At 53.8% G+C, this 57,671-nt stretch carries 47 protein-coding genes and 1 tRNA gene (2 of these 48 only partly in view); 32 read left to right on the forward strand and 16 right to left on the reverse strand.

Translation table 11 applies throughout. The annotated features are described in order from the left end of the window. The 3 genes in view from hisS to A9753_RS04300 are tightly spaced (at most 2 nt apart) and all read left to right on the forward strand, a layout consistent with a single transcriptional unit that may run on beyond the window. Window positions 1-543, forward strand: partial view of a histidine--tRNA ligase gene (gene hisS, locus A9753_RS04290; protein ID WP_067780832.1) — the end only. The gene continues 849 nt to the left of window position 1, outside the view; only the last 543 of its 1,392 coding nucleotides appear in the window; its start codon lies off the left edge, out of view; it ends in the stop codon at window positions 541-543. Window positions 544-545: 2 nt separating this feature from the next. After that, window positions 546-2,354 carry a dynamin family protein gene (locus tag A9753_RS04295; RefSeq protein ID WP_067780835.1) on the forward strand — a complete coding sequence of 603 codons (1,809 nt, stop codon included), beginning with the start codon at window positions 546-548 and terminating at the stop codon, window positions 2,352-2,354. After that, window positions 2,347-4,221 carry a GTPase gene (locus tag A9753_RS04300; protein WP_083090296.1) on the forward strand — a complete coding sequence of 625 codons (1,875 nt, stop codon included), beginning with the start codon at window positions 2,347-2,349 and terminating at the stop codon, window positions 4,219-4,221. Before A9753_RS04295 ends, A9753_RS04300 begins: the two co-directional genes overlap by 8 nt. 115 nt (window positions 4,222-4,336) lie before the next feature. Here the strand turns inward: A9753_RS04300 and A9753_RS04305 are convergent, their stop codons facing one another. The 4 genes from A9753_RS04305 to A9753_RS04320 form a co-directional block, all read right to left on the reverse strand. Continuing rightward, window positions 4,337-6,898 (reverse strand): DEAD/DEAH box helicase, encoded by a 2,562-nt coding sequence (locus A9753_RS04305; protein WP_083090319.1) that lies wholly within the window; start codon window positions 6,896-6,898, stop codon window positions 4,337-4,339. Between the two features lie 567 nt (window positions 6,899-7,465). Further along, window positions 7,466-8,224 (reverse strand): glycerophosphoryl diester phosphodiesterase, encoded by a 759-nt coding sequence (locus tag A9753_RS04310; RefSeq protein WP_067780840.1) that lies wholly within the window; start codon window positions 8,222-8,224, stop codon window positions 7,466-7,468. A gap of 118 nt (window positions 8,225-8,342) precedes the next feature. Beyond that, window positions 8,343-9,092 (reverse strand): SDR family oxidoreductase, encoded by a 750-nt coding sequence (locus tag A9753_RS04315; RefSeq protein ID WP_067780843.1) that lies wholly within the window; start codon window positions 9,090-9,092, stop codon window positions 8,343-8,345. A 38-nt stretch (window positions 9,093-9,130) separates the two neighbouring features. Then, window positions 9,131-9,664 (reverse strand): YbhB/YbcL family Raf kinase inhibitor-like protein, encoded by a 534-nt coding sequence (locus tag A9753_RS04320; RefSeq protein ID WP_067780846.1) that lies wholly within the window; start codon window positions 9,662-9,664, stop codon window positions 9,131-9,133. A gap of 194 nt (window positions 9,665-9,858) precedes the next feature. On the opposite strand from A9753_RS04320, the gene A9753_RS04325 reads away from it, so the two are divergent. Both A9753_RS04325 and A9753_RS04330 read left to right on the forward strand, forming a co-directional pair. Then, window positions 9,859-10,944, forward strand: a complete 1,086-nt coding sequence (locus A9753_RS04325; protein WP_067780849.1) for a hypothetical protein — start codon at window positions 9,859-9,861, stop codon at window positions 10,942-10,944. Continuing rightward, complete coding sequence (locus tag A9753_RS04330; protein ID WP_067780852.1) at window positions 10,941-12,647, forward strand: Y-family DNA polymerase; 1,707 nt, start codon at window positions 10,941-10,943, stop codon at window positions 12,645-12,647. Before A9753_RS04325 ends, A9753_RS04330 begins: the two co-directional genes overlap by 4 nt. Window positions 12,648-12,693: 46 nt before the next feature. On the opposite strand, the gene A9753_RS04335 is transcribed toward A9753_RS04330, so the two are convergent. Together A9753_RS04335 and A9753_RS04340 are read right to left on the reverse strand one after the other, a co-directional pair. Further along, entirely contained in the window at window positions 12,694-13,473 is a 780-nt protein-coding gene (locus tag A9753_RS04335) for a nitroreductase family protein (protein ID WP_067780854.1), read from the reverse strand. 31 nt (window positions 13,474-13,504) lie between these two features. Then, window positions 13,505-14,194, reverse strand: a complete 690-nt coding sequence (locus tag A9753_RS04340; RefSeq protein WP_083090297.1) for a phosphatase PAP2 family protein — start codon at window positions 14,192-14,194, stop codon at window positions 13,505-13,507. 86 nt (window positions 14,195-14,280) lie between these two features. Here A9753_RS04340 and A9753_RS04345 point away from each other — a divergent pair, with 86 nt between their 5' ends. Then, window positions 14,281-14,877 (forward strand): thymidine kinase, encoded by a 597-nt coding sequence (locus A9753_RS04345; protein WP_067780860.1) that lies wholly within the window; start codon window positions 14,281-14,283, stop codon window positions 14,875-14,877. A gap of 171 nt (window positions 14,878-15,048) precedes the next feature. Further along, window positions 15,049-18,438 (forward strand): DNA polymerase III subunit alpha, encoded by a 3,390-nt coding sequence (dnaE, locus tag A9753_RS04350; protein WP_176702724.1) that lies wholly within the window; start codon window positions 15,049-15,051, stop codon window positions 18,436-18,438. A gap of 158 nt (window positions 18,439-18,596) precedes the next feature. On the opposite strand, the gene A9753_RS04355 is transcribed toward dnaE, so the two are convergent. Both A9753_RS04355 and A9753_RS04360 read right to left on the reverse strand, forming a co-directional pair. After that, window positions 18,597-19,937, reverse strand: a complete 1,341-nt coding sequence (locus A9753_RS04355) for an AI-2E family transporter (protein ID WP_083090298.1) — start codon at window positions 19,935-19,937, stop codon at window positions 18,597-18,599. Beyond that, window positions 19,934-20,635 (reverse strand): HAD hydrolase-like protein, encoded by a 702-nt coding sequence (locus tag A9753_RS04360; RefSeq protein WP_083090299.1) that lies wholly within the window; start codon window positions 20,633-20,635, stop codon window positions 19,934-19,936. Before A9753_RS04360 ends, A9753_RS04355 begins: the two co-directional genes overlap by 4 nt. A gap of 59 nt (window positions 20,636-20,694) precedes the next feature. Between A9753_RS04360 and A9753_RS04365 the strand changes: the two genes are divergently transcribed. Next, window positions 20,695-21,591, forward strand: a complete 897-nt coding sequence (locus tag A9753_RS04365; RefSeq protein ID WP_083090300.1) for a D-hexose-6-phosphate mutarotase — start codon at window positions 20,695-20,697, stop codon at window positions 21,589-21,591. Window positions 21,592-21,694: 103 nt separating this feature from the next. After that, window positions 21,695-21,782: transfer RNA gene (locus A9753_RS04370), tRNA-Leu, on the forward strand. Window positions 21,783-21,991: 209 nt separating this feature from the next. Here A9753_RS04370 and A9753_RS04375 read toward each other — a convergent pair. Both A9753_RS04375 and A9753_RS04380 read right to left on the reverse strand, forming a co-directional pair. Further along, on the reverse strand, window positions 21,992-22,396 hold the full coding sequence (locus A9753_RS04375) for an RNA-binding S4 domain-containing protein (RefSeq protein WP_067780866.1): 405 nt from the start codon (window positions 22,394-22,396) through the stop codon (window positions 21,992-21,994). Then, window positions 22,389-23,507 carry an HNH endonuclease family protein gene (locus A9753_RS04380; protein WP_067780869.1) on the reverse strand — a complete coding sequence of 373 codons (1,119 nt, stop codon included), beginning with the start codon at window positions 23,505-23,507 and terminating at the stop codon, window positions 22,389-22,391. The genes A9753_RS04375 and A9753_RS04380 overlap by 8 nt, the downstream gene beginning before the upstream one ends. A gap of 203 nt (window positions 23,508-23,710) precedes the next feature. On the opposite strand from A9753_RS04380, the gene A9753_RS04385 reads away from it, so the two are divergent. Continuing rightward, window positions 23,711-24,295, forward strand: coding sequence for a flavin reductase family protein (locus A9753_RS04385; RefSeq protein ID WP_067780871.1), 585 nt, complete (start codon window positions 23,711-23,713; stop codon window positions 24,293-24,295). An 81-nt stretch (window positions 24,296-24,376) separates the two neighbouring features. On the opposite strand, the gene pgl is transcribed toward A9753_RS04385, so the two are convergent. Genes pgl through zwf form a run of 3 tightly spaced genes read right to left on the reverse strand, consistent with a single transcriptional unit; the run spans window position 24,377 to window position 27,647 of the window. Next, window positions 24,377-25,216, reverse strand: a complete 840-nt coding sequence (gene pgl, locus A9753_RS04390) for a 6-phosphogluconolactonase (RefSeq protein WP_067780874.1) — start codon at window positions 25,214-25,216, stop codon at window positions 24,377-24,379. A 2-nt stretch (window positions 25,217-25,218) separates the two neighbouring features. After that, complete coding sequence (locus tag A9753_RS04395) at window positions 25,219-26,193, reverse strand: glucose-6-phosphate dehydrogenase assembly protein OpcA (RefSeq protein ID WP_067780877.1); 975 nt, start codon at window positions 26,191-26,193, stop codon at window positions 25,219-25,221. Further along, the gene (gene zwf / locus A9753_RS04400) at window positions 26,190-27,647 is read right to left on the reverse strand and encodes a glucose-6-phosphate dehydrogenase (protein ID WP_218056741.1); all 1,458 of its coding nucleotides are present in this window, start codon (window positions 27,645-27,647) and stop codon (window positions 26,190-26,192) included. The genes A9753_RS04395 and zwf overlap by 4 nt, the downstream gene beginning before the upstream one ends. Before the next feature lie 462 nt (window positions 27,648-28,109). On the opposite strand from zwf, the gene gndA reads away from it, so the two are divergent. The 10 genes from gndA to A9753_RS04450 all read left to right on the forward strand — a co-directional run bounded on the left by gndA (window position 28,110) and on the right by A9753_RS04450 (window position 38,808). Then, window positions 28,110-29,594, forward strand: coding sequence for an NADP-dependent phosphogluconate dehydrogenase (gene gndA / locus A9753_RS04405; RefSeq protein ID WP_067780883.1), 1,485 nt, complete (start codon window positions 28,110-28,112; stop codon window positions 29,592-29,594). Window positions 29,595-29,828: 234 nt separating this feature from the next. Beyond that, a complete protein-coding gene (pepN, locus tag A9753_RS04410; RefSeq protein ID WP_083090302.1) occupies window positions 29,829-32,564 on the forward strand; it encodes an aminopeptidase N in 2,736 nt (911 codons plus the stop codon). Window positions 32,565-32,625: 61 nt separating this feature from the next. Then, window positions 32,626-33,066 carry an FHA domain-containing protein gene (locus A9753_RS04415; protein ID WP_067780887.1) on the forward strand — a complete coding sequence of 147 codons (441 nt, stop codon included), beginning with the start codon at window positions 32,626-32,628 and terminating at the stop codon, window positions 33,064-33,066. A 12-nt stretch (window positions 33,067-33,078) separates the two neighbouring features. After that, window positions 33,079-33,843: a transcriptional regulator FtsR gene (gene ftsR / locus A9753_RS04420; protein ID WP_245637362.1), complete on the forward strand. Its 765-nt coding sequence runs from the start codon at window positions 33,079-33,081 to the stop codon at window positions 33,841-33,843. A 99-nt stretch (window positions 33,844-33,942) separates the two neighbouring features. After that, on the forward strand, window positions 33,943-34,383 hold the full coding sequence (locus A9753_RS04425) for a bifunctional nuclease family protein (RefSeq protein WP_176702725.1): 441 nt from the start codon (window positions 33,943-33,945) through the stop codon (window positions 34,381-34,383). Between the two features lie 452 nt (window positions 34,384-34,835). Next, a complete protein-coding gene (locus A9753_RS04430; RefSeq protein ID WP_067781154.1) occupies window positions 34,836-35,351 on the forward strand; it encodes a MerR family transcriptional regulator in 516 nt (171 codons plus the stop codon). Between the two features lie 93 nt (window positions 35,352-35,444). Beyond that, complete coding sequence (locus A9753_RS04435; RefSeq protein ID WP_067780897.1) at window positions 35,445-36,341, forward strand: Dyp-type peroxidase; 897 nt, start codon at window positions 35,445-35,447, stop codon at window positions 36,339-36,341. Window positions 36,342-36,599: 258 nt separating this feature from the next. Next, on the forward strand, window positions 36,600-37,865 hold the full coding sequence (locus A9753_RS04440) for an inorganic phosphate transporter (RefSeq protein WP_083090303.1): 1,266 nt from the start codon (window positions 36,600-36,602) through the stop codon (window positions 37,863-37,865). Next, window positions 37,862-38,128, forward strand: a complete 267-nt coding sequence (locus A9753_RS04445) for a hypothetical protein (protein WP_067780900.1) — start codon at window positions 37,862-37,864, stop codon at window positions 38,126-38,128. Before A9753_RS04440 ends, A9753_RS04445 begins: the two co-directional genes overlap by 4 nt. 65 nt (window positions 38,129-38,193) lie before the next feature. Continuing rightward, the gene (locus A9753_RS04450) at window positions 38,194-38,808 is read left to right on the forward strand and encodes an L-threonylcarbamoyladenylate synthase (protein ID WP_067780903.1); all 615 of its coding nucleotides are present in this window, start codon (window positions 38,194-38,196) and stop codon (window positions 38,806-38,808) included. Here A9753_RS04450 and A9753_RS04455 read toward each other — a convergent pair. Beyond that, window positions 38,749-41,568 (reverse strand): MMPL family transporter, encoded by a 2,820-nt coding sequence (locus A9753_RS04455; RefSeq protein WP_067780907.1) that lies wholly within the window; start codon window positions 41,566-41,568, stop codon window positions 38,749-38,751. The genes A9753_RS04450 and A9753_RS04455 overlap by 60 nt on opposite strands. Before the next feature lie 63 nt (window positions 41,569-41,631). Here A9753_RS04455 and A9753_RS04460 point away from each other — a divergent pair, with 63 nt between their 5' ends. The 12 genes from A9753_RS04460 (at window position 41,632) to aspS (ending at window position 56,112) form a co-directional block, all read left to right on the forward strand. Next, window positions 41,632-43,023, forward strand: a complete 1,392-nt coding sequence (locus A9753_RS04460) for a replication-associated recombination protein A (RefSeq protein WP_067780910.1) — start codon at window positions 41,632-41,634, stop codon at window positions 43,021-43,023. 175 nt (window positions 43,024-43,198) lie between these two features. Next, window positions 43,199-43,822 carry a 30S ribosomal protein S4 gene (gene rpsD, locus A9753_RS04465; protein WP_067780913.1) on the forward strand — a complete coding sequence of 208 codons (624 nt, stop codon included), beginning with the start codon at window positions 43,199-43,201 and terminating at the stop codon, window positions 43,820-43,822. Between the two features lie 186 nt (window positions 43,823-44,008). Then, window positions 44,009-46,723: an alanine--tRNA ligase gene (gene alaS / locus A9753_RS04470; RefSeq protein ID WP_067780916.1), complete on the forward strand. Its 2,715-nt coding sequence runs from the start codon at window positions 44,009-44,011 to the stop codon at window positions 46,721-46,723. Between the two features lie 3 nt (window positions 46,724-46,726). Beyond that, the gene (ruvX, locus tag A9753_RS04475) at window positions 46,727-47,203 is read left to right on the forward strand and encodes a Holliday junction resolvase RuvX (protein WP_067780919.1); all 477 of its coding nucleotides are present in this window, start codon (window positions 46,727-46,729) and stop codon (window positions 47,201-47,203) included. Beyond that, the gene (mltG, locus tag A9753_RS04480; protein ID WP_067780922.1) at window positions 47,200-48,372 is read left to right on the forward strand and encodes an endolytic transglycosylase MltG; all 1,173 of its coding nucleotides are present in this window, start codon (window positions 47,200-47,202) and stop codon (window positions 48,370-48,372) included. The genes ruvX and mltG overlap by 4 nt, the downstream gene beginning before the upstream one ends. A gap of 22 nt (window positions 48,373-48,394) precedes the next feature. Continuing rightward, a complete protein-coding gene (locus A9753_RS04485) occupies window positions 48,395-49,399 on the forward strand; it encodes a shikimate dehydrogenase family protein (RefSeq protein ID WP_067780925.1) in 1,005 nt (334 codons plus the stop codon). A 48-nt stretch (window positions 49,400-49,447) separates the two neighbouring features. Next, a complete protein-coding gene (aroC, locus tag A9753_RS04490) occupies window positions 49,448-50,668 on the forward strand; it encodes a chorismate synthase (protein WP_067780928.1) in 1,221 nt (406 codons plus the stop codon). Further along, window positions 50,665-52,362: a 3-dehydroquinate synthase gene (gene aroB, locus A9753_RS04495; RefSeq protein ID WP_245637363.1), complete on the forward strand. Its 1,698-nt coding sequence runs from the start codon at window positions 50,665-50,667 to the stop codon at window positions 52,360-52,362. Before aroC ends, aroB begins: the two co-directional genes overlap by 4 nt. Next, window positions 52,359-52,952 (forward strand): hypothetical protein, encoded by a 594-nt coding sequence (locus A9753_RS04500; protein ID WP_067780933.1) that lies wholly within the window; start codon window positions 52,359-52,361, stop codon window positions 52,950-52,952. Before aroB ends, A9753_RS04500 begins: the two co-directional genes overlap by 4 nt. Before the next feature lie 176 nt (window positions 52,953-53,128). After that, complete coding sequence (gene efp, locus A9753_RS04505; protein WP_067780935.1) at window positions 53,129-53,689, forward strand: elongation factor P; 561 nt, start codon at window positions 53,129-53,131, stop codon at window positions 53,687-53,689. Next, complete coding sequence (gene nusB, locus A9753_RS04510; RefSeq protein ID WP_067780938.1) at window positions 53,689-54,153, forward strand: transcription antitermination factor NusB; 465 nt, start codon at window positions 53,689-53,691, stop codon at window positions 54,151-54,153. The genes efp and nusB overlap by 1 nt, the downstream gene beginning before the upstream one ends. 141 nt (window positions 54,154-54,294) lie before the next feature. Beyond that, window positions 54,295-56,112: an aspartate--tRNA ligase gene (aspS, locus tag A9753_RS04515; protein ID WP_067780941.1), complete on the forward strand. Its 1,818-nt coding sequence runs from the start codon at window positions 54,295-54,297 to the stop codon at window positions 56,110-56,112. 383 nt (window positions 56,113-56,495) lie between these two features. Here aspS and A9753_RS04520 read toward each other — a convergent pair whose 3' ends face one another. After that, a complete protein-coding gene (locus A9753_RS04520; protein ID WP_067780944.1) occupies window positions 56,496-57,164 on the reverse strand; it encodes an SGNH/GDSL hydrolase family protein in 669 nt (222 codons plus the stop codon). A 154-nt stretch (window positions 57,165-57,318) separates the two neighbouring features. After that, window positions 57,319-57,671, reverse strand: partial view of an ABC transporter ATP-binding protein gene (locus A9753_RS04525; protein ID WP_067780946.1) — the 3' portion only. Its footprint extends 334 nt past the window's final position; only the last 353 of its 687 coding nucleotides appear in the window; its start codon lies beyond the right edge, outside the window; its stop codon occupies window positions 57,319-57,321.

Raw genomic sequence — 57,671 nt, forward strand, 5'->3', positions numbered from 1 at the left:
ATCGCTCGCGGTTTGGATTACTACACCGGCACGGTCTACGAATCTGTCCTCGTTGGCCATGAAGATCTTGGTTCCATTTGCTCGGGCGGTCGTTACGATTCTCTCGCCTCCAACGGCAAGCGCACCTTCCCCGGTGTGGGGCTATCTATCGGCGTTTCCCGTTTGCTTGCCCGCATTGTGGGCGCAGGACTCGTGCAGAGTTCTCGTCCCGTGCCCACCTGTGTCTTAGTGGCCGTGGTCGATGAAGAGCAGCGCGCCGTCTCCGATTCTGTGGCAGATCAACTGCGAGCACGCGGTATTAGCGCTGATGTTTCTCCTAGCGCAGCCAAGTTCGGCAAGCAGATTAAGTTTGCTGACAAGCGTGGCATTCCCTTCGTTTGGTTCCCTGGAACAGAAGGTGACACAGACTCGGTGAAGGATATCCGTACCGGTCAGCAGGATGATGCTGACGCAGCCACCTGGCAGCCACCGGCTGAGGATCTTCACCCCCGTGTCTTCGCTGTTGAACATGAGGCAATCGGCCACATGGGACAAGGACAGTAACCATGAGCGAGTACGGGCATGTGCCTGCTCCGCAGGGATACGGAATCGTTCCGTCCTCTCCCCAAACAGTTAATTCTGCTGCCTCTGTTGGAGCAAGCGCAGCCCTCGAACGGATGGCTCATGATCTCCGTTCGCTCACGCTGCCTTATGAGATAGCAGGCACCCAGGTGGCAATGGACGAAGCACGCGTTTTGTCCACCCAGGTCACCGACTACATCGTCCCGCGCCTGAAATCTATTGACGCGCCCCTTCTGGCAGTAGTCGGTGGCTCGACCGGCGCGGGAAAGTCCACTCTGGTGAACTCCATTCTCCAGATGACGCTCACATCCTCATCAGCGATCCGTCCGACCACGCGTCGCCCTCTTCTGGTGCATTCACCTCACGATGCACCATGGTTTGAGGGAGACCGAGTCTTGGCTAGCCTTGCTCGCGTTCGAGTTGATTCCTCTGCTCCTCCCACCCCACCTATGGAGATCGGTCCTGCCGGTGGTATTCGTGAGGTAGAGATACGCTCTAGCCAGGCGCTACCGCCTGGTCTTGCTCTTCTTGATGCACCAGACGTGGACAGTGTGGTTGACGATAACCGCGACCTTGCCACGCTTCTTCTTGCCAGTGCAGACCTGTGGCTGTTCGTCACCACTGCAGCTCGCTATGCCGACGCTGTACCTTGGCAACATCTTCATGAAGCAGCACAGCGCAACATCGTGGTGGCTATCATTCTTGACCGCGTTCCGCCGGGTGTAGAAAACGACATTCGCGCGGACCTCCGCAATCGACTTAACGCTGCTGGCCTGGACCAAGCCCCCATTTTTGTGGTGCCTGAAGCACGCCTTGATGAGCGTGGCATGCTTCCGGACCAGTACATTGTTCCCATTCGTCATTGGCTCACTACATTGGCTGACGACGCCGCAGCGCGCAGTGCTGTAGCGGTGCGTAGCGTAGTAGGTGCTGTGGAATCGAGTGTGAATCGTTCCGGCGTTCTTATCGACATCGTGCGCCGTCATGAAGAAGCCCGTGACGAACTCATTGCTGCAGCTACGCAGGCCCATGAAGATGCCATTGCTCGTTGTGATGCCGCAACCAGTGACGGCACACTGCTGCGTGGTGAAGTCCTTGCACGCTGGCAGGAATACGTGGGAACAGGAGAATTCTTCCGATCTCTCGAAGCGCAAGTTGGCCACTGGCGTGATCGCTTGGGGGCAGCACTGCGCGGCAAGCCCGCTCCTGAACGCCAGGTGGAAGACGCGATTGAATCCGGCCTACTTACCCTCGCACTAGCAGAAACCGCTCGGGCAACTGCCCAAACGGAACGAGCCTGGCGCCGCCTAGGCACAGCCCCTGAAGCCACGGCCGCCCTGAACAACGTTCTTCCCAGCGAAGAACAACTGACCGCTCAAGTTTCCGAAGCCATCCGCCAATGGCAAGGATCTGTGCTCGCGATGGTGCGTAGTGAAGGCGCAGACAAGCGCTTTACTGCACGCCTGCTGTCCGCTGGCATTAACGGCGTAGGCGTGGCCCTGATGATTGTGGTCTTCGCTCATACTGGTGGTTTGACCGGCGGTGAAATTGGCATCGCCGGCGGAACAGCAGTGGTTGCCCAACGCATGCTGGAAGCTGTATTCGGTGATCAAGCAATGCGCTCTATGGCTGAACGCGCACGTGCCGATCTCACCTCACGTATCCGCGCCCTGGCCGAACAGCGCCTTGCAGCAACGCTCAGCGTGCTCCCCACGATTAACCCCTCATCCGGTGAACTTCACCAGACCATCACCGAGGCCATCACGAGCATCGAAGGGCTAGTCAATGACTGAGAACACCGACCGTAGCCTCGAGCCCCTCACCACTGAAGGTGAAGAGTTGCCTTCACAAGAACTCGCGCGCACCGATGAGGACATCATGCGCAACCCCACTGCTGACATGCCTATCGTCAGTTCTCACCACGCACCCAAACAAGGAATTATGGCTCGTTCAGCATCCGCCGGACAGTCCATGATGAAGAAACTCCTGGGACGTGAAGACCACGTGATGAGCGTGGACGAATCACTGACGACCCTGGCTACCGTGGTGGAAATGGGACGCAGGCGCCTGACTCCTGAACAACTGGCACCAGCCATCGATGTGCTCTCCCGCGCCAAAGCACGCCGCGATTTAGCTCCGGACGTGACCGTAGTGGCGCTCCTCGGTGCCACCGGTAGCGGAAAATCAACACTTTTCAACGCCATTATGGGCGCTGAAGTGGCACGCAGCGCAGTCACTCGCCCCACTACCACGCGTCCTCTGGCAGCGGTACCAACTCCCAGTGACCCCACGTCTACCCAGGTTCCCGCATTGCTGGACTGGCTGGGCGTTGATGACCGTGTTGAGATTCCTTCCACCGCTGCTGTGCGCCAAGGCGTGGTGGTCATGGACTTGCCTGACATTGACTCCACGGACGCCACGAACCGCCAAATTGCCAACCATATGGCTGGACACGTGGACGTGCTCGTCTGGGTACTTGATCCCCAAAAATATGCAGACGCCGTGGTGCACAAGCAGTATCTCGCACCCATGTCCCGTCACGCTGGCGTGACCATCGTGGTGCTCAACCAGGCCGATCGCCTCACCTACGACGAAACTCAAGAAGTTCTCAACCACTGCTCCACACTGCTGCACGACGATGGACTCGATGACGTTCCGCTCCTGGCCGTTAGTGCACGGACCGGCGCGGGCGTTGACCATCTGACTCAAGCAATTGATGACGTGGTCACGTCCAAGGCTGCTGCAGGGGAGAGGCTGATGGCTGACGCTCATGCTGTGGCTGAACGTCTGGCCAAAAATGTGGGTATTCGTAGCAGTGAAGCCCAACGCATCGACATGGGGTCCAATTCCACGGCACGCGAAGAAATGGTTAACGCTGCAGCCACAGCAGCTGGAGTGGAAACTGTTGTCCGTGCAGTGGAACAGTCCATGAAACTTCGCGCCTCGCACCGCATTGGTTGGTTACCCATCCGCTGGGTGAATTCCTTCCGCTCTGACCCGTTGCGTACCCTCCACCTTGCTTCACCCAAGGCACGCACCAAGGACGTAGGAGGCTCAGACATTGAAGCCCCCTCCATCACCTCCCTGCCCTCTGCCTCACCTGTCGCTGCACGAGCACTGGAAGGCTCTCTGGGAACATGGGCCATGCGAGCCGTGGCAGACATTCCCCATCAATGGGGCGGCACCATCGTTGACGACGTTCGCGATAACGTCACGCGACTTCCTGGATTGCTTGACGTAGCCGTTGCATCCACGGATCTTGAACAAGGCAAGCGCCCCTGGTGGTGGTCCGTGATGAACTTCCTGCAGTGGATTTCCCTGCTCACCGCTGTTGTCGGTGCAGGATGGCTGGGAACCCTTGCCGTCATGGATCGCGTGTTCCTCAAGCCCGGCCCCATGCCACCAGAAATTGGACCTCTGCCATGGCCCACGGCCCTCCTTCTGGGAGGGCTCGCCCTGGGTATTCTCTTGTGGCTGCTAGCAACACCGTTGTCGATTCTCAGTGCGCGCCGGCGTGCCTCACGCTGCAGGAAGCGCCTACGCAGCGCAGTCGACAAGTGCGTGGAAACCGCCATCATTCAGCCCTTGACCGCGGATATCGAAGAATACGAACAGTTCCGCGCATCAGTAACCACATTGGCTGGAGTACACACCTCGTAAAACGAGGCTGAACACTTAACCACCACCAGCAGAATGACAAGGTGTGGGGCCATCCGAGTAAACGGATGGCCCCACACCTTTGAGGTCAGAAGCGGTCAGTAATCACCGCGTAGGCTCAGTAGCCGCGAGAACCGCGTCCACCACGGCCGCCAAAACCATCGCGCTTGCCGCGGAATCCTCCGCGGTTGTCGTCGCGGTCAAACTTGCGATCGCCTCGGTCTGCGAAGTCGCGCTTGCCGCGGAAGCCGCCACGGTCGTTATCGCGGTTACCGCGGTAGCCGCCGCGGTTGTTGTCGCGGTCGAACTTGCGATCGCCTCGGTCTGCGAAGTCGCGCTTGCCGCGGAAGCCGCCACGGTCGTTATCGCGGTTACCGCGGTAGCCGCCGCGGTTGTCGTCGCGGTCGAACTTGCGATCGCCTCGGTCTGCGAAGTCGCGCTTGCCGCGGAAGCCGCCACGGTCGTTATCGCGGTTACCGCGGTAGCCTCCGCGGTTGTCGTCGCGGTCGAACTTGCGATCGCCTCGGTCTGCGAAGTCGCGCTTGCCACGGAAGCCGCCACGATCGTTATCGCGATCGCCACGGTAACCACCACGGTCGCCGTCACGATCAAACTTACGACCACCACGGTCGCCGTCGAAAGAACGACGGGGACGATCAGAACGATCGTTAGGACCAGACCAACCGTTACCGGGGCCCTCATCCTTACGGATACGCAACTCGCGACCTGCGAAAGTGGCGCGACCCATGCGCTCGAGAGTCTCGGCGTCGAGAGGAGTATGAATCTCGACCAAGGAGAAGGACTGGAGAATATCGATCTTGCCAATATCGGAACCGGAGATGCCGCCCTCGTTGGCGAGTGCGCCAACGATCGCGCCGGGCAGAACACGGTCGCGGTGACCGACCTCGACGCGGTAGGTGGTGCCGGAGCCCTCAGGCTGGCGGCGTCCACCACGCTGAGCGCCACGCTTTTCATCGCGCTGACGTGAAGGACGATCCTCACGGTCACGGCCACCCTCGAAAGTGGCGTGCATGAAGGTGCCTTCAGCATCGACGGTTTCTTCGCGGCGGGTGCGGGGCTTGCCCTCAGTGTTACGAGGACGGGGGCCGTCATCGCCCACGGCAAGAGCCAGCAGGGTAGCGGCGAGGTCTTCCACGTCAACGTTGAGTTCACTGCTGTGAGCCTCAACGAGTTCGCGGTACATGTCCAAGCGGCCACGCTCGAAACGAGCCTGAACCTTGGTCAGTAACTTGCCTGCGCGATGCTGGCTGACGTCGGCAGGAGTCGGAAGAGTAATTTCCTCGAGTTTGGTGCCGGTGAGTTTTTCAATCTGGCGGAGCTTGCCCTTTTCCTTGGGGGTAAGGAAGGTGACGGCTTCGCCACTACGACCTGCACGGCCGGTACGGCCAATACGGTGGACATAAGCTTCAGCTTCGCGGGGAACATCGAAGTTCACCACAAGACCAATACGGTCCACGTCAAGGCCACGAGCAGCAACGTCGGTTGCCACGAGCACGTCGAGGGTGCCGTTGCGCAGACGCTCCACGAGACGCTCACGTTCACGCTGAGGTACGTCACCACTAATAGCTGCGGCCTGAATTCCGCGACCAGCCAGTTCGATGGCCACATCTTCAGCAGTGGACTTGGTTCGCACGAACACGATCGCAGCATCAGCGCTGGTCACGGCCAGCACGCGGGAGACAGCACCCACCTTGTGCTTGAAAGGAACCACAGCGTAGGTCTGGTGCACGGTAGACACCGTGGAGGACTGGCGGGAGACCTCAACGCGAACGGGGTTGTTCAGGTGGTGAGCAGCCACGCGCTTGATGGCGGGAGGCATGGTGGCGCTGAACAGTGCGGTGCGGCGGTCTTCAGGCAGAGAGGAGGCGATGGTGTCCACGTCTTCGGCGAAGCCCATGCGGAGCATCTCGTCGGCTTCGTCGAGAACGAAGTAGCGCACGTCGTCGAGAACAAGAGCGCCCTTTTCGATGAGGTCGATGACGCGGCCGGGGGTGCCCACAACCACTTGAGCCCCATCCTCCAGCGCATGAATCTGGGGGCCGTAGGAGGAACCACCGTAGACGGCAACAACATCTAGACCACGGGAACGAGCAGCCATATCAGTGATGGCGTCAGCGCTCTGCAGAGCCAGTTCGCGGGTGGGGGCTAGGACCAGTGCCTGGACTGTCCCAAGATTCTGGTCTACGGCGTCAAGAAGGGGAAGGCCAAAAGCAGCGGTTTTACCAGTACCAGTCTGAGCTACACCAACCACGTCACGGCCGGAAAGAAGCATGGGGATAGCTTCGCGCTGAATGGGGGTAGGGGTCTTAAATCCCATGTCCGTGATGGCTTTGAGTAGGTCAGCGGGAAGACCGAGGTCAGCGAAAGTAACGTCTTCGGGGTTCTTTTCTGCAGCAGGTGCTTCGTCGGCACTGGAAGCAGAGGTTGCGGAACTAGCGGAATCGATGAAGCCGACGTTCAACGGATCAGAGTTCTCATCAAGTTCAATGCCGTCATCAAGGTCCTCATCATCGTCAATGTCAGGGTCAACCTCGGGAGGATTGTGGTCCTCATCATCGGGTTCATCGTCATGATCGATGTTTTCGGGATCCTCGGGATCGTCGATGAAATCATCAGGAGTTGAGGCATTGGAAGTGGAGTGCGCGTACTCATCAGCCATGTCGTGATCGGATGCAGAATCAGCGGATACGGCGCTAACTGCGGAGCCGCTAACCTCTGCAGCAAACAGATCATCGAGACTTAAAGGGGAAGAATCGGGCGTAGAAATGCCAGAGTCATGAATATTCAACTGTGGTGTCCCATCAGATGCAGCGGAACGTGGGGATAAGCCGTTCGCCTATCACTCTTGCCGCACCGTAACCCACCACACTCGCCCTACCGTCCTACCTGTGTTACTAGGCGGTCACTGGGCTTGACGCACAGACTCACTCAATTGCTTGCCAGCAAACTGACCAATTGATTCAGGTTCTATCAGGGGCGCGGATCGCTCCTTTACCCCCCTAACTTTACGGGGTGAGGATGACTATTGGAGGGCAGGACGGGGGAGAGTCTGGGTGAGTTCTCTCTCGTCAGATACTTCTAAGTCACCAAATTGTGATTAACGACGTCTATTTTTCTGCCAGGACGGAGTCGTCTTGCCGGGCAAGCAATCGGAAAATGACGATTGCTGTCAAAGTGGCACCCACGTTTAGAGGACAGAATATGGGGGATAACAATAGAGACGAAATTACTGAGCGGAGATAGAGGAATCGAGATGAATGAGCTTATCGCACGCATCAGTAAAGACACCGCTGACTCCCCAGTTAAACAACTCGTTAGCACGAGCCACACTGTTGACTGTCCAGACGTTCACTTCCAGGCCAGCGTTTACCAACTGCTGAACGTGGTGACGGGTAAGACCTGCGTTATCGGGATGAATATAGCGAGCGCCTACGAGTTCGCAGGTCGTTTTCCAATCCGGCCAGAGCGGGAACTTTTCATACAAACACGCTAGAGGAAGAGAAGAATCCATTGAATGCAAGCGGTGCAAGATGACGTGATTAAAACTCGAAACGATTAACTCACAGCCAGAATTTAAACGATCTAACTGTTCGCATACGGACTCCAAGAGACGATAGGTCATTTCAGCACCTGCCTCATTGGGCTTAATTTCGATATTGGCGTTCATTCCCGTGGTATTACACCAATCGATTACGCCTTCAAGAGTTGGCATGGGCGTGCCCGCAAATTCAGGGCCGAACCATGAACCAGCGTCAATGGACGGCAAATCTGCTGCGGTGAGGTCGTAATACAAGCCTGAGCGATTAGTGGTGCGATCGAGCAACGTATCGTGGCAAATAATTGCCGTACCATCGCCCAGAATATCGACATCAGTTTCAATCCATCGAGCCCCAACTTCATAAGCCGCCTGGAAAGCAGGCATGGTGTTTTCTGGAGCAACCGTATTGAGACCACGATGGGCAATGATGCGAGTGTGTTGGCTCATAGCAGTAGTTTTCCATGTTCAGGCTGGTAAGGGAATGGTCGGGGCATTGCTGAAAGGATTTTTCAAGCACGCGTCGTGATGGTGCTGCTTTGAACGTAACTTTTTCACTGCGTTGTTTTCAGGACAATTGCGAAGGTCGCAGAGAAAGATCCTCCACGCAGGCATCAAATCCCATATCCACCATTAACCGTAGTGCCTTGACCACACTGATTACATCCATATGCTCATCAGGGTTGTAATCGCGCTGCAGGTAATCGCGTTGAATTCGCTCCTGCATGGGAGTATTCACACGGCCGGGATAGAGCGTAGCTACACGAATTTTCCCTTGTTCTTCAAGACGTAAAGAATCAGCGAAAGCTCTCAGTGCATATTTCGATGCGCAATAAACGCTTTGCTCAGGCCAGGCATGGAGGCCTGCGCCTGAGTTAATGAAAATTGTTTGTCCGTGGCATGCACGCAGGAGAGGAAGAACAAGTTGAGTGAGATAAGCCGGAGCGATGACATTGAGATTAAGTGCGCTGCGCCACCGCTCCGGCGTAATTGTTTCGACATTATCCACGCGCCCGCCCACTTCGCAGCCGGCGCTATGAATGATTACGTCAAGATGATCGATAGTTGACGAGCCATGAATGTGAGCGAGAGTATCTAGACCTTTGTCGGTGAGTTGTGAGATAGCGTGTGCTACGGCGTCGTCATCTTGGAGGTCTACGCTCATCGTGACTACTGATGAACCTAACTGATCGAGACGCTTCTTATTACGCCCCCACGCAATCACTGTATGGGTGGTTGCTAGGTCCTGAGCGATTGCTTGACCAATGCCACTGGAGGCGCCAGTGATGAGAGCAAGTGGACGAGAAGGGGAGGGCATAGTAATCCTTCGGGCTCTATGGGGGCGGGAGGTGGGGATCAGGCTGGAACTTCATAAGTGGCTGTGAGAATAGCGCGGGCTAAGCAGTGGAAGGAGATGTGAGCTGCTGCTTCCGTTGCTGGGGTCTCATCATCAAGTTCAAGGCTTTCTACATCAAGTGCATGAACAGCAAAAACATAACGATGAGGGCCATCGCCTGCCGGTGGGTAAGGGCCAGACCATGCCCATTCGCGAGAATCATTACGCAGGTGGAAGGCAGGCCCTTCCAGGGTGAGATCGCTGGTGCCAGCACCCTGTTCCAGGCGTGTCATCGTTACGGGGATATCAAGGACTGTCCAGTGCCACCAACCAGAAGGCGTGGGGGCATCCGGATCAAAACACGAGACAACAAAAGACTGGGTTTCTTCTGGGAATCCGTTCCATTCCAAAGCGGGAGAGAGATTGTCATGAATCTGGGTGAAACGAGAATCCATAGGCTGACCGTCAGTGAGGTCAGGGGAGGTGAGGGTGAATGAGGGAACCTGGGGCATAAGGTCGTAGGGGAATGGGGCCTGGGGTCGAGTGATGTTCATGAGGGTTGTCTTCCTTGGTGTGCCTTTGGTGCGATGACTTGCTTCAGTCGTCGTGATGAACGAAAAAGAGTGAATGAGTAGGTGGGTGTGAAGCGATGTTGAGTTGATGTCGGCGGGTGGTCATACCATCATAGTCGAACATGTGTTCGAAAACTGATGTGGACCACCTCTTCTTCATCGAAAGGAGCGCCGTCATGGCTGCTGACATATACGAGCGTAACCAACGTTTGTATTCGGCGCGCCTAGCTTTAACTCATGCAGAGGAAAAAGCGGGACTTCAACAGGCTCACCAACGAGAAATTAGTGATTTTTTCCAGGAAAAAAATTTTTCTTTTGAATCCATTATTTTCACCTGGGCGCATGATGGGGGAGTTATCCAAATATCGCACTCCACCACAGTGATGCTGACCTGCGCGGGCATCCTTCAACGTGAAGGGCAATGGTGCATTATCGCTGGCTGGCCGGAAATTAACCTCGATGCGGCAGCTGAATGTGGGATCGATTTACATCGAACACTGGTGGTTGGTGAGGGGGAGGGAGTTTCCCCTCTTTCCATGATTAATACCTGTATCGATGGAGCGGCAATTGTCATCCTAGGACCGGGACTTGGGGCAATATTGCAGCCTTGTCAGCAGCGCTCACTTGTGGCTAAAGCACGTCAGCGGCACAGCATTGTGTTCACTTCTGATAAGTGGGTATCGGCACGTCGATGTACAGCACACTTAGAGTCTCTTGCTGACGGTCTGATAAAAGAGAGGCCTATTGATGGCTTGGCAGAAGGGGTCTTTATTGACTTCCTAGAGAATGACTGCCTAGGGAAAAAGGTTTTTGCTGATGGGGTGCTAGAAGAGGCTCCTATTAACAGTTTGCAGGAAGAAAACTTTGCTGATGGGGTGGAGAAATCCTGCCTCGTCTCTCGTGCTTTTGCAATGCCCGCCCAATCGGGCAGTATCATGCCCTACGGCTACATCCGCCAACTGACCTGGAATGTCGATTTTCTTTCTCCGCATCGCCCCGCAGCCGCGTGCATTCACGGAGAACAATGGGCAGAGGGAGCACTTAGTAAGCGTCCCTATCCTGGGAAATCGTCGCGATTCGAGGAGCAAAGGCTGCACCTACCTTCACGGGGTGGAGAATCCGCACCACATGCAGGAGGCGTTGAAGGTTTGCGGGGAGTCCCGAGGGGTGCAAAACACATCTCATCCGTAGGCTATGGAATTGACACTGAGCGCCATCTTGCTGCTGTTGATACCGATATACCGTTGAAGGCGGTGGGATGAGGAACTCACGCTACCTCTGCCTCTGGGTTCCTGATTGGCCCATCATTGCTACATGCATGAGTAGTGAAGATGACCCCTATCGAGAACCCATTGCCATTATTCGTGGCTCAAAAATTACCTACACCAATGTCCTGGCCCGCCAGGCAGGAATTCGCCAGGGAATGTCCTTACGTCATGCTCGCTCGCTATGCTCTTCACTTATTACCCACCGCCATCAACCAGAGCAGTGGGATGCTCTTTTTGATTCTGTTGCCCATAGCGTTGGCAGCGTTATTGCTGATCCCTGCATTGTGCGTCCAGGGATTGTTGTTGCCAGTGCTTATCGAGCACAACGCTGGCTAGGTAGTGAAGAAGAGGCTTGCGCTCTCATTACTGACGCAGTTGCTGATGATATTGGGGTGGAATCCCTAGCGGGTGCTGGGCAAGGAATCCTCACCAGTATCGTGGCCGCTCGCGAAGGAAATGTTATTCCTCAGCGGCAGACGCAATCTTTTCTGTGCAAACAAGCACTGAGCAGCATCCTTTTGGCTCTTCCTGATGGCCGTGCACGCCACGACATGGAACAGGTCATTAGCCTCTGCCATAGCATCGGCCTTCGTACGCTAGGAGATATTGTCGGACTGGGAAAACGTGCCATAGTAAGCCGCTTTGGTCATGGAGGCCTCATCTTGTGGGGATATGCCACGGGAGAAGAACACCTTGCTATGCGTCCCACCGCGCAGCCGGACAACCTCACTCATAACGAAGAATGTGATCCACCAATTACTCATGCTGAGCACGCCCTCTTCGTTATCAAAAAAGCTGCTGATGCCCTATGCAACCAGATGGAACGTGGTTCTTACACTTGCGATCGTCTAATCATCACCTTCCGCACACACCACAACCGCACACTTGAACGTTCATGGATGGTGGGAGGAACTCCGCGGCCCACTCACGTTACAGACCGAGCGCGCTGGCAAATCGATTCTTGGTTAGCACGTCTTCGCGCAGCAGCGCAGGCAGGTGATAGAGAAGAACATGGGCTCATCACTCATATCGCCATTACAGCAACAGGGCTATCCCCGGCACGCAATGGCAGGCAGGCCCTCTGGGGGTACAACACCAATACTGACGATGATCGTCTTTACCGAGCAGCAGAACGCCTACGAACCCTGCCTGGTAACTACAGTGTCTCTACTCCTTATCCAACGGGAAGTCGCCGCTATGAGACACGAATACTCCTCCAGCCCTGGGACAGTTCTTCCCAGAAATCGTCTTTAGTCTCGTCATCGCTCGCATCTTCATCTACCTCTCCACTGTCATTGTCACCTTCATTTACGCAGCATGGGGGAGAAGCACAAACGGGTGGACGCGAAGAACTGTGGTGGGGAGCTTTACCGTCGCCAGCGCCAAGTCTTCTTGTGCAAAGCACTATGCCCATCGGTGTCTACGCACTCAATGATGAGGATCTCACAATCTCTGCTCGCGGAGTCCTGAACGCTGAACCTGCGTATATTCACCTAGGCGGAGAGGGTCTTACTCGCTACCCTATGCTTCACCGTGGTAGCCATCGCATCGATGCCTACGCAGGCCCTTGGCTGGTGGGAGACGGGTGGTGGAAAAACGACCCTCCGAGTGCCTACCTCCATGTGGTCTGCCCAGGAATTCCGCCCCTTTTACTGATGCGCCAACAAGGATGGACACTCATCGGAATCTACGACTAACCCCTCGTTGTCACGGTGAGGAAGGGAATAAGACAAACGCTAACAATTACTTCCAGCACAGTCCTTGACGATGTAATACATCAAGAATCTCGGACTGCTCAGAGGCTCCTAGGCCTAGCAGAGTGCTGATACGGTGAGAAAAGGAGGTCAATGGTGTCGAGGGATCACGCAGATCATAATAGTGCGTCACCGAATCGTTGTAGTCGCGAAATGCTTCGCTCTCCTGGTCAATCGGATCATAAGAATCCGTCATTACCGTCACGGCAGAAGGGAGACGCGGCTTGAACTGAGGCTCCTGATCAGGGTAGCCCACGAGCATGCCGACTAATGGGAAGGTCAACTCCGGTAAATGGAGAATCTCGATCATACGTGCAGGATCAGAAACAATTGAACCCAGATATACGGTCCCTAGCCCAAGAGACTCTGCAGCCACACACACGCTCTGCGCACTAATGAGGGCATCTTCGCAGCCTTGAAGGAATAGGTTCGTTCGATGAAGCGAAGTAATACTTGCCCCATTGCGGCGGCGAATTTGTGCGTTGCGGTAGAGATCAACAACAAAAATCAATAACTCACCACGATCACCACCCACATATGGTTGGCCGCTGACAGCAGCCACCTCTTGGCGAACCTGAGCATCGCGCACATGAATCATGCTCATCTGCTGCAGGTATGCACTCGTTGCACTGTGGCGTGCCACATCGAACAGCGTGTCCATAATGTCATCAGTGACACGTTCAGAACTAAAGGCGCGGATGCTGCGATGTGCCATCAGTATGTCGATAGTCGAATTACGAACTTCAGTAAAGGGAGGTTCTTTGTGCATCACTTCGCCTCTCTGTGGAGTATGTAACACCTCAGGTTCTACTGTAGTGCCCCACCATGCTGATTGCTGTAACCCACATGCCGAGCCAGGCACATCCAAGAAGCCAACCACCCAACACGTCGCTGGGCCAGTGATAACCCAAGACCACCCGACTGACTCCCACCAATGCGATAACAAGTCCAAGAACAAACTGAGCAGCCAGGGCTATTCGACGCGGTGACTGGCGGCTGTGAACCTCAGAAAACTTACCTGCTCGCCACATACCAATAAGAAGAATGCATAGACCGCCAGTTGCCATTGTGGCCGCACTATGACCTGAGGGCCACGAAGCCCAGCGAGCAGGATCGCCGAATAGATCCGCAATTGGAGGACGTGAACGATCAATAAACGCTTTGATCCACCGAATACTTAGGCCACACCCACTCATAGTGAGAAAAGAAAAGAAGGCGAGTGAACGGCGTCGTCTAAGAAGAAGAACGATGATGATGAGGGAATCGAGAATCCAGATTGTTTGCGTCGAGCCCACCACGGTGATCAGTGAGAAAAAATGTGTCACACCAGCGCTTCGATAGGTGACTACCCAATCATGAATGTGTGAATCCACGGTGCTGAGAAAGCCTGCCCTACCAGTAGCCAGCCCAGCCCCCATGAGGACAAGAAACACCAGGCACAGCACAATGTTCATCGTGGCGACGGAGAAGTGGTGTATTGGCAATCTCATGGGAGTGATTATGGACTACCCAGCGTTCGTAGGCCGGTAAGATGTGGGAAGCAACCCACCCCTCATAGAATGAATAGGTCTGACACGTGGCCAAACTATATTTCCGCTACGGCGCAATGAATTCCGGTAAAACTACCGGACTGCTCCAGACCGCATACAACTATGAGGAACGGGGTCAGCGTGTTTTGCTCATTAAAGCTAGCGTGGATACTAAGGGCAATGATCGTGTGGTCTCTCGCCTTGGGGTGGAACGCCGCGTCGACCTTCTCGTTAGCCCGGACGACGATGTGCGTGCACTTGTTCACTCCACAATTCGTGGAATGGGGGTCGAGAAAATTGACTGCGTGCTGGTTGATGAAGCTCAATTTCTCACTCCGCGGCAGGTGGACCAGTTGCTTGAGTTGGTCCTGTGCGATGACCTTCCCGTTTTAGCTTATGGCATCCGAACAGACTTTAGAACAGAAAGTTTCCCCGGCTCTAAACGATTGCTTGAAGTGGCCCACTCCTTAGAAGAACTCAAAACAATTTGCCGGTGTGGACGAAAAGCAATTTTCAACGCTCGTAAGATTGATGACCACTTCGTCTTCGAAGGTGGACAGGTCGCCATTGACGGTCAGGATGTTACCTATGAGTCCCTGTGCGGTAAGTGCTATCTAGGCGCCGGAGGAATACTTCCGTACTGATTTACTCTCTCGTATGTTTAAGCAGTGCTTGTTTGTGTTTGTCTTGGGCCAGTAGTTTTTCTGCTCAGAGGCAAGCATTAGGTGTTGTGCTACTCACGGGATGTGTCAATGGGGGAGAGATGCATTGTGGCGGATGAATAATCGTCGAAAACCACCCCTATAATCGAACATGTGTTCGAAAGATTTTCAGGCTACGCAGAACTTCATGCTCACTCATGCTACTCCTTTGCTGATGGCGTCAATGAGCCAGAAGAACTCGTTTACGCTGCCCAAACCCATCAACTTAGCGCATTAGGCCTTATTGATCATGATGGCTTTCCCGGCGTCATGCGCTTCGCTAGTGCTGCACGGGAGCATCACATGCCCACCATGGTGGGCACAGAACTCACCACACCATACGGTGCCCACATCCCTCTGCTCACACGTAACCTCCAAGGATACAAAGATGCTTGCCGGATGATTTCCCAACGTAACCTCGAAGCCGGCAAACGTATAGAACAACACTATTCAGTAAGTGATCTAGCCCAGTACAACCACGGTAATTGGATGTTCCTTACTGGCACCCGCAATGGACCACTACGCCGAGCACTCTGCTCAGAACATTCCACCTCACCCCATCGATGGGATATGGCCAAGGCACAACAGTGTCTCGACGAACTCATGGATCTCTGGGGGAGAGACAACCTCATTGTTGAACTCACCCTTGATGGCACAGCAATGGATGTTCCAATCACTACGGCGCTCGCGGATCTGGCGAAGAAGAATAGCCTTCCTCTTGTGGCAACAGGAGCGGTACGCTGCGCTACTCCGGCTTCTGCTCATCTTGTTGATGTGGCTGCCGCTTTGCGTCATGGATGTACCGTTGAAGAACTCCGCGCTAGCACACCTGCTTATGGATCATGGATTCGCTCCACGCAGGAAATGATTCGTCTCTACCGCCACTGCCCTCAATCTGTTGAAGTAACACGAGAATGGGCGCAAGAACTGTCCTGGGATATTTCCCTCCTTCATCCGGGACTTCCTCTTCCTGATGTTCCAGAGGGAATGACTATTGAGAACTATCTCAGAGAACTGACCTATCAAGGTGCCCAACGCTATTACGGTACGCGCCAAGAACACCCGCGAGCTTGGCAAACCATTGACCATGAACTCGAGGTCATCGAAAGTCTTGGATTTAGTGGTTACTTTCTTATCGTTTATGACATTGTGCAGTTCTGTCATCAGCAAGGAATTTTTTGTCAAGGACGAGGATCTGCGGCTAACTCGGCGGTCTGCTACGCACTGTCTATTACTGCCGTTGATGCAGTGCGTCATCAGATGCTGTTTGAACGATTTCTCTCCTCCGGTCGTACTGGACCTCCTGATATTGACCTCGACATTGAATCGAAGCGTCGCGAAGAAGTCATCACCTACGTTTATGAGCGTTACGGCCGCGAATGCGCCGCCCAAGTTGGAACCTTCATCACTTACGGTCCACGATCCGCATTACGCGATGCGGGACGCGCTCTGGGCTACAGCACTGGAGTACAAGACAGTTGGATCCGTCAGATGGATCGCAGTTTTCGCCAGGCCTTACGCCATGGTGACAACGGCCCCGTTCCTTCTGTGGTTGCAGATATTGCTCGCCAACTTCTGGATCGGCCGCGCCATAGTGGTGTCCACTCAGGAGGAATGGTCCTGTGTGCTGAACCCGTGACACAGATTGTTCCCGTGCATTGGGCCGCAATGAAAGGCCGCAGTGTTGTTCAGTGGGACAAAGAGGATTGCGCTGAAGCAGGGTTGGTGAAATTTGATCTCTTGGGATTAGGGATGTTGACCGTTCTTCGCCTGGCTATGGAATCTCTTTCATATCGTGGAATCCAACCACCTACTCGCCCTGGAGAACGCCCATTATTACAGGAAATAAATGGGGATGGTGGCCACACAGTTAAGGAACATGATCATGTGAGTGAGGAACACGAAGCCCACTTAGACACCAGTGTGCCTTTAGTGGAGGAAGTAGTAGCCGCTCGCTTTATCAAAGAATGGAAACTTCAAGACCTTCCCCATGATGATCCTGAGGTCTACGGTTTACTGTGTGCTGCGGACACTGTAGGGATCTTTCAAGTGGAATCACGCGCACAAATGGCCACCCTTCCGCGTCTCAAACCTCAGTGCTTCTATGACATCGTCATTGAAGTAGCCATTATTCGTCCCGGCCCCATTCAAGGTAACGCTGTTCACCCTTATATCCGTCGCCGTATGGGGAAAGAAAAAGTTACGTATCTTCATGAAAAAGTTAGACCCTCAGTAGAAAAAACATTGGGTGTAGCGCTTTTTCAAGAACAACTTATGAACATTGCGATCGAAGCAGCATCCTTCACTCCTCGCGAAGCAGATGAATTACGTAGCGCAATGACTTCAAAACGTTCCCAGCGACGTATGGCGCGAATTAAAGATCGCTTTTACCAGGGAATGAGAAGCAATGATGTTGATGAACCCACTATTGAGACGGTGTGGACCAATATCGAAAGTTTTGCTCTTTACGGATTTCCTGAGTCACATGCTTTCTCTTTTGCTTATCTCGTCTATACCTCAGCCTGGCTTAAAGTGCATCACCCGGAAGATTTTTATGCCGCCTTGCTCAGCGCACAACCGATGGGTTTTTGGTCTCCGGCTACCATTGTCTACGACGCTCAACGTCATGGTGTTCGTGTTGCTCCCATCGATATTAATTTTTCTCAGGTGACCGCTCATGTACGCCAATGCAGCGATAGCGACCATAGGGTCGCTGTGATTGAAGGCGATCAGTTTCAAGAACTTCCATGTTCTGATGATGCTGTTTTTACTCTCCATGTTCATTCAGAGTATGAAGTTCGCCTAGGTCTGGCTTCTGTTCAAGGAATCAGCGTGGATAAAGCAGAAGAAATCATTTGTGAACGCGGCAATAACGGCCCTTTTACTAGCGCAGAAAACCTTGTTGACCGTGTTTCCCTTACCCGTCAAGAAATTGAGGCATTAGCTCATAGTGGAGCCTTGGAATCTTGTGATGGACCACGAAGGAAAAGCCTCTGGAACGCCCAGCATTTAGCAGCAAGAAAAGATCATCCAAACGGTACTCGTTGCTTGCCAGGGCTAGAGATTGATAACAACACGCCTTCACTTCCTTTGATGAGCAACGATGAGCAACGAGTGGCTGATATCCGCTTCAGTGGAGTGACCGTTCGTGGACACGTTATGGGCGCCTACCGAGAGGCACTGTCCGCTCAAGGAATCGTCTCAACCAATGAAGTAGATCAACACGCACAGCAGCGAATCCGTGTAGCCGGGGTCATTACTCACCGTCAACGCCCTCACACTAAAACCGGCATGATTTTTTTGAACCTCGAAGATGAACACGGCCTGTTAAATGTCATGTGCCCGGCACCTGTATGGGCTCGCTATAAAACTGTCGGCCTCACCTGTGAAGCAATCATTGTGAGAGGAATGGCTCAAAAAGAAGGCGCTGTGGTAGCAGTGATGGCAGAAGTCTTAGAACCTTTGGTGCCTAGGGGAATGATTCAAGGGCGCAACTGGTGCTGAGAGATCACGTAGTCGTGCCCCGGAGTGATGCTGAGTGTCTTTTGAGAATGTAACTGGAGGAAAAGAATTGGCCGTGTCTGTCGTGGAGCAGTGGTAGTCACAAGGGTCACCGACAAGATGACGTATTGATGAACCATGCCGACATATGCACCTAGGATTTAGTTGTCTAGCGCAACAACTTCCTCGTCTTCAGATAACGGTGGCTGTGTAGCGGATAGATCTTCCTCGTCATTTTCATTCTCATCGGAACGTTCATAACTAGGAAGTTCGCCCTGAAGGGGAGCATCTTTTTCGTGAAGTTCGGAGTAAACAGACCACGTTACTCCAACGATTGGAACGGCAATCACTGCCCCTAAGAGTCCTGCAGCGAAGGTGCCAATAGCTACGGCAATACCGACCACAGCAGGATGGAGACTTACCTGGCGGCCCATGATCAGCGGTTGAAGGATATGACCCTCGATTTGACCAATGCCGGCAACACCTAAGCACACCACAATCATGGTCACCACACCCCCAGTGGCTAGCCCAACCATCATGGCTACCAGCATGGCCAAGGGGGCACCCACCATGGGGATGAAAGCGCCGATAAAAACAAGCACGCCAAGTGGGGCAGCAAGCGGCACATGAATGATCTGCAGGAAGATCCCTGCCAACATACCGTCGGTTAATGCAACAATGACTGTTCCGCGAGCGTAGGCGGAGAAGGTGTACCAGCCGGCGCCAGCAGCACGGTGAACAGACTGACGTAGGTGTGCCGGAAGTTCATTGAGGAACCAGCGCCACATATCGCTGCCAGAAGCGAGGAAAAAGATTGTCGTGAATAAAGCCAAAGCAAGCACGGTGAAAATAACCACCACGGTACCGGCATTGTTGAGGACTTCACCAGCGAGGGTAGGGGCGTTAGTGCGTAGGTACTGTTGGCCTTTGATTGTTAGTTCGTCAATCTGCTGAGATAACTGAGCTTGCGTAAGGTGAATGGGTAAGGGGCCATTTTCAACAAAATCGACAATGGTGTTGACACCTGTCGAGAACTGTTCAGCTAGGTCGTTCCATTGTGTACGTACTGAATCTACAACGTAGTAAATCAGAGCACCGACTACGGCAACAGCGGTTAAGAGCGCTAAGAATGTGGCAGGGTAACGGGGCATGATTTTGGCATAGAAGTTCACCACTGGTAGCAAAATAGCGGTGAAAACGAAAGCCAAGAACACTCCGATGAATACGGGGATTACCTTGGAAGTGGCGAATACGACGCATGCAATGATGATGAGTATGCCGAGGAGTAGCCATGCGCCTAGGCCCGCACGAATAAGCCAAGCGGGAAGTAAACTAGCTACCGATTCGCGTTCGGGTTCATTGTGAGGAACTGGAGTAAAAACCACCTGATCATCGTCATCAGGGGAGTAACGCCGTTCCGTGCGTTCAGTCCATGCGGCTTTCAGCGAGGACCAGCGGTTTCGAGTCTTATCTCGAGCGGTGGTAGGTGTCAACGTGTTCATGCGTGAAGATCGATTCCCAAAAGAATGCCGAGGTCCCGCGGGGTGGGGGCTAAGTAGGTTGCGTCTTGCAACTCTATGTCGTCACCGTATCCCCACAACACACCGATGCTGGAGATTTCACAGGTGTGTGCTCCAGAGACATCATGGTGGCGGTCGCCGATATGTGCAACACGGGAGGTATCGGCGCCAGCGTTTTCAAGTGCTTGAATAGCACGCTTGATGACACCAGACTTTTCTGCTCCACCTGGCTGTTCTATAGCACCGGATATAACAGTGAAGTACTTAGCTAGACCGATATGCTCGAGGACTTTTTGAGCCATTGGCTGAGATTTGCTTGTCGCCAGTGCTTGGGGGACGCCGTGGTGATGGAGTTGTTTAATGATGGAGGAAACTCCGCTGTAGAGCTCAACTTCATACATACGTGGCACGTAGTAGGAGCGATATCGAATGATCGCTTCGTCAATCTTCTCGGGGGAGAGATGGGCGAATTGGCTGAAGCCTTCGCTCAGAGGCGGACCCACAAAGCGCATCAGTTCAGAGGTGCTTTGTTCTTCAACACCGAAGTCCTTCAATGTAGCGGCCATGCAGTCAATGATGACGGGCGCGGAATCGGTGATGGTTCCGTCGAGGTCCCATAAGACCGCGGTGGGTGCGGGCGAGATTGTTGTGATTTCTTGTCCGGCGTGAAGAAGCGACATGTCTTAAGACTACCGTCAAGAGTCCTGCGTGATTAACTCTGCCCTTATACGGTAGAGGCATGGATATTCGCCTCCCGGACTTTTCCCATCTTGATTTGTCAGTTCTTCGTCCCGGTATTGCTTTGCCGAAAACAGCAGTGCTGAGTCCCGGGTGTGGTGGGCAGATGCGTGTGTTGATCGATGCGCCCGCTGCGAGCGGTGAAATTTATTTATTTGGTGCCACGGTGACAAGTTGGCGCCCTCAAGGTGGTAAGGAAGTGATCTTCACGTCTCGACAAGCTGTGTTTAATGGTCACACGCCGATTCGTGGTGGTATTCCGCTTTGTTTGCCTTGGTTTGGTCGTGGAGTAGACGGCGAGCACGCTCCGTCTCATGGGTGGGCACGTTCGCAGATGTGGACTTTGCGGAGCGTTAGTGCCACCTCTGAAGGCGGTGTACGCGTTGTTCTCGAACTGGAGCATGACAGCCTTGTTGTGCTTTATGAGGCAGACTTTGGTAGCAAACTGACGACGTCGTTAAGCATTCGTAACACTGCGGGTGAAACTGTTTTGTGTGAAGCGGCGATGCACACCTATCTTCGCGTTCATGACATCACTGCGGTGGAGATTTCCGGTATTGGCAATGCGCCGTATATCGATGGTCCTACGGGGGATCGGGGGACTTTAGGGCCTTTGCCTCTACGTTTTACCGGTAGTTATGACCGCATTATTGATACTGATGGCCCTATTGAAGTAAGCGATCCCGGCTTTGAGCGAACTATTGTGGTTAGTAAGTGTCAAGCACCTCAAAGCATTATTTGGAATCCTTGGAGCACTCTTGCTCAGGGATTAGCCGATATGGCTGACGACGAATTTGCTTCCATGGTGTGTGTCGAAAGTGCTCGCGTTCGTCATGATGCTGTGAAGTTGGCGCAGGGTGAGTCGATGTCATTGAGTCAAACACTAAGCATTCGCTGATGTGAGGTGATGCACAGTGGATTGAGTTGGTGTTTGATGCTCCTCTCGTGCTAAGTTTCTCTGCGTCGCCAATGTGAGAGCGTTGGAGCAACAACTCAATAAAGTCCGAGTGGCGGAATAGGTAGACGCGCTAGCTTGAGGTGCTAGTGCCTAATTAAACGGGCGTGGGGGTTCAAGTCCCCCCTCGGACACTTCTAAGAAATCGAGATGAGCAATATGCTCACCTCGATTTTTTATTGTGTGAGTGGTACGTGACTCTTACGAGAACCGCTTTAAGATTTTCCCAAAATGGGGAATTATCGTCGTAGAAACGGAAATGATGACGAGTCGGTTTCGGTGCCTGCTCGATTTGGTGTTTTAGGTAGTGAACTGGGTTATTCTTGTCATTTTGCTCCGTATGTTAATCCGTGCGCTGGCGATCAATTGAACTGAAGCCACGCAAACGGTCGAGTTCACGACGTTCCTTTTTGGTGGGGCGCCCGGCACCACGAGGGCGAATAATCGCGGCGGGTGCTTCTAAAGGTGACGGCTTAGGTGCACTTCGATCGATATAACATTCCTGAGCGCGGGGAGCACTGACACGCTTAGCCAGGAGCCCAGTCACTTCAAGAATTCGATCGAAGCCGTCAACACGGTAACGCACGGTGTCCCCGATGCTGACCGGTGAGGCAGGTTTGACTGGTTCGCCGTTAATACGGACATGTCCGGCTTTGCAGGCAGCCGTAGCTAAGGAGCGCGACTTCACTTGGCGAACACTCCACAACCACACATCGATACGTACTTTATTTTGGGTGTGATTAGTCATCTTTTCTCCAATGCTTCATGTGGCGTGGTGTAGTGCGTGATGATGCTGGGGTAGGCATGGGAGGGGTGAACTGGGCGTATGGGGCGCGACGTACATGTTCTCTTTTATGTTTTTTCTTCTTTGCTCGTCCGTGATGAAGAATCCATACCCCTACCGCAACAAGTAGAACGAGCCAGGGGAAACGGAAAACAAATCGGATGATGACGTAGAGAACTCTGCCGATAATACGTAGCGCGCCCCACGCTGCTTGCCCTGAGCTGGCCACGCCGTTTCCCCCTGAAGAACAGTCCCTCAAGGTGGATTTCAGTGCAGCGCGATCAGCATCGGGCAAACCTAGGTCATAGGCATGAACCACAGAGACGAAACGTAGGGCATAGTCGCACCGGTATTCATCATGCGGAGGCCACCACCCTGGCCCTCCTTGGGGATCCCAGGTGCCGGTGGGAGTGGAGCCAATAGGGCCTGTGGCAGGCCCACTAGCACCCTTGTCCTGGTTCGCTTGGCCCTTAACCGCTAATAGGTTGAGTGGGTCGTTGGCGATCTCGAGACGAGTCTGTGCATCCCACTGCCAACCGCCATGTGCCCAGACGTAGTTCAGTGGAACAACATGGTCAATCTGGACAGCGTCGGAGGAGTCTTTCCCCTTAGTGAACTCCACAACCTCCCCCGTATACGGGTCGATTAGGGTGCCGCCCCAGACAGTAGCCATAGGGCAACGGCGGGTAGAGCCTCGTGGCGATTGTCCTTGTGCTTGAATACCAGGATCGGGGGAGTAATCCAGATCGATAAGATCACGCGCCAGAATGTCATCGCGAGTGTCACATCCGTTGTGATCAACATCTTCCCAGGATGGGCCAAACCAACCTTCACGACCACCTGGATGCCATGAGGTAGGTGCAGGGGAATCCGGTGGCAGAGAATCAAGAGCGGACAAGGCATCGTCGATACTTAATATCCCGTCATCAGGATTGTGAATATCGGCAATATGAAGATGGGTAGCCTGCGGAGAGGTGGCAGAAAAAGCTAGTGCAGGGCTCAGAACAACACTAGCCAAACTAAGAATCATGGCTACCACACCAAGGGCGGGACGCATCGGGCGCAGTATGGTCATTACGCGTCCTTTCATGAGTTCATGTGATACGTCGTAACTTCGCTGACATATTGTTGCGGTCACGACGCCGTCCGGTTACCTGGTCTTATATGCCTCACCTATTTTGTGACTAGGGAAACGAAGCAGGTAGTCGTGACCAGAGTGGCACGGGATGTGACGAAGGAGCAAACGAGAATCCACAAGAAATATGGGACTATAAACCTATGACAGATACGGCCCTACATACGACCCTAGACGTCTCTGCCCATCAGCCTGATGAGGTTTACCGCATTCTTATGAGCATTATCGTCCCACGCCCGGTGGCCTGGGTCTCAACTTGCTCTGCTGATGGCGTTAATAATCTCGCACCCTATGGATGGTTCGGTGCTGTCTCCGGTCAACCGCCGATTGTTCACTTCACCTCACGTGCTCCCAAAGACTCATGGCGTAATGCCAATGAAACGGGGAGTTTTGTTATCAATATTGCTGACGCTCCGCTGCGCCAGGCATTGATGGTCACCAGCCAAGACGTGCCGGCGCAAGTCGATGAAAGTGAACTGGCAGGAGTTACCTTGATTCAGAGTGATGAAGTCAGCGCTCCTCGTGTTCAGGAAGCCCCTATTAGTCTTGAATGCGTCACCCACTCGACTCACCCTATTGGTGAATCCATTATGACGTTCGGAACCGTGGTACGCATGCATATTCGTCCTGACATTCTCGGTGCAGATGGCCTTGTCGATGCTGAAGCTCTTAACCCGTTAGCCAAACTTGGTGGAACTGGCTGGAGCAGTGTGGCCCCGCTGCAGTAAGAAGTATGCACTTTCTCATTACAAACCGCCCCGAGCGATAGGCGCTCGGGGCGGTTTGTGTGATGGGCTGATGTCAGTAAATTAAGCCCAACGGTGAGAAGACACAGAAGTTGAGCGAATGGCATGAGGAATCTCGATGCTGGCAGTTTCGTCAACATACCAACTTGTGGAACGCAGACCACGAGCACAGGAACCAGGCCAGGTTGCAGGATCTACATGAGTTAGGCATTGGCCTACGGCATACGCCTTATCGTGGCCGCCAGCCAGCACCATGACGTGGCGGGCTGACTGAATGACAGGGAAGGTCAATGACACGCGTTCAGCTGGAGGCTTGGGCGAATGGTGAACTGGAATAACCGAGCCTTGAATGACGCATGCGTCGGGATGTGAGGGGAAGAGGCTGGCAATATGCCCATCAGGCCCCAGACCCACATGGAGTACATCGCATAGTCCATCACGCGGACCAGAGGTTGCGAACTCCTCATCGTAACGTGAGGCTGCTTCTTCAACCGTAGACACACTGTCCGGACCTAATACGCGGTGGCAGTTCGCCTCCGGAACACCTGAGCGCAGCAATGCATCAGCCAGATTATCATTGCGATCCTTATGGCCAGCAGGAACAAAGCGCTCGTCACCGAACCACAGATGAATACGAGCAAAATCTTTAATCCGAACTCCAGCAACCTCTAATGATGCTGGGAGCACACTGCATACGGCTGCTCCGCCGCGTCCACCGGTAAGAACCAGGTGAACTTCGTCGCGACGTGTTAGGTAATCAGCCAGCAATGTCGCTGTATCGGAGGCGGCAGAGCGAGCAGCAGCGTTTAAATCCTCACGAACAACCACGCGAGGCATCGGGCGTGCCTCAACATTTGAAATGACGGCCGTAGTCCACAGGGCTGATTCATTCCAGGCTGGCATCTTTACTCACCGTCCGTTGAGTTCAATGGCTCATTGAGAACAGATGCGAGAACTTCTTGGTACACCAGGTCAGGGCCCAAGCGTCGGAGTTCTTCGTTCATTGTGGTCACCGGCTCACGACGTTCCATGGTGACGATCTGTGGTTCGTTGCTGCCGGGACGCTCCACAGTAACGCGGTCAGCGTCATGACGGCGGATCACAATGTTTGCTTCACCGATGCGAGCCGAAATATGTCCGATGCCTACTGCGTCGTTATCTTCCACATGGGTCACTGGAACGCCCAGGTAACGTCGTAGCCATGCTGCCATGAGAAGCACGGAGGCATTATCGGAGCGACCGGCAACCTCAACGTGTTCGATGGTGCGAGCGCGAGCGGCATTATCGAGACTACTGGCAACAATGGCACGCCACAGGGTAATACGTGTCCAGGCAAGGTCAATATCACCGGGAGCGTGTTGTGGAGCCAAGTCCAGAAGAGCCTTAGCAGGATTTTCCAGAGCGGGAGTATTGGTGATACGCACGCGGGCCAGTGAACCCAATGGAGAGGCTGAAGGTTTCTTGGGACAATTAGCCGGCCACCACACCACCACAGGAACGTCGGGAAGGAGGAAGGGAACCACAAGTGTGTCCGTGTGAGTAGCTGCTTGGCCATGAGGCATTAAGACAATGGTTTCTCCAGCGCCGGCATCATGCCCCACACGAATCTGCGCATCGAGATAGCCGCAGTTATCGGTGCAATCAGAGGAATCTGTCGGAGCCTCATCGCTGTGGCGACCCGCCTCGTCAGTAATCACACAGACGATACGGCAGGGATGGTCGCGGCTGGCACCGTGTGCTGCTTCTAGAGCGGCTTCAGCATGTTCACTTGTGGTATCGATGATCAGCGTGAGCACACGAGAAGAACCGCGCGCGGCTTCCTCCTGAAGGAGGGCTTCTTCAATATCTTCAGTGGTGGTGGCGTGCAGTTCGGTAATCATGAGCGCCTCCAAACGCGGTTGTCACGAGCAAGCAGATCAATAGCGGACTGAGGACCCCAGGAACCGGGGCGGTAAGTCTGGGGGGCGCCCTGTTGACTCCAGTGTTCGATAACTGGATCCAGGATGCGCCAGGACAGGTCCACTTCACGTTGGTGGGGGAAAAGAGGAGCATCGCCTAGCAAAGCATCGAGAATGAGTCGCTCGTAAGCTTCAGGAGACTCTTCGTTGAAGGATGCGCCGTAACCAAAATCCATGGACACGTCGCGAAGTTCCATGTGAGTTCCAGGGACCTTGGAGCCAAAACGTAAGGTGATACCTTCATCAGGTTGCACGCGGATGACGATGGTGTTGTTACCCATGCCTGCGGTGGCTGCAGACGAGAAGGGAAGGAATGGAGGCTGCTTGAAGACCACAGCAATTTCTGTCACACGGCGAGCCAGGCGTTTGCCAGCACGCAGATAGAAAGGAACGCCAGCCCAACGGCGATTTTCAACGGTGAGTCGCAGTGCAGCGAAGGTTTCCGTGGTCGATTCACCAGGAACGCCGTCCTCTTCAAGATAGCTACGGACCTTGACTCCTCCTTGGAATCCTGAACCGTAGCGTCCACGGGCGGTGGTGAGGCTGAGGTCTTTGCCTAGGCGTACACAGTCGAGAACTTTCTCTTTTTCGCTTCGCACTGCGGCGGCATCAAGGCTGGTGGGCTCTTCCATTGCGGTGAGAGCGAGCAGTTGTAGTAGGTGGTTTTGGATCACATCGCGAGCGGTACCGATGGAATCGTAGTAGCCAGCGCGGGTGCCAATACCAATGTCTTCAGCCATGGTGATTTGCACATGGTCGACGTAAGAGGAGTTCCAAAGGGGTTCGAAAATGGTGTTGGCAAAACGTAGGGCAAGGATGTTTTGGACGGTTTCTTTGCCTAGATAGTGGTCAACACGGAACACATCATCAGGGCGTACGATACGGGCTACCAAGCGATCAAGTTCGCGGGCAGATTCTTGATCGTGACCGAAGGGCTTTTCGATGATGACTCGGCGCCAACTGCCGGGGCTTTCGTCAATGAGGCCACAGCGTGCCACGCGCTCGGTGACAGCGGGGAACCAGTTCGGTGGGATGGAGAGGTAGAAGGCACGATTACCGTGGGTTCCACGAGTTTCATCGAGATCATTGAGAACCTTGGCAAGGCGTTCATAGGCTTCATCGTCCTCGAAGTTTTCGAATGTGACGAAGCGCATGCCGGCGGCAAGCTGTTCCCACATGGGCTCGCGCCATGGGGTACGGGCAGCATTTTGCACGCATTCCTTGACGTACTCGACCATGTCTTCATGGCTCCAGTTACGGCGGCCTACACCGACAAGGGAGAAACTTGGTGACAGCAGGCCACGGTTTGCCAAGTCGTAGATAGCAGGCAGGAGTTTGCGTTTGGCTAGGTCGCCGGTAATACCGAACATGACCATGGCGCACGGGTCAGCCACTCTGGGGAGACGTAAATCGTGGGGGTCAAGTAGCGGATTAGTTGGCGCAGATTCGAAGGGCACGTGCGCCCTCCTTTCACATGCTCGATGCCGAAAAATGGTGAAGCCCGTAAAACACGGCGTTCCTTACAACCTGTAGTTTACGGCGCTTATTCCCACAATCGTCTGGGGTCGAAGAATGAGGCTGACGCATTGTTCACGAAGGGATCGCTTCTTTTGTGGCTATAGGGCAAAAAGGTACGGATTTTCGCCAAAAACTCCCTGTGGCGTTGGAAAAACGTAGTGATCAGCGCAGAGGAGGCAACCAGGAGAGCGTGTGATATCCCACGTCGGGAAGAAAGTGGGCCATAAGTTGGTTCCTGTCCATAGTCCATTCCCCTTAGGATGGAAGTGTTCTCACGCCCTGATCTTGGGGCACCACATGTTAGAGGAGACAAAGGTTTTATGACCTCCACCGCGCAATTCGCCCCCGCCCCTGCCAGCGCTGACCTCGGCGTTTACGGCTTGGGTGTGATGGGAGCCAACCTCGCCCGTAACTTCGCTCATCACGGTCATACTGTTGCTGTAGCAAACCGTTCGATTGAGCGCACTGAGCGTCTCATGGAACGCTACTCCGAAGAAGGTGACTTTGTTCCCGCCTCTAACGTGGAAGACTTTGTGGCTTCCCTGAAGACCCCTCGTGTTGCCGTCATTATGGTCCAGGCAGGCAACGCCACTGAAGTTGTGATCGACCAACTTGCTGAGCATATGGAAGAGGGTGACATTATCGTCGATGCCGGTAACACTCTCTATAAGGACACCCGCCGCCGTGAAGAGGCACTGCGTAAGCGCGGTCTGCATTTCGTAGGTATGGGCGTCTCGGGTGGTGAAGAGGGGGCACTGCGCGGTCCCTCTATCATGCCTGGCGGTACTGTTGAGTCTTATAAGCGTCTTGGCCCCATGCTTGAGTCTATTTCCGCACATGTGGACGGTGAACCTTGCTGCACTCACGTCGGTCCTGATGGTGCCGGCCACTTCGTCAAGATGGTTCATAACGGCATCGAATACGCAGATATGCAACTCATCGCTGAAGCGTACGATCTTCTTCGCCGTGTCGGTGGTCTAAGTGTCGAAGAAATCGCTGAGGTTTTTGAGTCGTGGAAGGACAGCGAACTCGACTCCTACCTCATCGACATCACCACCGAGGTTCTCTCCCATACTGACGCCAAGACTGGCAAACCTTTTGTTGACATTATTGTGGACGCCGCCAGCCAGAAGGGAACTGGTGCATGGACGACTCAGACTGCGCTCGAATTAGGCGTGGCTGTGCCTGCTATTGGTGAAGCTACCTTCGCTCGCGCCGCATCCTCTAGTCCCCTCGTACGTTCCGCCGTCCGTGACGCTGCGCTTGATGGCGGCGAACAGGCGTCTGGTTTTGATGCTGGTGCAGATCGTGACGAGTTTGTTGCTCAGGTCAAAGACGCTCTCTATGCCTCTAAGATCGCTGCCTATGCACAAGGCTTTGATGAAATTGCTGCAGCCAGTGAACTCTATGGCTGGAATGTCACGTTGGCTGACATGGCCCGCATCTGGCGCGGTGGCTGTATCATCCGTGCACGCTTCCTTGGCGACATTACTGCTGCCTATGAAGAGGACCCGCACCTGGCAAGCCTCCTGGTTGCTCCCACTTTTGCTCAAGCACTTGAACGTTGCTTACCCGCATGGCGTACTGTGGTGGCTACCGCAGCCTTGACCGGTGTGCCTGCACCGGCATTCTCATCTTCGCTAGCTTACCTCGACCAGTTGCGTAGTGACCGTTTGCCTGCTGCCCTCATTCAGGGACAGCGTGATTTCTTCGGATCCCACACATACCATCGGGTTGACGATGTGGACGGAACGTACCACACCTTGTGGGCCACCGAAGAACGCGAAGAAGAGAAGTGGGACTGAAATTTTTCCATGCTTCGTGATCCACGATTTATCTCACTGGCGCGGTAAATAGCCTTTGAGGCAGCAATTAATTGATGGGGCCACATGCTGAATACAGCATGTGGCCCCATCAGATTGATAATGATGTTATTTGACTCAGTGCAGTGGTCAGGAGAGAAGGATGAGAACCTGAAAGGACGCTGAAATGCAACGATGTTCATGGCTAAAAACCAGTGAGATCGCTAAACTAACAAGGTGACTTTTCCAGGCTCTACCCCCTCCCCAACCCCTTCTCAAAGCACGATCTACCGCACTGAAGCAGTTGATCGTCGTTCTGCGCTGCGCACACAAAGCGCCGCCATCTTCCTAGACGTAAGCAACGCTCCGCTCCGTCATGAGAACACTTTCTCTGTGAACAGTGACCTCCACGTCACCATTACAAACGTCAGCCCGCAGCCTCCACTCTGGGTGGACTTTATGGGCCACAGTGTCGATCACGTCTCTATTGACTCTAAGACCATTCCCGTGAAGTGGACTGGCGCACGAATTGAACTGCCGCCTATGGAACCTGGCGAACACACCATCAGTGTGCGTGCGCAAGGGCTCTATTCCAACTCGGGACAGGGGCTTCACCGTTTTCACGATCCTGTGGACGGTCACACCTATCTCTACACCCATTGTGAACCCTCCGATGCTCGACGAGTGTGGCCATGTTTTGATCAGCCGGATCTGAAGAACACTGTTACGACGACGGTTCTTGCCCCTGAGAACTACCGGGTGATTGCCAATGGTGCATTGCTAGCCTCTTCGAGTATTCCAGGTAAAACTCAGACCTTCTCACGCTGCTGTCATACTTTTGCCAGCACACCGCCTTTGTCTACCTATCTCACTGCAATGGCTATCGGGCCGTGGCACCGTGTGGAGAGAACCTGGACAAGTCCTGATGGCCAGCGCACCGTTCCCATGTCATGGAATTGTCGCGCTAGCGTGGCCGAACACCTTGATGCTGATGAGTTATTCACTATCACCGTTCAGGGTATGGACTATTTCGATGCCCTCTACCAGTACCCTTACCCTTGGGGTACTTACGATTCGGTTTTCGTTCCCGAATACAACATCGGCGCCATGGAGAATCCTGGCTGTGTTACTTTCAACGAAGACCTTTACCTCTTCACTTCCGCAGCCACCGAAGCACAGCGCGAAGCGCGCGCCAATACGATCCTTCATGAAATGAGCCACATGTGGTTCGGTGATCTAGTCTCACCTACCTGGTGGGAAGACACGTGGCTGAAAGAATCCTTTGCTGACCACCAGGGAACCGACGCCGCAGCAGTCGCCACTCGTTTTAGCGATGCATGGGTCACTTTCGCTTCCCGCCGTAAAGCATGGGCCTACCAAGAAGATTCACGTCCTGCCACTACGCATCCCATCGTGGCTGAAGTTGAAGATCTTCAGGCAGCGCGCCAAGCTTTTGACGGCATCACCTATGCTAAGGGAGCCTCTGTTCTCAAACAGTTGGTGGCATATGTCGGTCCCGAGGTATTTACTCGGGCATCACGGACTTGGTTCGCCACCCGTGCCTTTGGCACTGGCTCACTGAGTGAATTTCTTGAAGTGCTCTCTGAAGCATCTGGCCAGGATATGACTGCTTGGGCAGCTGCATGGTTGCAAACCTCTGGCCCCTCTATCATTACCTCTTCTTTGAAGGTTGATCCGGCTAGCAATACCATCACCAGTCTTACGTTGACGCAGCAGGGCCTTGATCCGGCGACTGGTGAGTCTGTGGTGCGTCCTCATGCGCTGAAAATCGGCCTATATTATGCGGGCAAGGGTGGCACACGCCGCGAATATTGTCTCGATGTTCGTTTTGACTCGGCTACCTGTGAGGTGCTTGAAGCGGTAGGTCTGCCTGCCCCTGATCTGCTTGTGGTGAACGATGAGGACTTGACTTACGCAGTGGTTCGTCAAGAACCCACGATGATTCAGTGGATCAGCGAACATATGGCCAGCGTTGACGATCCGATGACCGCGGCCGTGGTTTGGTCCCAATTGTTCACTATGGTTCGTGACGGCCAACTTGATGCTGCTACTTATGTGGTTGCTGCTCTTGAGCAGGCTCGTCCTGATATGAACTCCGCGACTTTGGACACGCTTGCTATGCAGATGCGTGAAGCCATGGCATTTTACGCTTCTTCTGCCACGCGAGCGCTGTTAATTTCTCGACTCGTGGGGCAGGACGGTTCTTATACAGGGCGCGATGGTCAACGAATCCAAGCGCGCGGCGTGTGGGGACGTATGCTGACTTCCTCGCAGGATTCAGATGCTCGCTTGCTGTGGGCACGCCATTGGCTTCTTGCCGCGCCCTATGCACCGATGGCAGGACCGCAGGTTCATGCAGCGACTGTGATGCGTTGCCGTACCCTGCTAGCCGGGGGAGTAGAAGGGCTCAGCCTGGATCACGATATGCGTTGGCGTGCGGTTATCGCCCTGCATCAACTTGGTGCGGAGTGCGATGATGATCTGGAAGCTATCATTGAAGATGATCCGAGTGCGAGTGGTGTGACGCGCCGGCTCCAGGCCGAATATAGCGAGCCTAGCGTTGAAATGAAGGAAGCCATCTTCTCACGCTTGATGAATGATGATTCTTTGAGTAACGATCACGTCGCAGCCCTCGTTGCTGCGTACTCCTGCCCAGCTCACCGCAAACTTACTCTTGGGTTAACTCAGCGATATGTGGATTCCTTGATTACCATCTGGGATTCACGTAGCCAGGAAATCGCCACCCGCATTGTTGTGGGCCTTTTTCCGGCTGCTGGTGGTGAAGAACAAGCCGTGATAGTTCGCCAATGGCTTGATGATCATCGTGAAGTTGAGCCAGCCTTGAGGACCCTTGTCTTGAAGGGCCTTGAGGATTTGGAGCGGGCGGTTCGTGCGAGAAAGGTCCATTCACCGTGGGCATTCTCTAGTAACGTGTTGCTCTCAGGCATGTAGAGTATGTCTATGTTCGAGCAACAGGTCACTGATTGCTACCCCCATACGTGAGAGGCAACTTATGACGACACCAGTTGATCCCACATCCACCGCAGTATTCGGTGCTATTGATGTGACGGTGGAGCCTGATCATGCTTCTCAGGGCTTGTCCCCTCAGGACTCGGCATCAATCGCAGCCTTGCCTCCTGGCACTGCCCTGTTGATTGTTAATCACGGTCCCAATACGGGGGCACGCTTCCTCTTAGATTCTCCTGAGACTACTGTGGGGCGCCACCCGCACGCTGACATTTTTCTTGATGACGTCACTGTTTCCCGTAAACATGCCATGTTTATCGCTTTGCCCGAAGGCGGATACGGTGTGCGGGATTCGGGGTCTCTTAACGGAACGTACGTGAATCGAAGCAGGGTTGAGCAAGTTGCTCTTCATCAAGGAGATGAGGTGCAGATTGGTAAGTATCGGATGACTTACCATCCCGGTCCTGCCGCTGTTCGTGCACAGTAAGGCGTCTGCCTCATGCTAAGCAATGCCTCACGGGTTAGTGCGCCCGAAAATCAGCAGAACGTCGACTCACAAGCCCCTAATGAGTTCTGGCCCCGAGGGATTAGTCGTGACCCTCATATGAAAATTGGCCAGGTTGTTGACATCCTGGCGGAAGAATTTCCGGCGCTGTCGATCTCTAAGGTTCGATACCTCGAATCTGAAGGTCTGATTACTCCTACTCGTATGGGCAATGGTTACCGTCGATACTCGCGTGCGGATGTCGAGCGCTTGCGTTTCACTCTTGCCGCGCAACGCGATGAGTATCTTCCTCTTAGTGTTATTCGTGAGCGCCTGGCTGATTTGGACGCTGGGGTTGAGGTTGTTCCTCAACCCAGGATTGCGCGTGTCGTAGCCAGTGACGGCGAAGTGTCTATTCCTCGTCACCGTCTGCTTACTATTGACGAAGTAGCTTCTCTAAGTGGCAGCAGTGTCGAATTTGTTCGCCAGTGCATTGATCAAGGAATTCTTAGTGTTCGGACTCGTGGCCGCCTTGAACCTGATGCAGTTGAACTTGTTCGGAGTGTGGCTGCTCTCGATGGACTGGGTGTACCCCTAAGGAATCTTCGGCCGTTGGCGATGGCTGCAGGCCGTCATGCGGACGTGGTGACCAATTCTGTGTCCCTTCTTGCTTCGCGCAATCCTGAATTGGCACGTGAGCGTGCGCAGGAGATTTCCTCGCATATCGTTGCGATGTATGACTTCTTGCTGCGTCACGCAGTGGATTTAGCCCTGGATTAGACCGACCGGTTGATCAATTTATTCACTTACCCTGCTAAATCCTCTGGATACCCGTACTCTTGTGATGTGCACTTCATGCAACTGGTAGGGATCCGCTCCATGGCTCCTGAAATGGATTTGGTTGCTGTCCTGGTTCAACAGGGCGGCTCCCTTACTCTGCCTGTTCCTGTTGCTCCTCGCGAAGCTGCGCTTCTTGAAGCACTTGCTCATGGTGCGCCGCCGCCCGGATGGGTCAGTCTCATTTCATCCCTCACCGTTGCGCTGGGCGGAACTGTTCGACACATTGAATTCGATGCTGACGATGACGGTGCTCTGCAGTGTTCGCTTATCCTTAATGACTCTCATAAGCGTCTACCTTGTGGCTGCGGGGAGGGGCTTCTCATTGCGCTAGGCCAACAACTGCCCATTCGTAGCAGTGCTGCTGCGTTGGGTATTCGCGGGGTGGATCTTAATTGTGATGAGCAAACAGCGGATCAGGCTGTTGAACGTCTGCGCTGGGCCCTCGATAGTGCATCAGCAGATGATTTTCGGCCGCAGTAAAGTTTTGTAGTGTTTGGTTTGGGTGACTGTGGAGCGTTCGAGTTAGACGTTCGTTATCCATGGCGAAAATTCCTTTTACCACATGGAACGTTACCAAAAAGAGTTAAAAGTTAATTCTGTGACTATCGGTGTAGATGTGGTAAAAGTTATTTGTGAGGTGTTTCTCATGTCTTTCGATATATTCTGTAAATGGTCTCTTTTCCTTGGAATCTGAATAAAAAAGCAAGGTTGGACGATAAAGGTTAAACCTCAACGTGAGATTGAGACCTGTCTGTGACCGTTTTCGTGCGTGGCACTCGTTGACGATGCTTGGCCCCTCCCTTAGCGTTATTTGTAGTAAAGCGATATGACGCCTGCTAGGCCTAGTATTGAAGTTCCCTCACCCCCCAGGAGTTGCCATGAGCGTCAATGATGCAAAGTCGATTGCCGCATCGTTACAGCGTCATCAAGGCATGCTGTTTGGCGACCCGCTCCCTGAACTGGATGCTGATACTGGTTATCGCGGCCCGGTTGCTTGTCGTGCTGCTGATATTACCTATCGTCAACTTGATTACTGGGCTCGGACCGGTTTAGTCGAACCTTCGATTCGTGGTGCACACGGCTCTGGATCTCAGCGTCTGTACTCTTTTCGCGACATTCTTGTTCTCAAGATTGTGAAACGCTTGCTTGATACGGGCGTGTCCCTTCAACAAATTCGTCAGGCGGTTTCTCATCTTCATTCTCGAGGTGTAGACGATCTTGCCTCAATGACGTTAATGAGTGATGGTGCTAGCGTTTACGAATGCACCAGCGCAGATGAAGTTATTGACTTGGTGCAAGGCGGCCAGGGGGTCTTCGGTATTGCCGTAGGTCGCGTGTGGCGCGAGGTTGAAGGGTCCTTGTCCACTTTGCCTGTTGAACACGCTGATGCTCCCGCAGTCGTTGATGAACTCGCCGCCCGCCGCGCAGCAAAGCGCCAAGCTGGCTAATTTATGCAGATCATTGACTTTTAGGGGTTTCATCACCTCGATCAGGCCCTTTGTCATGTGTGTATTTGATGGCTTCCCACTAGCATGGGGGTCATGAGTTACTCACCCCAGCCTGCCATTCTTGACTTCGGGACTAGTCAGCATACCTACCTGGAATTTGATCTGATCTCCGAAGATAAAACAGCTGCTATTGACCATCTTTTAACCTTGGTTGCCACTAGCGTCAGTACCAAAACTGGTGCCGTCATTGCTGTGGGTGTTCGTCCAGAATTGTGGGCAGAAATCGGTGAAGAAGCAATCCCTGGTCTTGAAGGCTTTAATGATGATCTCTTGGGTGAGAAGGGCTTCGTCATGCCCGCCACTCAGCATGACATTGCACTGTGGATTCACGGAGCCCAGCGTGATTCTGTTTTCGATTTGTCCAGGAAAATGATTCGTGAACTTGCAGCAGTGTTCACACTTGCCGAATCAACTGACGGCTGGGTATACCAACATAACCGTGATCTGACCGGTTTTGTTGATGGAACGGAAAACCCCAGCCCCTTGGAAGCCCCAGCAATAATTGCGGCAGCAACTGGTGGGTCTGTTCTCCTTCTTCAGCGCTGGAAGCATGAAGCAGACAAATGGGAAAGCCTTGATGTGGAGCGTCAAGAAGCAGTCATTGGGCGAACCAAGGACACTGACAAAGAACTCGAAAATCTCCCAGAAAACTCTCACGTTGCACGCACTGACCAAGAAGATTTCGGTGACATGCTCCGCCGTAACACGGCTTACGGCGATGCAGCCAACCATGGGACGATGTTCGTGGGTGTGGCAGCCGAACGTTCTATCATGCACACCATGCTTGAGAGCATGGCAGGCATTACTCACGGTATTCGTGACGCACTGACCTTTTTCTCTCATCCCGAAACCGGAAGTTACTACTACTTGCCCCCGGCAGAGCGACTTCAGCAGGCTCTCGAAGCGGCAGACACTGAGGATGACGAATAGTCACTGAACGGTGTCCTATCGTTTTTTAATAGGGCACCGGCATGTTGTGTTTAATCATGTCGCTTCTTCATGCTGAGAAATCCGTGCTTTTGCAGTCGTTTCTCAATGTGAAAGTAACCGTTAGATAACCATTCACTCAACAACTGGATTTTTCTTGCTTGTACAGCAGAGAATCATGCCTTAGTTGATAACTCATTACCGTGATAGTTCGCCGATAGACATCTGCGAAACCATCACACGACACGTGAGGCCACCTTCTTGACCACCACACTGTTCGTCGTGATCGTCGTCGTGATCACTGCCATCATCTTCGACTTCACCAATGGTTTTCATGACTCTTCTAATGCCATGGCAACCTCCGTCGCGACAGGCGCGTTTTCCCCGAAGCGTGCTGTTACTGTGGCAGCCATTTTGAACGTCGTTGGCGCCATGCTTTCTACGGAGGTTGCAAAAACAATTTCGCACGGCATGTTCGATGATTCTCTGATCAAAACCGCACCGGTCATGGTTTTTGCGGGACTTGCCGGAGCGATTCTGTGGAACCTTGTCACCTGGCTCTTTGGCTTACCATCTTCATCTTCTCATGCACTCTTCGGTGGCCTCATCGGCGCTGTGATTGTGGCGGCAGGCTCTGAAGGTGTGCATTGGTCTGTTGTTGCCTCGAAGATCTTGCTGCCGGCTGTGATCGCTCCCGTGGTGGCTGGCGTAGCCGCCGCACTAGCGACCTGGCTTGCTTATAAGGTTTCAACACCTACGGATCCCTACTCCATGAGCCTGTTCAAGCACGGACAACGTATTTCCGCATCCATGGTTGCTTTGGCTCATGGTACGTCCGACGGCCAGAAAACGATGGGAGTGATCACCCTCGTTCTCGTCGCCGCGGGATATCAAGAACCCAATACCTCACCCCACTGGTGGGTCATTGGCGCCGCAGGCCTGGCAATTGGCTTGGGAACTTATTCTGGTGGCTGGCGTATTATGCGCACTATGGGTAAGGGGCTGGTTCACATCGACTCACCCCAAGGTTTCGCTGCAGAAACTGCCTCAACCGTAGCCATTTTGGCTTCCAGTCACCTTGGGTTTGCTCTATCCACCACCCATATCTGCTCCGGCTCTGTTCTCGGTAGCGGCTTGGGGCGAGGTACACAGGTGCGCTGGGGAACTCTTGGAAAAATGGGAGTGGCCTGGTTAATTACCTTACCGTGCGCAGGTGTCGTCGGCGCATTGACGAGTTACGTTGCCGTTGAGGGAGGCGTGCCTGGTCTGATAACCGTCATCGTTCTTCTTATTGTTGCCAGCCTCTTCATCGTTCATCAGGCTAACCGCAACGCTGTTACGGCGGCTAATGTCAATGATTCTCATGAGGTGGTTATCACTGCGCCGCTTGAGGAACCCAACGTTCCCTTAGTCTCTGTTGAAGATGGACATCTTGAATTTCCCGGAGACAGTGACTATCCACTCGACCCTCATCACGCTAGTACCGCAGATAATGCAAAGCGCAAGACTCAGGAGGCCACCGTATGACTATCGACTGGTACTCATTACTGCTAGTTAGCGGTGTAACCGTCGCTGGTGCAAGCCTCATTGTGCTTCTCACTAGTCTCGGTGCACGTCTGCTTGATGCAGCACATATTCTCACTCACCCGGAAGATGAAAGTAATCGACGAGTTATCTCGACCAGCGCATCTGTCACAGCCATTCGCCTTGGTGCATACCTGCTTTTAGGTATTGTTCTTGCTGCCGTTCTTGGCGGCTTATGGTTGATGATTCCTTATTTTCATCATTAAGCACTGTTCAACACGGGTCTTGTTGTATTCACTCATAGCAGCCTTGCATGGGGGACAATAGATCCATGGCACGTTACGTAGAACTTCACTCAGAAAATCCACAAAGTCGTCTTGTGACGAAAATTGGTGATGCGCTGCGTAAGGGCGCATTGATTGCGTATCCCACAGACTCTGGTTATGCGTTAGCCTGCGCACCAGGAAACAAAGAAGGGTTGGATCGAATGCGTGCGATCCGCCAGGTGGGTGACAAGCATGACTTCACTCTTGTTTGTGATTCTTTTTCACAAATCGGTCCGCTGACTATTGTCGGTAATACGGCATTTCGCTTAATTAAACGCCTAACTCCAGGACCCTACACCTTTATTCTTAAGGGAACGAAGGACATTCCTCGAATGACCCTCAATCCCAAAAAGCATACGGTGGGTGTACGTATCCCTGACCATGCGATCGCTCGTGCTTTGGTAACCGAGATGGGCGAGCCGCTCGTTTCTTCGTCACTCATTCGCCCAGGCATGGAAGTTGAAACTCAGGGGTGGGAAGTCAATGATGAACTTGGTCACCTTATTGACATTGTGGTGGAGGGACCTGCAGGTACGGATGGCCCCACCACCGTCATCGATTTAACGACCGATGTTCCGGAAATAATCCGTCAAGGAAGTGGTGACACTTCTGCTCTTTGAACGAGCCTTCTTCCAAACAGGCCGTAGTTTATCTTTCACCTGCTTTATTCTGTGGCTGAATTGCTCCACGCCTTGAGCACCGGACGTGCGTAAGGGCCTATCTAATGTGATGGGCTTGTCATGCACTATCGCCAGATTGTCGTTATCATGTTCAACTGACGAAGCCGAATGCTGAGAAAATGTGTGGGAAGTTGTTATCGGATCGCTCATTGAGACGGTCTCATGCGGTGACGCGAAACTGGCAACACTCATGTCTGCCTTTTGGACACCATTATGATGAACCATTGACGTCACCAGTGAGCCAGCAGCATTAGTTCCTGCCTCGGCAAGCACAGATGGTACGGGGGACGGCGTTAGGGCACTTACCTGCCCGCCCTGATTATCAGTATCACTCCTAGCCGTACGTGTGAGGACAACTTGAGTACGCCTATCCGTTAACTCTGGGTCATTAAGGTGACCACCATCAGAGAGCGCATACTGTTGGTAGAAACGGTTCATCTTTTCTGGAGCCCACCAGTTCCATTCACCCAGAATTGTCATTGTTGCCGGAACCAGAAGCATGCGCACCAAAGTGGCATCCATGAACACCATAATCGCCAAGGCAAGGCCGATTTCCTTGACCACCAGAAGATCTCCAGCAACAAATCCACCGAAGACGATCACCATCATGACGGCAGCAGAGGTAATGATGCGCCCGGAACGCTGAAGACCATGTTCCACCGCAGCGTCGTTATCATCTCCAGCATCGCGGTATTCCTTGATACGCGACAGTAAGAAAACTTCGTAGTCCATTGATAGGCCAAAGCCGAAGGCAAGCGCTACCACGACCACTGTTGATTCCACGCCACCGATGGGAGTGAAATCGAGAAGAGATGAGCCGTGGCCTCCCTGGAAAATCCAGGTAGTAATGCCCAATGATGCTGTTAATGACAAAGCATTGATGATCAACGCTTTGATTGGTACTAGAACACTACCGGTCATGAGGAAGAGTAAGGCGAAGGTAGCGGCAATGACGAGTAAGCCAACCCACGGAAGGCCAGTTGCCAAACTATGGGCAAAGTCCACCTGGTTGGCAGCCTGGCCGGTGACCCACACCTGAGCAGGAGCTGGTAGATGACGAATAGCACGAACGGCCTCTTCTGCTTCGCGAGAACCATTACCCCCACGAACGTCGAGGGAGACCACCGTGTAGTTGCCGGCTTTTGCAGTGTGAAGAACATCAGAGACTTCAGGCAAGCTAGCCACGGTATGGGTGATGAAATGATCCACGTCCTCGCCGGTGCCAGCAATGATTAATGTGGTGTCATGCGCGGTTGCAGCGGGGTAATCGCGGGCAAGCAGTTGAAGGTACTTGGCCTGCTCCGAATGCGGGGGCACTAACTGAGCGGTGGATGAGAGCATATGCAGATTACCGACAGGCAGACAGCACACGATGAGGAAAACTAAGCATCCGGCAAGGACTGGCCAGGGGGAACGATGGATACGGCGAGCTAAACTTGCAAAAACACCATCGCGTGAGGACACGTCACTTAGCCGTTGTTGAATGGCATGTAACTTGGGAATACGCGAGAAAACTGTTGGATGATCAATGCGATCACCGAGCAAGACAAGTAATGAGGGCACCAGAGTTAAGGCTGCGGCAACGGCGAGCAGCACCACCATGACCCCCGCAATGCCAATGGAACGCAGTAATGTGGGACGCATGAGTGCAAGCCCCAACAAGCACACGGCAACGGTTAACGCAGAGAAGATAATGGTTCGTCCGGCAGTGTTTAGTGTGTTGGTAACAGCATGCTGAACAACGGGGGAGCGGCGGCCCGTGCGGCGTCTACGGCGCCTTCGCCCTGAAAAGCCGTCAGAATCCTGTTCGCCAGCCGCAAGAAGAGCAAGGCGTTCTTCGCGGTAACGGGATGTCATGAGTAGGGCGTAATCGATAGATAGGCCAAGGCCGATGACCGTAATGATGTTAACCGCGAAGGATTCAACGGTTGTGAACAGGGTGAGCAAGTAGGTGATGCCTAATGCGCAGGCAATGGATACCAAGGCTCCAATTAGTGGCATCCCGGCAAGAATAAAGCCGCCGAAAACGAAGACCATGATGATTAAGGCCAGCGGCAAGGCAATTAACTCGCCTGTGATCATGTCGGCTTCAACCTGATCGGTAATGGATTGTGTAATTAGTTTTTGATCCGAAACCACGCCCTGAGCATGCGGGGCCACGCTGTGCAATGCCTGAGGAACTTCAGACAGACGCTGCTCGACCTGCTCGCGAAGACGTTCTTGGGCTCGCTCAATTTGTTCTGGGTTAAGTGAGGCATCCTTGGGCGGATCGACGGTGACAATCAGAAGGAAGCCTTGACGATCTTTGGCTGCTAATAATTGGCCTGCAGGATCTTCCAACATACCGGGAACTACGAAAGGATCGAGGACATTGGCTTCACCCACCATGGACATGAGGTCCTTATGGGTTGTTTCCATAGCGCTGGCCACGGCCTGCTGTTGGCTGCTTGACTCTAAGGGGACACCGGTGACAAGAAGGGTGACGTCAATCGAATCATCGGTCAACGTGTCAAGAATTTGATGGCCCTCAGCGCTCTGCGAGCCAGGAACGCCCACTAAACCGGTATGAAGACGCTCAAAGACGTTCGGGCCGCCCCATCCGGTGAGCGAGGAGATCAAAAACAGCATCGCCAATGCTGCCCACACAAGCGTGACGTACCACGCATCGTGCACAATCCGTCGAGAAAGCCAAGAGACCATAACCTTAGTCTCCCATTTTTCTCTGAACGCACGCTATGGGAAGTACGCGATAGGCTGGACGCTATGGATTTATTTGAGGCCGTCCGAACGGACGAAAGCGGAGTGAACGTCGATAAGCACGCTCCTCTTGCTGTTCGTATGCGGCCTCGTACCATCGATGAGGTGGTTGGCCAGCAGCATCTTCTTCATCCTGGCTCACCCCTCCAACGACTTATCGATCCCACCCCGCAAGCAGGTGCTCCCTCATCCATCATTCTGTGGGGCCCGCCCGGAACAGGAAAAACCACGTTGGCCTACCTCGTGGCACGTGCCGGCGGACGACGATTTGTTGAACTTTCTGCATTAACCGCGGGTGTCAAAGATGTCCGTGCTGTTGTGGATAGTGCTCGGCGAACTCTCATGGCTACAGGCGAAGAAACAGTTCTCTTTATTGATGAGGTTCATCGTTTCTCCCGTACCCAACAAGATTCACTTCTTCCCAGTGTGGAAAACCGCTGGGTTACTCTCGTTGCCGCCACTACGGAAAATCCATCCTTTTGCGTGGTGTCACCACTTTTGTCGCGTTCACTGCTTTTAACATTGCAGCCTCTTGACGCCGAAGACATTCGGGCTCTTATTAATCGTGCGATTAGTGATGAACGGGGGCTCGACGCTTCTGTTGCCTTTACCGAGGATGCGATTGACCATATTCTGCGTATCGCCGGTAGTGACGCACGCAAAGCACTGACCATTGTTGAAGCATGCGCGGAAGGCGCCCGTGGAACAGTTCCCATTTTTTCTCAGTCTGCCTCAGGTGAAGATAACGAGACTGTCACCCGTCCGACAGTCAGCCTGCACGACGTCGAACAGGCAGCTGACATTGCGGCAGTCGCCTATGACCGGGCAGGGGACCAGCATTATGACGTAGCCAGCGCGCTGATTAAATCGATGCGCGGCTCGGATGTGGATGCCGCCCTCCATTACCTAGCACGCATGCTCGTTGCGGGGGAGGACCCTCGATTTATTGCACGTCGTATCGTTATCGCGGCCAGTGAGGATGTGGGCATGGCCGATCCCACCGCACTGGGAGTAGCGACCTCAGCCATGCAGGCAGTGGGCATGATCGGCATGCCTGAAGCCCGCATCATCTTGTCCCAAGCTGTGATCGCTGTGGCCACAGCGCCAAAATCTAATGCTGCATACAAGGCCATCAACGAAGCTATCGGTGATGTCAAAGCCGGCCGTGGGGGAGCAGTTCCAGTGCATCTTCGAGACGCTCATTATGTAGGAGCCGAAGCATTGGGTCACGGCAAAGGCTACATCTACGCCCACGATTGCCCTCACGGCATCGCCTCACAGGAATACATGCCAGAAGACCTAAAAGGTCGGGAATACTACACACCTACCACCCGCGGACATGAGGAACTGATCACAAGGCGCCTGGCAAACGTGCGTTCTATCATCCATCAACGCTAGTCTTATGCAGTTGCTCGGAAGCACTACGCCTCCGAGCCGCTCCTGGGGTCTTGGCCGAAAATGAGTCTGGCCCCGCGTCACACGGTCACTTTTGTGGCAATGAAGATCCCTGTCTTCGTGACGTGTCCATGTCAACGATGGCATTGCGCCATCACCACACACAGGAAGAGGAATCATGTCTGTTTCCCGCTCCCGCCGTCAGGTGCGCCTGTCCCGCGCCCTCGGTATTCCGTTAACCCCCAAGGCTGTGCGCTACTTCGAGAAGCGCCCCTACGGCCCCGGTGAGCACGGACGTAGCCGTCGTCGCACTGAATCTGACTATGCCGTTCGTCTGAAGGAAAAGCAGCGTCTGCGCGCCCAGTACGGCATCCGCGAGGCTCAGCTTCAGCGCGTCTTCGAAGAAGCACGTCGCGAAAAGGGCCTGACTGGTGAGTCTCTCGTTGAGCTCCTCGAGATGCGTCTTGACGCACTCGTACTCCGCTCCGGCATCGCCCGTACCATTGCTCAGGCACGCCAGGACGTTGTCCACCGCCACATCCTCGTTGATGGCAAGGTTGTTGACCGTCCTTCCTACCGCGTTCGCCCCGGCCAGACCATCCAGGTTCGTCCTAAGAGTCAGGTCATGGTTCCTTTCCAGGCTGCTGCTGCAGGCGTAAACCGCGACGTTCTTCCTGCCGTTCCTGACTACCTCAAGGTTGACCTTGAGAAGCTCAGCGCTACTCTCGTCCGCCGTCCCAAGCGCGATGAGGTCCCCGTGACCTGTGACGTGCAGATGGTGGTTGAGTACTACTCTCGCTGATCGCCCCGATTGGCAACACATATTTTGGTGGTGCCCCGAATCGTTACTCGGTTCGGGGCACTGCCCGTTTTCCAGGTAATGTGACCCTTAGAGTCTTTAACCTGACTTTGCCCTACCAGGCACTTACCAACGTGCCGACCCGACTGTCATTCTTGGCCATGGTCAAGACGTAATGGAGAAACATCAATGCGTACATCTGAGATCCGCTCTCGTTGGCTGGATTACTTCGCATCTAACGGTCACGAAATTCGCCCTTCTGTGCCACTTATTTCCCCTGATCCCTCCATTCTTTTCACCATTGCCGGAATGGTCCCTTTCATTCCCTACATCATTGGTACTGAGCCTGCCCCTTGGCCTCGCGTCGCCAGCGTTCAAAAGTGCATCCGTACTAACGACATTGACAACGTAGGTAAGACCACCCGCCACGGCACGTTCTTCCAGATGAACGGCAATTTCTCCTTCGGTGACTATTTCAAGGAAGGCGCTATCAACTACGCCTGGGACCTGCTTACCGGCAGTCAGGACGAAGGCAAATACGGACTTGATGGTGATCGCATGTGGGTCACCATTTGGGATCAAGATGACGTCTCCTACGATCAACTCACCCGCGAAATCGGTTTAGATCCCGCACACATTGTGCGTTTACCCCGCGAAGAAAACTTCTGGGATACCGGCGCTCCTGGCCCCGCAGGCCCCTGCGCTGAATGGCATTACGATCGCGGTCCTGCATACGGTCCCGAAGCAGTTGGTGGCAACGTTGACCCCGGCGGTGACCGCTATCTTGAATTGTGGAACCTCGTGTTCGACCAGTACTTGCGCGGTGAAGGTACCGGCAAGGATTACCCCCTCCTGGGTGAACTTGATGCCAAGTGCATTGATACTGGCGCAGGTCTTGAACGCCTGAGTTTTGTCCTTCAGGACAAGCCCAACATGTATGAGATCGACGAGGTTCGCCCCGTTATCACTGCTGCTGAGCAACTTTCCGGCAAGCGTTATGGCGCCGGTGCAGGCCTGGGCCTGTCTGCCCCCGCAGCCCAAGATGATATTCGTATGCGCGTGGTTGCTGACCATGTCCGTAGCGCTTTGATGCTTATCGGTGACGGCGTACGTCCGGGAAACGATGGTCGCGGTTACGTGCTTCGTCGTTTGATTCGGCGCGCTGTTCGTTCTATGCGCCTGCTGGGTGTTGACGAAGCCACTTTGCCTACGCTGCTTCCCATTTCTAAGGATGCTATGAAGGCTTCCTACCCCGAGTTGGAAGACAAGTGGGAATCCATCTCCGATGTGGCTTATGGCGAAGAAGATGCCTTCTTGCGTACCCTTGCCGCCGGTACTACCATCTTCGATACCGCGGTTAACGCGGCCAAGAAGGAGGCAGGATCTTCCACACCCATCGTCAGCGGTGAGCGCGCGTTCACTCTCCACGACACCTACGGCTTCCCCATTGACATCACTCTGGAAATGGCCGCCGAACAGGGTGTCCAGGTGGATGAAGAAGGCTTCCGTACCCTGATGCAGGAGCAGAAGGACCGCGCCCGTGCAGACGCTCTCGCCAAGAAGAGCGGCATGGTGGATGCACGTGTCTTCCACGAAATTGAATCCTCCATGGGCAAGCCCGTGGAATTCCTTGGATACGAAACCCTCACCACGGACCGCGCCCGTGTTGTGGCTATCCTTCAGGACGGACAGCCTGTTCCTTCTGCCAGCGCACCTGCACACGTGGAAGTTGTTCTGGACCGCACCCCCTTCTACGCAGAAATGGGTGGCCAGCTCGCTGACCAGGGTGAAATTCGTACTGCATCCGGTGGCATCATGCGTGTTGATGACTGCCAGTCACCGGTCAAGGCCGTCCGTTTCCACCGTGGTGAATTGACTGAAGGCACCATCACCGTTGATGAGCCCGCAGCAGCACGCGTCGATGCCATCCGACGCCGTGCCATCGCCCGTGCCCACACAGCCACCCACATGGTCCACGAAGCACTGCGCGAAAACCTAGGTCATGACGCTACTCAGGCAGGTAGTGAAAACGCTCCCGCACGCTTGCGCTTCGACTTCCGTCACGGCAGCGCCGTTCCCGCCTCGGTGATGAACGCCATCGAAGAACGCGTTAATGAACGCCTTTCCGATAACTTGCCCATCACTACCGAAATTATGGCCCTTGAAGAAGCCAAGGCACAGGGCGTGACCGCTCTGTTCGGTGAGAAGTACGGTGCTGAAGTCCGTGTCGTGTCCATTGGCGGTGACTGGTCTCGCGAACTGTGCGGTGGTACCCACATGAGTTCCACCGGTGAACTGGGACGCGTGACCATTTTGGGTGAAAGTTCCATTGGTTCTGGCGTACGCCGCGTTGATGCCCTCGTGGCTGATACGGCCTACGGCTTCCAAGCACGCGAACACGCCTTGGTCTCTCAGATTTCTTCCATGGTGGGTGGCCGTGCAGAGGAATTGCCCGATCGTATTGCCTCTCTTATGACTCGTCTGAAGGACGCTGAGAAGAAGCTTGCTGCCGCTCAGACCGCAGCCGTGATGGGACGCGCCGAAGACATGGTTGCTCAGGCCGAACGTGTCGGAAACGTTCGCTTCGCCTACGCCAATGTCGGTGACGTATCTGGAGCTGATGCTTTACGTAGCTTGGTCATGGACGTGCGTGAACGCATGGGGCAGGGTGAGGGCAGTGTCGTCATGGTGGCCGGTGTCTCCGGTGAACGCCCCGTCGTTGTGATTGCGACGAATGACGCAGCACGTGAAGCCGGAATGAAGGCTGGTGCGCTTGTTCGTACTGCTGCTCAGACCCTTGGCGGCGGCGGCGGTGGCAAGGATGACCTTGCTCAGGGCGGCGGTCAAAACCCTGCAGCCATTGGCGATGCTATTGCTGCAGTGCGTCACGAGTTGGAGGCCTGAGCCCTGCGTAAGGGAGTTCGCCTCGCATTTGACGTTGGCAAAGTACGTATCGGCGTGGCCCGGTGCGACCAGGACGCGATCTTGGCCGTACCGGTCACGACGCTGCGCCACAACAAATACGGGGAAGAACTTGATGAGGCAGCAGACCTTGTCGAGGAATACCAAGCAATAGAAGTCATTATTGGTATGCCCCTTCAAATGTCAGGTTCGCAGGCATCTTCTTCTGTACGATTTGTTCAGTCGTGGGCAAACGAACTCGCAGAACTGATTGCGCCTGTTCCAGTTCGCCTTGTCGATGAACGCATGTCTACTGTCACTGCGCATCAAGCGCTTCACGCAGCAGGCAAAAAAGAACGGGATTTCCGAAGCGTAGTTGACCAAGCTGCAGCAGTGGTCATTCTTAACCACGCTTTGGATACCGAACGGACAACTGGTCAGCCTGCTGGCTATGAATTGCCCATACACGGAGGAAAACGTTGAGCGACGACTTATTTAATGAACTCGGGATTGAGCCCCCGGCACGTTCAAATCAATCAGGCCGCCGTTCAGGGCGCCGCCGTCAAGGCCGCGCTAAACGTCGTATTATCACGACATTTATCCTGTTACTTGTGATCGGGCTTGTGGGGGGAATGGGATACGCAGCCTTTGACGTGGTTCGAAATACCATGAAAGAAACTCGCGTCATTGACGATTACACTGAACCCGGCACCGGCGAAGTTATCGTAACCATTCCCGAAGGTGCCACGGGCCAGGTGATGGCAAAGATTCTTGTTGATAACGATGTAGTGGCCACGCAAAAGGCATTCATCAACGCTTTTAACGCCAATGCGAACTCTGCTTCAATCCAGGCTGGCACCTATACTCTCAAACACAAAATGCCGGCAGCAGATGCTGTTGCCGCTCTTTTGGACCCCTCCAGCCGCGATGGACATACCATGACCATCCCTGAGGGTTACACCAAAGACCAGGTTAAAGCACGGTTGATGAGCGTCGGTGGATTTACCGCTGAAGAAATTGACGAAGCCTTCGGCAATACTGAAGCCATCAAACTTCCCGCACAAGCTGGTGGGAATGTTGAAGGCTGGCTCGCACCTGCCACCTACGACATTGCTAATGGCCTCAGTGCTCAAGATGTTGTTGCTTCGATGGTTGATAAAACCGTTCAACGTCTCCAACAGGCTGGAGTGCCTGAGGATCAGTGGGAAGCAATTCTTACCAAGGCCTCGATTATTGAACGTGAAGTTTCCCTGCCCCAGTATTTCCCTCAGGTCGCGCGTGTCATTGATAACCGTCTGAATAATCCTGACGGTGAAACCCGCGGTCTACTTCAAATGGACTCCACAGTTCTCTACGGCCTGGGCCGCACCGGTGGTATCCCCACCGAGGATGAGATTAAGGATGCATCCAACCCTTACAACACTTACGTGCATCAGGGATTGCCTCCCACGCCCATCGGCAGCCCTGGGAGCGCGGCTATTGATGCAGCTATCCACCCAGCAGATGGAAATTGGCTGTACTTCGTTACCGTTGATTTAAGCAGTGGTGAAACACTTTTCGCTGATACGTTAAGTGAGCAAAAAGAAAACACGAAGAAACTGACTGATTACTGTCAAGAGCATGAAGATCAGTGCTCGGGTAATTCTCACTAACTCTTCGCATTAGGACACCGTTATGGTTTTGCACTGTGGAGTGATGGGATATCCCGTCGCCCATTCCCTATCTCCTATTCTTCACCAAGCCGCCTACCACGAATTGGGGTTGGACAATGTGGTGGCCTACGACCGCGTCGAAGTCACCCCGCAGGAAGGTCCTGAGTTCATTAAAAAGTGCGCTCAACCGCACTCTTCGTGGTCAGGTCTTTCCGTCACCATGCCTCATAAGCAAACATTGATGGAACGGATGGATGTACTCGACCCGTTAGCGAAGGTGGTAGGCGCGCTCAACACCATCGTCTTTTCCCATTCCGCGCCGGACGATGAGGCACTCACTTCAGGCTTTAACACTGACGTGGAAGGCATCGTCGAAGCCGTCCGTGACGTGATGAATGCTGAACAGATTGCCGACATTGCATCTGATAGCACAGGAGATAGTGGACGTGCTCTCATTCTCGGAAGTGGCGCGACTGCATGTTCATCATTGGCAGCACTGACTCAACTGGGCTACTCAGAAATATCGGTGGCTGCTCGGCGTCATTATGGGGAGCAGAGAACTTCTGCAGCAGCCCAGCGTATGGGCCTGACCATTGAGACCCACTCGTTGACCCATGAGTCAGATGATAATTCCGAATTGATTGGCTGCCCAGAACCCACCTCAGCAGAGTTGGTCCCCGCTCTGAGGGAACACATCACAAGTCTTTGCTCGTCCCACAGCCTGATGATCTCCACCCTCCCCAAAGGTGTCGCTGACACATGGGCAAGGTATCTTCACGACGCCGCAATAGCAGGACACATCGACCTTACCGGCCACTATCTCCTTGACGTTATCTACGATCCCTGGCCCTCACCGCTGTCTGATGCATGGCGACGAGCAGGAGGAAGTCTTATTCCTGGATACCTCATGCTTCTGTTCCAGGCAGTACCCCAAGTGATGCTCATGACAGGACAACGCCCAAGTGTCCAACCCATGCGTCAAGCGCTCTATCAGGCACTTGAAGAACGTGGACTTGAAATCCTCTAATATGCGGTGCGGTTTTTTCACATGGCGCTCATGTGCAAAGATCTTCCCATGCTTCGATGGATGACTGCCGGTGAGTCACACGGCCCTGCCTTGACCGCAATGATCGATGGACTGCCTGCAGGCCTCGAACTGACTAGCGAGCGTATTGAGCGTGATCTCGCTCAGCGCCGTCAAGGCTACGGGCGGGGGGCCCGTCAGGCATTTGAACGCGACGTTCTTACCATCACCGGCGGATTGCGCCACGGTAAAACTCTTGGCAGCCCCCTCAGTTTCCACATCGCTAATTCTGAATGGCCCAAGTGGACTGCTGTGATGAGTCCTGATCCGGTTGATCCTGCTTTGCTTCGTAAAGACGCAGGAACAGGTGATGAACGAGAAATCGCACGCAATAAGAAACTCACACGTCCCCGGCCCGGACATGCTGACTTGGCTGGAATGATGAAATACGACGTCGATGATGCGCGCAACATCCTCGAACGTGCCAGTGCTCGCGAAACCGCCTCCCGTGTAGTGGTGGGTACCGTAGCCAGCGAGATTCTTCGCCAAGTGGCCGGAATTGAACTGGTCAGTCATGTCGTCTCCATCGGAGATGTGGAATTACCAGTAGATACTCCATTGCCTAGTGCCGACATGAACGAAGCGCTCAATGCTCATCCCGTGCGCTGCTGCGATGAGGTTACTGGTCAGGCCATGATGGATTTGATTGACCGTACCAAGCAAGAAGGCAACACCTTAGGTGGAGTTGTTGAAGTTATCGCATACAACGTTCCAGTTGGTTTGGGCAGCCACACTCAATGGGATCGGCGACTCGACTCGCAACTTGCTGCAGCGGTGATGAGTATTCAGTCGGTCAAGGGTGTAGAAATCGGCGATGCCTGGCGCCAGGCACACGTTCCTGGCACCCAAGCTCACGATCCGATCACTTCCATTTACTCTGGCACTATCGAACGTTCATCGAACTACGCTGGGGGAGTAGAAGGTGGGATGAGCAACGGTGCGCCCCTGCGTGTTCGCGCAGCACTTAAACCCATTTCTACTGTTCCTCGTGCATTGGAAAGCGTAGATCTTGATACTGGGCAATCGACCGTAGGCTTGCACCAGCGCTCCGACGTGTGTGCGGTGGTTCCTGCAGCATTTATTGCTCAATCTATGGTCGCGTTGACACTTGCTCAGGCATTATTGGAAAAGACTGGAGGCGACTCGATCGTCGAATGTCGGCGCAACCTCGAAGCTTACCTTGAGCATGTGGACGAAAGGACAACCTGGTGAAACACTCATTCGCGCAGCCCGCACCTGTTGATGTCCCCATCGTTCTTATTGGTCTGCCCGGTGCAGGTAAGACTACTGTCGCTCGCTTGGTTGCTGAGGAACTCGGCCTTCAAGTAACTGATCTCGATGCTGAGATTCGCCGCCGTGCACGGATGAGCATTCCCGAAATCTTCGCTACTGAAGGTCATGATGCGTTTCGTCGCCGTGAGCACCAGGCTTTGACGGCCATTTTGACCGGTCCAGCGCGTGCGCTGGGGGTGATTGCTCTTGGCGGAGGTGCTGTAGTCACTGCGGCAAATCGTGAACTGCTTAAGGGCCATACTGTGGTCTATCTCCACACCTCTCCTGAGGTGGCAGCAGAGCGCGTGGGCTCAGGAACTGGACGGCCCTTAATGGAAAACACTGACGTTGAAGCACGGATGGCGACTTTGTTTAGTGAACGTTCGGAGTACTACGACGAAGTTGCTACCCTGACCGTCACTACCGATGGACTAAGCGCCCAGAAAGTTGCTGCTCAGATCCTCAAAGTACTCGGCGTGAATGACGATTCCACTACCCTGCCTGTTCACGATCCTGAGCGAACAGACGTGGTACCCGTTCGCACTACCCCTGCTTACGACGTCGTTATTGGGGACCACCTCGAACGAGACATTGTTGCGACTGTCCGTGAGGCAACCCATCAAGGACAAGGCATTGCTGCCATTATTAGCCCTCCTGAAGTGGGTGCATATACTCAGCGACTTGCTCACGCCCTGGGAAACGCAGGTATTACTGTAGCCACTATTTCCGTGCCCTCTGGAGAAGAACAAAAAACCTCTAAGGTTCTTTCCCGTTGCTGGGACGAACTAGGTATTGCTCGCGTCGGACGCGATGGTGCAGTAATCGGACTTGGGGGAGGAGCCACTACAGACCTCGCAGGATTTGTCGCTGCCACATGGTTGCGCGGCGTCCCTGTTATTCAAGTTCCTACGACCGTCCTTGGCATGGTGGACGCAGCAGTAGGTGGTAAGACCGGCATTAATACTGCTGCCGGAAAAAACCTTGTAGGAGCTTTCTACTCCCCATCCGCAGTATTCGCCGACTGCAAGACCCTGGCTAGCCTCAATGATGTTGAGGTTCGTACAGGCTTAGGCGAAGTCATAAAATGCGGATTCATTGCTGACCCCATAATCCTTGACATTATTGCCGCTGACCCACAGCGTGCTACCGATGTGACTACAAAGGAAATGAAGGAACTCATTTCACGCTCAGTGCGCGTGAAAGCCGATGTGGTCAGCGAAGATCTCACCGAGCAAGGACGTCGTGAAATCCTTAATTATGGACACACCTACGCTCACGCGATTGAAACGCTTTCTGGATACACCTGGCACCACGGTCACGCTGTGGCCGTAGGGTGTATGTTCGCTGCACATGTTGCCCACGCACTGGGAATGATTGATGACGCCTTGGTTGAACGGCATCGTCAGGCACTGGCCAGTGTTGGACTACCAGTCAGCCTCTCAGTGAACGAGTGGGAGGGCAATATCCCCTCTTTTGAGGACATGATGGCCGTGATGCTTTCCGATAAGAAGGTTCGCGGCGGAGAAATCCGTATGGTTCTTCTAGAAGGAATTGCCCAGCCCGTACGCACTGTCATCACGGATCATCGCATTCTTGAGCAAGCACACGATCAGATTTGGGGCCGTGTCCTGTGACTCGTGCAGCCTTGCTCATTGCTCTTCCTGGCGCTCTGCCGTCGTCCTTAGCGGAGGTCGTGGCGGAGCGTGGGGGAGTAGTCTTCGATGTGGAATCTCATGCTGCTCGTGCTCTGGGGGTTCCTGCTGAACTTGCCGTGGCTTATGTTGGTCAAGAGCGCTGGATTGATGCTCATCGTCAGGTTTTAACTGATACGTTGCAGAACGTGCAGTCGGTAGCCGTCCACAGAGAAAACGCCACCGCATTGACGCGCAGTGATGATGCCCAAAGGATGAGCCCTCGCTCCCTTGAATGTCTGGTTGTTGTACCGTCATTGGTCGTCGAGGATGAGGAATGTTGTGAACTCATCCGTTCGGTAGATCTGCCAATTGTCGGCTTGACAGGAACACCACGAAAACTTGCCCATGCCATTGGCCTGAGCGCTCCCCGCTCGATTGCCTTGGGACCCGTTTTCTCAACCTTTGCCACGATGTGCGAACGCCGTGAAACTGCCCTTCGCGACATTTGTCATGAGGTATTAGTAATCGATGAAGCAAGCGACGATTCTGCTGCGTGGCTGATCGATGTACTCGTCTCTGTTGTGTTTTAAACGCTTGAGCCCGACTTTCTTGATACCACCCTCTTACCACCACCGGGCCTGGGGCAGAATATGTAAAAAATGAGGTACGTCCCACCAGCGGGTCATCTGCTGTAACTAGGCGAACGTTGGATATCGCGGTAGACTCACGCTAGTCATCACTATGTCTACTAGCGAAGGAACAACTCGTGGCAACGACGAACGACCTGAAGAACGGCTTGGTACTCAACCTGGAGGGTCAGCTGTGGCAGGTAGTGGAATTCCAGCACGTCAAGCCGGGTAAGGGCCCCGCTTTCGTGCGCACCAAGCTCAAGAACGTTCTTTCCGGTAAAACCGTCGACAAGACCTTCAACGCAGGCATCAAGGTAGAGACCGCCACCGTTGATCGCCGCGATATGCAGTACCTGTACAAGGATGGATCCGACTACGTCTTTATGGATGTCAAGACCTACGATCAGGTCTACGTCTCTGATGAGACTGTCGGTGAGGCATCCCGCTTTATGCTCGAAAACCAGGAAGTTATCGTAGCCTTCCACGAAGACGCAGCACTTTTCGTCGAACTGCCCGCAGCAGTTGTTCTTGCTGTATCCCACACCGAGCCCGGTTTGCAGGGAGACCGTTCTAACGCTGGTACCAAGCCCGCCACCCTTGAGACCGGCACTGAAATCCAGGTTCCTCTTTTCATCAACGTGGATGACAAACTTAAGGTCGATACCCGCACTGGCAGCTACATCTCTCGCGTGAACTGATGAAGGACTCATCCTCACCTGCAAGCAAGCATCAAGTCACCGCCCGAACTAAGGCGCGGCGCCGTGCGGTAGAGGTTCTTTTTGAAGCGGACCAACGAGGTCTGGAATCCACCCAGGCTTTGCGGGACCTCAGCGCAGAACGCGTTGTTACCTCCGCTAACCATACCCAGGCTCCTGAATACACCCGGACCATCCTTACCGGTGTATGTGACCATATTGATGACATCGACTCTGTGCTAGCCAGCCACTCACAGCAGTGGTCACTGGATCGTATGCCCGCCGTCGACCGAGCAATTGCCCGGGTTGCCGTGTGGGAGATCCTCTTTAATGACGAGGTAGATGGCCCTGTCGCTGTTGACGAAGCAATGACACTGGCCCGTCTTCTCTCAACTGACGATTCACCACGGTTCCTTAATGGACTGCTCGGCCGAATTGCTGATCTCTCAGATACCATCGCTGTATGAGAGTGTGTGCGGCGCTATCAAGCGCCGCACACATCTTTTTCTTCTTATCATCGCTCACATGAGCATGATGATGGCGCCCGCCCGTCTCGCGGTGCGTCCCCGGCATGGGCACGGGTATTTGCCCCAACTGGAAGGACTCACGTGCTTCGTACACGTACTGTAGGTTCCCTACGTTCATCAGATATCGGTTCAACCGTTACTCTCACCGGCTGGGTTGATCGCCGTCGCGATCACGGTGGTGTGGCGTTCGTTGACCTGCGTGATGCCTCTGGCATTGCCCAGATTGTCATCCGTGAAGAAATCGTCCACGATCTGCGTGCTGAGTACGTTCTGCGCGTTACCGGCACTGTCGAAGCACGCCCTGAGGGCAACGCCAACCCCAACCTTGCCACCGGCGAGATTGAGGTCATGGTTGATGAGGTAGAAATTCTCAACCCTTCAGCTCCCCTGCCGTTCCAGGTTTCCGACCACGCTGAAGATGCAGGCCAGGTTGGCGAAGAAACTCGATTGAAATACCGCTATCTTGACCTTCGTCGTTCTCCTATGCAGCGAGCTATTCGTTTGCGTTCTAAGGTCAGCCAAGCAGCACGTCGGGTGCTGGATTCTCACGACTTTGTGGAAATTGAAACTCCTACCCTCACTCGTTCCACGCCTGAGGGTGCACGCGATTTCCTTGTTCCTGCACGTCTGAGCCCCGGCAGTTGGTATGCCCTTCCCCAGTCACCTCAGCTTTTCAAGCAACTACTCATGGTGGCAGGCATGGAGCGCTACTACCAGATTGCGCGGTGTTACCGTGACGAAGACTTCCGTGCCGATCGTCAGCCTGAATTCACCCAGCTCGATATTGAGATGAGCTTTGTTGAGCAGGACGACGTTATCGCCGTTGCCGAAGATATCCTCAAAGAAGTCTGGGCACTCATTGGCTATGATCTGAAAACCCCAATCCCTCGCATGACTTATGCCGATGCGATGGAGAAGTATGGCTCAGATAAGCCTGATTTGCGCTTCGGTTTGGAACTGATTGACCTCACTGACTACTTCAAAAACACCACCTTCCGTGTCTTCCAGAATCCCTATGTGGGTGCTGTAGTGATGCCCGGTGGTGCAAGTCAGTCTCGTCGCACTTTCGATGCTTGGCAGGAATGGGCTAAGCAGCGTGGCGCTAAAGGCCTTGCTTACGTCATTGTGGGTGAGGATGGTACTCTCACCGGCCCCGTTGCAAAGAACATCACCGATGACGAACGTAACGGTCTGGCAGCCGCAACTGGCGCACAACCCGGAGACTGTATTTTCTTTGCCGCGGGTACTGTTGATGCCGCTCGTGCGCTTCTAGGAGCCACTCGTCTCGAGGTAGGCAAGCGTTGTGGCCTCATTAACGAGGACGAATGGTCCTTCGTCTGGGTTGTTGATGCTCCCCTCTTCAAACCCTCCGCTGAAGCCAAGGCAGAAGGTGACGTAGCTCTGGGCGGAAGTGCTTGGACCGCAGTCCACCACGCATTCACCTCACCTAAGCCGGAATGCTTGGATACCTTCGACACAGATCCCGGTAACGCGTTGGCATACGCTTACGACATTGTTTGCAATGGCAATGAAATTGGTGGCGGTTCAATCCGTATCCATCGTCGTGACGTTCAGGAACGTGTTTTCAAGGTCATGGGAATTGGTGAAGAAGAAGCACAGGAGAAATTCGGCTTCCTCCTTGATGCCTTCAAGTTTGGCGCGCCCCCTCATGGTGGTATTGCCTTCGGTTGGGACCGTATCGTGTCCTTGCTGACCAAGGCCGATTCCATTCGTGATGTGATCGCATTCCCCAAGTCTGGCGGCGGCTTTGATCCCCTTACTGAGGCACCTGCACCTATTACGGAGGCGCAGCGTAAGGAAGCCGGTGTGGATGCCAAGCCTGAGGATAAGGAGAACACCAAGTCTGATAAGGCGCAGAAGGCAGACAAGAAAGCCTAATCCTTCGCTGCGAGGATAAATGTGTGGGGATGAACCTTTGTGGTTTATCCCCACACTTTTCTTGTCATGGAAAATTCTGATCTTGTCGTACTAATGGCTGCCAACGGTGGAGTAACCAGGTCGGAATTCACCAGAATAAACAGTTTGGTGATTCGTGTTATCCCACGTGAAGTTTGAGGGGGCGCTAGGGGAGGGGGGAAGTAACGGGATTGTTAAGAGGTAGTGGAATCAGCGGAAAGCACTGACTAGAGCAAATATGCCACCGCCTAAGACCAGAGCAAGACCACCGATTAAGAGCACAATTAAGCCAAAGGGGAAACCCCGACTTTTTGTAGTTGGTGGGGGAGTTTTGGGGAAGGGGCCTTGCGGAATAGGGGAGTCGATTATGAGGAAGGCCCAAGAACGTCCGGCGGAAGAATCTGCTGATACACGTTAATCATCGCACGCGCTAAAGCCGCATGACCAGAATCATTTGGATGAATACCATCCATGGCGAGTTTAGTGTTGTCTCCATCAATGGCATGACTCATTGCGTCGGTGGAGTACAGCCCTAAGCCTGTTGCTACGTCATGAATCATTCGATGAACAACTTGAAAACGTGGACCGACATGAAGATCTGGGAAATATGGTGCGATCACTAGGGGAGTGCTTGGGAGACGCTGCTTGAGAAAAGCGAGGTCGTGCTCAATTCCTTGGCGTACATAATCCATCTGAGAAGGCAGAAACTCTGAATCATTGATTCCTAGGCAGACAGTCAAGACGTCCGGCTGAACTTTGATAGCAGTGGTTAACCACGTGGTATCGCAACAGGAGGGAGCGACTTGTCCATTGGGCAGACGCCCACCTCGACGAGCAAAGAATCCCAATCCATCAAGAGCAAGATTGACTTCACGCCACCCGAAGAATTCACAAATCAGGGATGAAAAACGATTTCGTGGGTGACTAATCGCACGCCAACCGGTGGTAATCGAATCTCCGAAAAACACAGCGGTAGGGAAGTGGGTTGACCGAGGAATTGTCGATTCAAGACTTGCTTCAAAAGATGGACTCACGATTCTAAGACTACTCTCGCTCGTTACGATGATGAGATAGCCACGACTATGCGATGAGCACATGAATTAACTAAGCAAAAACTGGCGGGGATGACGATCAGTAAGTCATCATCCCCGCCAGTTAATGATCAGGATGGTCAAGAGCGAGAACCCATTAACGAATGGTAGTTAGTTCGCCATCCTTCATCTGAAGAACTCGATCACACACATCAAGCAGACGCTCATCATGGGTAACCATGACGGTGGCCTTGTCACGTTCATGCGTCTGGTCCGCAAGAATCTTGGCTACAGTCATGGCGCGCTGCGTATCGAGAGCAGCAGTGGGCTCATCAGCGAGAATCAGTGCAGGATCATGATAGAGAGCCACAGCAATAGCGGCACGCTGGCGCTCGCCACCGGAGAGGTCACCAGGGTAACTCTTGCCGTACTTACTAATGTCGAGAGACTTCATTAAGTCATCACGACGATCAAAGTTCGGTTTAGTGCCGGCAACTCGGTCATACAGTG

The sequence above is a fragment of the Actinomyces vulturis genome, assembly GCF_001687305.1.
GTDB classification, from domain to species: Bacteria; Actinomycetota; Actinomycetes; order Actinomycetales; family Actinomycetaceae; genus Actinomyces; species Actinomyces vulturis.

Bases quoted from the DNA above. Each gene is read 5' to 3' on its own strand.
- A9753_RS04360 (WP_083090299.1), bottom strand. From the start codon at position 20,635: ATGTCGCTTCTTCACGCCGGACAAGAAATCACAACAATCTCGCCCGCA.
- alaS (WP_067780916.1), top strand. From the start codon at position 44,009: ATGCGTACATCTGAGATCCGCTCTCGTTGGCTGGATTACTTCGCATCT.
- zwf (WP_218056741.1), bottom strand. From the start codon at position 27,647: ATGGTCATGTTCGGTATTACCGGCGACCTAGCCAAACGCAAACTCCTG.
- gndA (WP_067780883.1), top strand. From the start codon at position 28,110: ATGACCTCCACCGCGCAATTCGCCCCCGCCCCTGCCAGCGCTGACCTC.
- rpsD (WP_067780913.1), top strand. From the start codon at position 43,199: ATGTCTGTTTCCCGCTCCCGCCGTCAGGTGCGCCTGTCCCGCGCCCTC.
- A9753_RS04460 (WP_067780910.1), top strand. From the start codon at position 41,632: ATGGATTTATTTGAGGCCGTCCGAACGGACGAAAGCGGAGTGAACGTC.
- A9753_RS04455 (WP_067780907.1), bottom strand. From the start codon at position 41,568: ATGGTCTCTTGGCTTTCTCGACGGATTGTGCACGATGCGTGGTACGTC.
- A9753_RS04430 (WP_067781154.1), top strand. From the start codon at position 34,836: ATGCTGTTTGGCGACCCGCTCCCTGAACTGGATGCTGATACTGGTTAT.
- A9753_RS04435 (WP_067780897.1), top strand. From the start codon at position 35,445: ATGAGTTACTCACCCCAGCCTGCCATTCTTGACTTCGGGACTAGTCAG.
- A9753_RS04395 (WP_067780877.1), bottom strand. From the start codon at position 26,193: ATGATTACCGAACTGCACGCCACCACCACTGAAGATATTGAAGAAGCC.
- A9753_RS04315 (WP_067780843.1), bottom strand. From the start codon at position 9,092: ATGCCCTCCCCTTCTCGTCCACTTGCTCTCATCACTGGCGCCTCCAGT.
- A9753_RS04445 (WP_067780900.1), top strand. From the start codon at position 37,862: ATGACTATCGACTGGTACTCATTACTGCTAGTTAGCGGTGTAACCGTC.
- pgl (WP_067780874.1), bottom strand. From the start codon at position 25,216: ATGCCAGCCTGGAATGAATCAGCCCTGTGGACTACGGCCGTCATTTCA.
- A9753_RS04375 (WP_067780866.1), bottom strand. From the start codon at position 22,396: ATGACTAATCACACCCAAAATAAAGTACGTATCGATGTGTGGTTGTGG.
- A9753_RS04365 (WP_083090300.1), top strand. From the start codon at position 20,695: ATGGATATTCGCCTCCCGGACTTTTCCCATCTTGATTTGTCAGTTCTT.
- A9753_RS04330 (WP_067780852.1), top strand. From the start codon at position 10,941: ATGAGGAACTCACGCTACCTCTGCCTCTGGGTTCCTGATTGGCCCATC.
- A9753_RS04325 (WP_067780849.1), top strand. From the start codon at position 9,859: ATGGCTGCTGACATATACGAGCGTAACCAACGTTTGTATTCGGCGCGC.
- ftsR (WP_245637362.1), top strand. From the start codon at position 33,079: ATGCTAAGCAATGCCTCACGGGTTAGTGCGCCCGAAAATCAGCAGAAC.
- A9753_RS04310 (WP_067780840.1), bottom strand. From the start codon at position 8,224: ATGAGCCAACACACTCGCATCATTGCCCATCGTGGTCTCAATACGGTT.
- A9753_RS04355 (WP_083090298.1), bottom strand. From the start codon at position 19,937: ATGAACACGTTGACACCTACCACCGCTCGAGATAAGACTCGAAACCGC.
- A9753_RS04340 (WP_083090297.1), bottom strand. From the start codon at position 14,194: ATGAGATTGCCAATACACCACTTCTCCGTCGCCACGATGAACATTGTG.
- A9753_RS04295 (WP_067780835.1), top strand. From the start codon at position 546: ATGAGCGAGTACGGGCATGTGCCTGCTCCGCAGGGATACGGAATCGTT.
- A9753_RS04335 (WP_067780854.1), bottom strand. From the start codon at position 13,473: ATGCACAAAGAACCTCCCTTTACTGAAGTTCGTAATTCGACTATCGAC.
- nusB (WP_067780938.1), top strand. From the start codon at position 53,689: ATGAAGGACTCATCCTCACCTGCAAGCAAGCATCAAGTCACCGCCCGA.
- A9753_RS04485 (WP_067780925.1), top strand. From the start codon at position 48,395: ATGGTTTTGCACTGTGGAGTGATGGGATATCCCGTCGCCCATTCCCTA.
- aroC (WP_067780928.1), top strand. From the start codon at position 49,448: ATGCTTCGATGGATGACTGCCGGTGAGTCACACGGCCCTGCCTTGACC.
- A9753_RS04425 (WP_176702725.1), top strand. From the start codon at position 33,943: ATGGCTCCTGAAATGGATTTGGTTGCTGTCCTGGTTCAACAGGGCGGC.
- A9753_RS04450 (WP_067780903.1), top strand. From the start codon at position 38,194: ATGGCACGTTACGTAGAACTTCACTCAGAAAATCCACAAAGTCGTCTT.
- A9753_RS04415 (WP_067780887.1), top strand. From the start codon at position 32,626: ATGACGACACCAGTTGATCCCACATCCACCGCAGTATTCGGTGCTATT.
- A9753_RS04300 (WP_083090296.1), top strand. From the start codon at position 2,347: ATGACTGAGAACACCGACCGTAGCCTCGAGCCCCTCACCACTGAAGGT.
- A9753_RS04305 (WP_083090319.1), bottom strand. From the start codon at position 6,898: ATGGCTGATGAGTACGCGCACTCCACTTCCAATGCCTCAACTCCTGAT.
- A9753_RS04380 (WP_067780869.1), bottom strand. From the start codon at position 23,507: ATGACCATACTGCGCCCGATGCGTCCCGCCCTTGGTGTGGTAGCCATG.
- A9753_RS04385 (WP_067780871.1), top strand. From the start codon at position 23,711: ATGACAGATACGGCCCTACATACGACCCTAGACGTCTCTGCCCATCAG.
- A9753_RS04320 (WP_067780846.1), bottom strand. From the start codon at position 9,664: ATGAACATCACTCGACCCCAGGCCCCATTCCCCTACGACCTTATGCCC.